The sequence below is a fragment of the Actinacidiphila glaucinigra genome (assembly GCF_900188405.1).
Classification (GTDB): Bacteria; Actinomycetota; Actinomycetes; order Streptomycetales; family Streptomycetaceae; genus Actinacidiphila; species Actinacidiphila glaucinigra.
Genome location: NZ_FZOF01000013.1, coordinates 1 through 54,585 on the forward strand (window position 1 = coordinate 1; position 54,585 = coordinate 54,585).

The 54,585-nt window shown below is 71.9% G+C and carries 55 protein-coding genes, 1 tRNA gene and 2 pseudogenes; 25 read left to right on the top strand and 33 right to left on the bottom strand.

Going from position 1 to position 54,585, the window contains the following annotated elements; translation table 11 throughout:
* The coding region (locus CHF15_RS24160; protein WP_107418562.1) for a YciI family protein at positions 1–363 on the top strand (363 nt) is incomplete at its 5' end.
* 482 nt (positions 364–845) lie between these two features.
* On the opposite strand, the gene CHF15_RS24170 is transcribed toward CHF15_RS24160, so the two are convergent.
* From CHF15_RS24170 to CHF15_RS24190, 5 genes are all read right to left on the bottom strand, one after another.
* Positions 846–1,190, bottom strand: coding sequence for a DUF6188 family protein (locus CHF15_RS24170; RefSeq protein ID WP_089225976.1), 345 nt, complete (start codon positions 1,188–1,190; stop codon positions 846–848).
* Positions 1,191–1,331: 141 nt separating this feature from the next.
* Complete coding sequence (locus tag CHF15_RS24175; RefSeq protein ID WP_089225977.1) at positions 1,332–2,090, bottom strand: PIG-L family deacetylase; 759 nt, start codon at positions 2,088–2,090, stop codon at positions 1,332–1,334.
* A gap of 110 nt (positions 2,091–2,200) precedes the next feature.
* Positions 2,201–2,515, bottom strand: coding sequence for a hypothetical protein (locus tag CHF15_RS24180; RefSeq protein WP_089225978.1), 315 nt, complete (start codon positions 2,513–2,515; stop codon positions 2,201–2,203).
* A gap of 74 nt (positions 2,516–2,589) precedes the next feature.
* The gene (locus CHF15_RS24185; RefSeq protein ID WP_089225979.1) at positions 2,590–2,823 is read right to left on the bottom strand and encodes a hypothetical protein; all 234 of its coding nucleotides are present in this window, start codon (positions 2,821–2,823) and stop codon (positions 2,590–2,592) included.
* Between the two features lie 239 nt (positions 2,824–3,062).
* The gene (locus CHF15_RS24190; protein WP_089225980.1) at positions 3,063–3,563 is read right to left on the bottom strand and encodes an SMI1/KNR4 family protein; all 501 of its coding nucleotides are present in this window, start codon (positions 3,561–3,563) and stop codon (positions 3,063–3,065) included.
* Between the two features lie 75 nt (positions 3,564–3,638).
* Between CHF15_RS24190 and CHF15_RS24195 the strand changes: the two genes are divergently transcribed.
* Both CHF15_RS24195 and CHF15_RS24200 read left to right on the top strand, forming a co-directional pair.
* Positions 3,639–4,034, top strand: coding sequence for a hypothetical protein (locus tag CHF15_RS24195; protein ID WP_089225981.1), 396 nt, complete (start codon positions 3,639–3,641; stop codon positions 4,032–4,034).
* A gap of 212 nt (positions 4,035–4,246) precedes the next feature.
* Positions 4,247–5,443, top strand: a complete 1,197-nt coding sequence (locus tag CHF15_RS24200) for a cytochrome P450 (RefSeq protein WP_089225982.1) — start codon at positions 4,247–4,249, stop codon at positions 5,441–5,443.
* Positions 5,444–5,517: 74 nt separating this feature from the next.
* Here the strand turns inward: CHF15_RS24200 and CHF15_RS24205 are convergent, their stop codons facing one another.
* From CHF15_RS24205 to CHF15_RS24215, 3 genes are all read right to left on the bottom strand, one after another.
* Positions 5,518–6,126 (bottom strand): hypothetical protein, encoded by a 609-nt coding sequence (locus tag CHF15_RS24205; RefSeq protein WP_220093323.1) that lies wholly within the window; start codon positions 6,124–6,126, stop codon positions 5,518–5,520.
* A gap of 32 nt (positions 6,127–6,158) precedes the next feature.
* Positions 6,159–9,776 (bottom strand): S8 family peptidase, encoded by a 3,618-nt coding sequence (locus tag CHF15_RS24210; RefSeq protein ID WP_089225984.1) that lies wholly within the window; start codon positions 9,774–9,776, stop codon positions 6,159–6,161.
* 426 nt (positions 9,777–10,202) lie between these two features.
* Positions 10,203–13,160, bottom strand: coding sequence for a helix-turn-helix transcriptional regulator (locus CHF15_RS24215; protein WP_089225985.1), 2,958 nt, complete (start codon positions 13,158–13,160; stop codon positions 10,203–10,205).
* Between the two features lie 306 nt (positions 13,161–13,466).
* Here CHF15_RS24215 and CHF15_RS24220 point away from each other — a divergent pair, with 306 nt between their 5' ends.
* Positions 13,467–13,844, top strand: coding sequence for a YidB family protein (locus CHF15_RS24220; RefSeq protein WP_143681630.1), 378 nt, complete (start codon positions 13,467–13,469; stop codon positions 13,842–13,844).
* 234 nt (positions 13,845–14,078) lie between these two features.
* Positions 14,079–14,777 (top strand): type 1 glutamine amidotransferase domain-containing protein, encoded by a 699-nt coding sequence (locus CHF15_RS24225; protein WP_089225986.1) that lies wholly within the window; start codon positions 14,079–14,081, stop codon positions 14,775–14,777.
* Positions 14,778–14,876: 99 nt separating this feature from the next.
* Here CHF15_RS24225 and CHF15_RS24230 read toward each other — a convergent pair whose 3' ends face one another.
* Together CHF15_RS24230 and CHF15_RS24235 are read right to left on the bottom strand one after the other, a co-directional pair.
* Complete coding sequence (locus CHF15_RS24230) at positions 14,877–15,278, bottom strand: VOC family protein (protein WP_089225987.1); 402 nt, start codon at positions 15,276–15,278, stop codon at positions 14,877–14,879.
* Positions 15,275–15,790, bottom strand: a complete 516-nt coding sequence (locus tag CHF15_RS24235; RefSeq protein ID WP_089225988.1) for a cupin domain-containing protein — start codon at positions 15,788–15,790, stop codon at positions 15,275–15,277. The genes CHF15_RS24230 and CHF15_RS24235 overlap by 4 nt, the downstream gene beginning before the upstream one ends.
* Before the next feature lie 101 nt (positions 15,791–15,891).
* Between CHF15_RS24235 and CHF15_RS24240 the strand changes: the two genes are divergently transcribed.
* A complete protein-coding gene (locus CHF15_RS24240) occupies positions 15,892–16,275 on the top strand; it encodes a VOC family protein (protein ID WP_089225989.1) in 384 nt (127 codons plus the stop codon).
* Positions 16,276–16,285: 10 nt separating this feature from the next.
* On the opposite strand, the gene CHF15_RS24245 is transcribed toward CHF15_RS24240, so the two are convergent.
* Positions 16,286–16,834 (bottom strand): GNAT family N-acetyltransferase, encoded by a 549-nt coding sequence (locus tag CHF15_RS24245; RefSeq protein WP_089225990.1) that lies wholly within the window; start codon positions 16,832–16,834, stop codon positions 16,286–16,288.
* 351 nt (positions 16,835–17,185) lie between these two features.
* Here CHF15_RS24245 and CHF15_RS24250 point away from each other — a divergent pair, with 351 nt between their 5' ends.
* Positions 17,186–17,563, top strand: a complete 378-nt coding sequence (locus CHF15_RS24250; RefSeq protein WP_089225991.1) for a VOC family protein — start codon at positions 17,186–17,188, stop codon at positions 17,561–17,563.
* Positions 17,564–17,735: 172 nt separating this feature from the next.
* On the opposite strand, the gene CHF15_RS24255 is transcribed toward CHF15_RS24250, so the two are convergent.
* Entirely contained in the window at positions 17,736–18,407 is a 672-nt protein-coding gene (locus tag CHF15_RS24255; RefSeq protein WP_089226121.1) for a DUF4097 family beta strand repeat-containing protein, read from the bottom strand.
* Between the two features lie 521 nt (positions 18,408–18,928).
* On the opposite strand from CHF15_RS24255, the gene CHF15_RS46435 reads away from it, so the two are divergent.
* From CHF15_RS46435 to CHF15_RS45845, 3 genes and pseudogenes are all read left to right on the top strand, one after another.
* Positions 18,929–19,063, top strand: coding sequence for a hypothetical protein (locus tag CHF15_RS46435; RefSeq protein ID WP_265737405.1), 135 nt, complete (start codon positions 18,929–18,931; stop codon positions 19,061–19,063).
* 207 nt (positions 19,064–19,270) lie between these two features.
* A pseudogene (locus tag CHF15_RS46725) lies at positions 19,271–19,633 on the top strand (STAS domain-containing protein); the annotation flags it as partial.
* A 199-nt stretch (positions 19,634–19,832) separates the two neighbouring features.
* Positions 19,833–20,054, top strand: a complete 222-nt coding sequence (locus CHF15_RS45845) for a hypothetical protein (protein WP_245939011.1) — start codon at positions 19,833–19,835, stop codon at positions 20,052–20,054.
* Between the two features lie 57 nt (positions 20,055–20,111).
* Here CHF15_RS45845 and CHF15_RS24265 read toward each other — a convergent pair whose 3' ends face one another.
* From CHF15_RS24265 to CHF15_RS24275, 3 genes are read right to left on the bottom strand one after another with little or no spacing between them, the layout of a single operon-like run.
* Complete coding sequence (locus tag CHF15_RS24265; protein ID WP_089225993.1) at positions 20,112–20,819, bottom strand: B3/B4 domain-containing protein; 708 nt, start codon at positions 20,817–20,819, stop codon at positions 20,112–20,114.
* Between the two features lie 38 nt (positions 20,820–20,857).
* Positions 20,858–21,505: an FMN-binding negative transcriptional regulator gene (locus CHF15_RS24270; RefSeq protein WP_089225994.1), complete on the bottom strand. Its 648-nt coding sequence runs from the start codon at positions 21,503–21,505 to the stop codon at positions 20,858–20,860.
* Between the two features lie 60 nt (positions 21,506–21,565).
* Positions 21,566–22,402, bottom strand: coding sequence for an EamA family transporter (locus CHF15_RS24275; protein ID WP_089225995.1), 837 nt, complete (start codon positions 22,400–22,402; stop codon positions 21,566–21,568).
* Between the two features lie 117 nt (positions 22,403–22,519).
* Here CHF15_RS24275 and CHF15_RS24280 point away from each other — a divergent pair, with 117 nt between their 5' ends.
* Positions 22,520–23,104, top strand: a complete 585-nt coding sequence (locus CHF15_RS24280; RefSeq protein WP_089225996.1) for a helix-turn-helix domain-containing protein — start codon at positions 22,520–22,522, stop codon at positions 23,102–23,104.
* Between the two features lie 53 nt (positions 23,105–23,157).
* On the opposite strand, the gene CHF15_RS24285 is transcribed toward CHF15_RS24280, so the two are convergent.
* Positions 23,158–24,237, bottom strand: a complete 1,080-nt coding sequence (locus tag CHF15_RS24285; RefSeq protein WP_245939012.1) for a hypothetical protein — start codon at positions 24,235–24,237, stop codon at positions 23,158–23,160.
* A 106-nt stretch (positions 24,238–24,343) separates the two neighbouring features.
* On the opposite strand from CHF15_RS24285, the gene CHF15_RS24290 reads away from it, so the two are divergent.
* Positions 24,344–24,964: a hypothetical protein gene (locus CHF15_RS24290; protein ID WP_089225998.1), complete on the top strand. Its 621-nt coding sequence runs from the start codon at positions 24,344–24,346 to the stop codon at positions 24,962–24,964.
* 156 nt (positions 24,965–25,120) lie between these two features.
* Here CHF15_RS24290 and CHF15_RS24295 read toward each other — a convergent pair whose 3' ends face one another.
* The 3 genes from CHF15_RS24295 to CHF15_RS24305 form a co-directional block, all read right to left on the bottom strand.
* A complete protein-coding gene (locus tag CHF15_RS24295) occupies positions 25,121–26,044 on the bottom strand; it encodes an NADP-dependent oxidoreductase (RefSeq protein WP_089225999.1) in 924 nt (307 codons plus the stop codon).
* An 88-nt stretch (positions 26,045–26,132) separates the two neighbouring features.
* Positions 26,133–27,443, bottom strand: coding sequence for an MFS transporter (locus tag CHF15_RS24300; protein WP_089226000.1), 1,311 nt, complete (start codon positions 27,441–27,443; stop codon positions 26,133–26,135).
* 46 nt (positions 27,444–27,489) lie between these two features.
* Complete coding sequence (locus CHF15_RS24305) at positions 27,490–28,128, bottom strand: HD domain-containing protein (protein WP_089226001.1); 639 nt, start codon at positions 28,126–28,128, stop codon at positions 27,490–27,492.
* 136 nt (positions 28,129–28,264) lie between these two features.
* Here CHF15_RS24305 and CHF15_RS24310 point away from each other — a divergent pair, with 136 nt between their 5' ends.
* Positions 28,265–29,236 (top strand): GlxA family transcriptional regulator, encoded by a 972-nt coding sequence (locus CHF15_RS24310; RefSeq protein WP_089226002.1) that lies wholly within the window; start codon positions 28,265–28,267, stop codon positions 29,234–29,236.
* A gap of 194 nt (positions 29,237–29,430) precedes the next feature.
* Here the strand turns inward: CHF15_RS24310 and CHF15_RS24315 are convergent, their stop codons facing one another.
* A complete protein-coding gene (locus tag CHF15_RS24315; RefSeq protein WP_179279939.1) occupies positions 29,431–31,350 on the bottom strand; it encodes a SpoIIE family protein phosphatase in 1,920 nt (639 codons plus the stop codon).
* Between the two features lie 327 nt (positions 31,351–31,677).
* Here CHF15_RS24315 and CHF15_RS24320 point away from each other — a divergent pair, with 327 nt between their 5' ends.
* Together CHF15_RS24320 and CHF15_RS24325 are read left to right on the top strand one after the other, a co-directional pair.
* Positions 31,678–32,550, top strand: a complete 873-nt coding sequence (locus CHF15_RS24320) for an NAD-dependent epimerase/dehydratase family protein (protein WP_089226004.1) — start codon at positions 31,678–31,680, stop codon at positions 32,548–32,550.
* A gap of 147 nt (positions 32,551–32,697) precedes the next feature.
* Complete coding sequence (locus CHF15_RS24325) at positions 32,698–33,240, top strand: LOG family protein (RefSeq protein ID WP_089226005.1); 543 nt, start codon at positions 32,698–32,700, stop codon at positions 33,238–33,240.
* Between the two features lie 13 nt (positions 33,241–33,253).
* On the opposite strand, the gene pdxR is transcribed toward CHF15_RS24325, so the two are convergent.
* Positions 33,254–34,711, bottom strand: coding sequence for a MocR-like pyridoxine biosynthesis transcription factor PdxR (gene pdxR, locus CHF15_RS24330; RefSeq protein ID WP_089226006.1), 1,458 nt, complete (start codon positions 34,709–34,711; stop codon positions 33,254–33,256).
* 47 nt (positions 34,712–34,758) lie between these two features.
* Here pdxR and CHF15_RS24335 point away from each other — a divergent pair, with 47 nt between their 5' ends.
* From CHF15_RS24335 to CHF15_RS24350, 4 genes are all read left to right on the top strand, one after another.
* Entirely contained in the window at positions 34,759–35,259 is a 501-nt protein-coding gene (locus CHF15_RS24335) for a carboxymuconolactone decarboxylase family protein (protein ID WP_089226122.1), read from the top strand.
* A gap of 233 nt (positions 35,260–35,492) precedes the next feature.
* Positions 35,493–36,278, top strand: a complete 786-nt coding sequence (locus CHF15_RS24340) for an MIP/aquaporin family protein (protein WP_089226007.1) — start codon at positions 35,493–35,495, stop codon at positions 36,276–36,278.
* A 16-nt stretch (positions 36,279–36,294) separates the two neighbouring features.
* Complete coding sequence (locus tag CHF15_RS24345; RefSeq protein WP_245939013.1) at positions 36,295–37,284, top strand: SLAC1 family transporter; 990 nt, start codon at positions 36,295–36,297, stop codon at positions 37,282–37,284.
* 654 nt (positions 37,285–37,938) lie between these two features.
* Entirely contained in the window at positions 37,939–38,706 is a 768-nt protein-coding gene (locus tag CHF15_RS24350; RefSeq protein WP_089226008.1) for an SDR family NAD(P)-dependent oxidoreductase, read from the top strand.
* Positions 38,707–38,825: 119 nt separating this feature from the next.
* On the opposite strand, the gene CHF15_RS24355 is transcribed toward CHF15_RS24350, so the two are convergent.
* The 5 genes from CHF15_RS24355 to CHF15_RS24370 form a co-directional block, all read right to left on the bottom strand.
* Positions 38,826–39,425: a molybdopterin-dependent oxidoreductase gene (locus CHF15_RS24355; RefSeq protein ID WP_179279940.1), complete on the bottom strand. Its 600-nt coding sequence runs from the start codon at positions 39,423–39,425 to the stop codon at positions 38,826–38,828.
* 467 nt (positions 39,426–39,892) lie between these two features.
* Entirely contained in the window at positions 39,893–40,303 is a 411-nt protein-coding gene (locus tag CHF15_RS24360) for a VOC family protein (RefSeq protein ID WP_089226009.1), read from the bottom strand.
* 48 nt (positions 40,304–40,351) lie between these two features.
* Entirely contained in the window at positions 40,352–41,374 is a 1,023-nt protein-coding gene (locus tag CHF15_RS24365; protein ID WP_089226010.1) for an LLM class flavin-dependent oxidoreductase, read from the bottom strand.
* A 113-nt stretch (positions 41,375–41,487) separates the two neighbouring features.
* Positions 41,488–41,646, bottom strand: coding sequence for a hypothetical protein (locus CHF15_RS45035; RefSeq protein ID WP_179279941.1), 159 nt, complete (start codon positions 41,644–41,646; stop codon positions 41,488–41,490).
* A 33-nt stretch (positions 41,647–41,679) separates the two neighbouring features.
* The gene (locus CHF15_RS24370) at positions 41,680–42,831 is read right to left on the bottom strand and encodes a TDT family transporter (protein ID WP_265737406.1); all 1,152 of its coding nucleotides are present in this window, start codon (positions 42,829–42,831) and stop codon (positions 41,680–41,682) included.
* 261 nt (positions 42,832–43,092) lie between these two features.
* Here CHF15_RS24370 and CHF15_RS24375 point away from each other — a divergent pair, with 261 nt between their 5' ends.
* Both CHF15_RS24375 and CHF15_RS24380 read left to right on the top strand, forming a co-directional pair.
* Positions 43,093–46,035 (top strand): multifunctional oxoglutarate decarboxylase/oxoglutarate dehydrogenase thiamine pyrophosphate-binding subunit/dihydrolipoyllysine-residue succinyltransferase subunit, encoded by a 2,943-nt coding sequence (locus CHF15_RS24375; protein WP_265737407.1) that lies wholly within the window; start codon positions 43,093–43,095, stop codon positions 46,033–46,035.
* A 48-nt stretch (positions 46,036–46,083) separates the two neighbouring features.
* A tRNA-Arg gene (locus tag CHF15_RS24380) sits at positions 46,084–46,158 on the top strand.
* 47 nt (positions 46,159–46,205) lie between these two features.
* On the opposite strand, the pseudogene CHF15_RS43975 reads toward CHF15_RS24380, so the two are convergent.
* From CHF15_RS43975 to CHF15_RS24395, 4 genes and pseudogenes are all read right to left on the bottom strand, one after another.
* Positions 46,206–46,319: pseudogene (locus CHF15_RS43975) on the bottom strand (IS5/IS1182 family transposase); the annotation flags it as partial.
* 55 nt (positions 46,320–46,374) lie between these two features.
* A complete protein-coding gene (locus CHF15_RS24385; RefSeq protein ID WP_245939015.1) occupies positions 46,375–47,097 on the bottom strand; it encodes a hypothetical protein in 723 nt (240 codons plus the stop codon).
* Between the two features lie 127 nt (positions 47,098–47,224).
* Positions 47,225–48,259 carry a GlxA family transcriptional regulator gene (locus tag CHF15_RS24390; protein ID WP_089226011.1) on the bottom strand — a complete coding sequence of 345 codons (1,035 nt, stop codon included), beginning with the start codon at positions 48,257–48,259 and terminating at the stop codon, positions 47,225–47,227.
* Positions 48,260–48,487: 228 nt separating this feature from the next.
* Entirely contained in the window at positions 48,488–49,129 is a 642-nt protein-coding gene (locus CHF15_RS24395) for a TetR/AcrR family transcriptional regulator (protein WP_089226012.1), read from the bottom strand.
* 253 nt (positions 49,130–49,382) lie between these two features.
* Between CHF15_RS24395 and CHF15_RS24400 the strand changes: the two genes are divergently transcribed.
* Entirely contained in the window at positions 49,383–49,895 is a 513-nt protein-coding gene (locus tag CHF15_RS24400) for a DUF6884 domain-containing protein (protein ID WP_089226013.1), read from the top strand.
* A 171-nt stretch (positions 49,896–50,066) separates the two neighbouring features.
* Here the strand turns inward: CHF15_RS24400 and CHF15_RS24405 are convergent, their stop codons facing one another.
* Positions 50,067–50,486 (bottom strand): cupin domain-containing protein, encoded by a 420-nt coding sequence (locus CHF15_RS24405; RefSeq protein WP_089226014.1) that lies wholly within the window; start codon positions 50,484–50,486, stop codon positions 50,067–50,069.
* Positions 50,487–50,656: 170 nt separating this feature from the next.
* Between CHF15_RS24405 and CHF15_RS24410 the strand changes: the two genes are divergently transcribed.
* Complete coding sequence (locus CHF15_RS24410; protein WP_265737408.1) at positions 50,657–51,418, top strand: acetate uptake transporter; 762 nt, start codon at positions 50,657–50,659, stop codon at positions 51,416–51,418.
* A gap of 81 nt (positions 51,419–51,499) precedes the next feature.
* Here the strand turns inward: CHF15_RS24410 and CHF15_RS24415 are convergent, their stop codons facing one another.
* On the bottom strand, positions 51,500–52,444 hold the full coding sequence (locus CHF15_RS24415) for an oxidoreductase (protein WP_089226016.1): 945 nt from the start codon (positions 52,442–52,444) through the stop codon (positions 51,500–51,502).
* A 154-nt stretch (positions 52,445–52,598) separates the two neighbouring features.
* Here CHF15_RS24415 and CHF15_RS24420 point away from each other — a divergent pair, with 154 nt between their 5' ends.
* Positions 52,599–52,976 (top strand): MerR family transcriptional regulator, encoded by a 378-nt coding sequence (locus tag CHF15_RS24420; RefSeq protein ID WP_089226017.1) that lies wholly within the window; start codon positions 52,599–52,601, stop codon positions 52,974–52,976.
* A 36-nt stretch (positions 52,977–53,012) separates the two neighbouring features.
* Complete coding sequence (locus CHF15_RS24425; RefSeq protein WP_089226018.1) at positions 53,013–53,912, top strand: hypothetical protein; 900 nt, start codon at positions 53,013–53,015, stop codon at positions 53,910–53,912.
* 166 nt (positions 53,913–54,078) lie between these two features.
* Here the strand turns inward: CHF15_RS24425 and CHF15_RS24430 are convergent, their stop codons facing one another.
* Positions 54,079–54,282, bottom strand: a complete 204-nt coding sequence (locus CHF15_RS24430; RefSeq protein ID WP_018561948.1) for a cold-shock protein — start codon at positions 54,280–54,282, stop codon at positions 54,079–54,081.
* Positions 54,283–54,585 lie beyond the last annotated feature (303 nt).

The following is a 54,585-nucleotide window of genomic DNA, read 5'->3' on the forward strand; positions in this document are numbered from 1 at the left end:
GCGGTGAACGACGTACCCATGGACCAGTGGACACCCCAGGAGATCACCGACCACATCCAGTACATGCACGACTTCGCCGCCCGACTGGAGAAGACCGGCGAGTTCGTCGACGGCCAGGCCCTCGCCCCCGAAGGCACCTGGGTCCGCTACGACGGCGAAGACCGCCCACCCGTCACCGACGGCCCCTTCGCCGAGACCAAGGACCTCATCGCCGGCTGGATGGTCATCGACGTCGACACCCGCCAACGCGCCCTCGAACTCGCCGCGGAACTCTCCGCCGCCCCCGGCGCCGGCGGCAGGCCCATCCACGAATGGCTCGAACTCCGCCCCTTCCTCACCACCCCACCCACCGTCACCGAATGAGCCGCCGCTCGAGGCCGCCCGAAGTGCTCGCACCCCCTCCGCCGCGTGGGGCCGTCGCCGACCGGGCCGCCCCGGGCTCTCCCGGTGACATCGCACCGGCCTGCCGGCGGGCGGGACGTCCGCCCTGGCCGCGGGCGCCCCGCGATTCTCGTGATCTTCTGCCCGGATGCGGGAACTCCCCTGCGGAAAGCGCACGTTGAGCGGATGACCACGGGCTCGCACCCCTGCACGGTGCTGCGGGCCCCCGGGACCGACACGGTCCGGGTCGACGGCCAGCGCATCGCGCGACAGTCAGGGAGGGTTCAGCACATGGACGACATCTTCGGGGAGATCGTCGAAGAGATCGTGGAGGAGACCGCCGAGGAGCTCGGCGGGGAGGTCGCCGAGGACATCGTCGAGGGACTCTTCGACTGACCGTGAACCCAGCGGCTGCGGCGGCGGTCACACCGCCGCCGCATGCCCGGCGGCGGCCCGCCGGCGCCTCACGCGCTCGGCGCGTGGTGCACGCCGAACTCCGCGTCCGCGCCGACCCACAACAGCGAACCGGCGTCGAAATCGACGATGAAGGAGCCGTCGGCACCCATGTCGACGCGGGTGACCGACTGGCCGAAGAGGTCGAGGACCGGGGCGAGGGCCGAACCCGTCCCGGGGCACATCTCGTGGTACTCGCCATCGACGTCCCGCAGGCGGAACTCCGTTTCCAGGACGAGTTCCGCGACGACGCCCGATCCCTCGCCCCCGCTCACGGCGCCGAGGCGAAGACGTACCCGATCGTCGCACGACGTGTCCTCCACCCGGCCGCCGACCAGCGCCTCGAGGTCCTTCACCGCTTGACTCCCCAAGCTTGACAACGTTGTCCCATCCCTCTCCGGATCGCCGGATGTAGATGATAGAGATCATCTACATGCTTGCTCAAACTCACTTCCCGCCGACCGGACGATCCCGGCGGGTCACGGGCTGCCGCCGGCTCAGGCGGTCAGTTCCGTCCGGGCGGCCGCCGCGGGGAAGGGGTCGTGCCGGACGTACCACTCGGTGGACAGCAGCCGCTCCCGGGCATCCGCCGGCAGCCCGGCGATCAGCCCCGGCAGGCCGCCGCGTTCGACCTCCGAGCGGTGCGCCAGGACCGCCGCGGTCTTCTGCCTCAGCCACGGGCGGACGTCGACGGTCGCGGTGACCTGTTCGTCCGGGACGCCGTACACCGCTCTGCGGGCACCGATCACGTCCTTCAGCGCCGGTACGGCGGATTCCGGGTGGGTGGCCAGACAGAGGGAGCGCGGCTGCCAGGGAGGACCGGCATCCGGGTAGAGCCCCCCGAGCGCGGCCGCCTGGGCGGCGAGCACGGTCACCCGATGGGTGTGCACGTGATCGGGGTGACCGGGCAGTCCGCCGTAGGCGTCATGGGTGACCATGACATCGGGGCGGAACTCCCGGATGTGCGCCACCAGTCGGTGCATCACCTCGTCGAGCGGCGCGTCGCAGAACCTCGGGGCGCCCGGGGCCGACGAGGGCACCCGCGCATCGGCGTAGCCGAGCATCCGCGGCTCGCCGGCGCCGAGGATCCCCAGTGCGTCCGCCAGTTCCGCCGCCCGCATGGTGTCCGCGCCCCAGGTCGCCGTGACGACCGCGGTACGCGCGCCCGCGGACGCGTGACGGGCCAGCACTCCGCCGGCCGAGAGCGACTCGTCGTCCGGGTGCGCGAAGACCCCGAGCAGACTGGGCACGGGCATGGACGGACCGCCTTCCCTCACGCTGCGGGCAGCGGCCGACCGGGCGGACGACTTCCGACGTCGCATGCGCGGCCGGCCCTTCACCCATTCCTTCGCATACTCCCAGGACGTCACCGGAGCGCGCCGAGGACACGCACCTCCGCGAGGTGGAAGAGCGGAGCCCCCGCCGGCGTGAGTACGGCGCACCCCGGCAGCGGCCCTCCGGCCAGTCCCGCTGCACCCCACACGGCGGCGGTTGGGAGCCCTCCGGCGCCGAAGGGGTCCCCCGGCGTGAATGCCGTGGGCGAGGAGTTGATCGCCCGTTCCGACAGGGGTGTGGTGCTGTGCAGGCCGTGGGTGGACCGGCCGAGCGGCGACCCGAATATCACGGTCGCGGCCGGGACGGCGCCGGTGCCGCCGCGGCGGGACGCGAGTGCGGTAGCCATGGGGCAGGACTGTACAGGCCGTCTATACACATAATGTATAGCGGGGCGGGTGTGACGGCCGGTCAGGACGGTTCTCACAGCGCTCCGGGCTGCCGCGCCACGCGCCGGCAGGTCTCGTCGTCATGGTGTGCCCGCAAAAAGGCGAACAGCCCGGCCACGATGTCGTCCGACATGTGCGCCAGGATCGAGTCCGGCGACTCGGCGGTGGAGAGGGCGACGGCTTCCACGAGGCGGGCGATGTCGCCGATCGCGGACTCCTCCACGCCGGCCGGGTCGGTCCGGTCCTCGACGGTCGGTCGCCGGGTCATGGTGCATCCTCTTCCGATAGGGGGAACGGGCGCGCGTCGACGGCGGGCCCTGACGTCACGTAGACGAGGCCGCCCGCACGGTTGTGACGGCTCGGCGCGGTCGGCGGCGGCACACCCGACCGCGCCGGCTTGCCGGTTCACCTACCCGGTCGACCCCGAACGCCGCTGCGGGGCCCGCCGGTTCCGTCCGCGGCGGGCCCTGCCGCCGTGTCGTGCCGGCGGGCGCCCCGCGCCCGCGGTCAGGCGAAGTCCGCGGAGGGCGCAAGGCCCTCGGCGAAGGACCGGAAGTCGGGGGCGAGGGGCAGTTCCTCTTCGAGCTCCGCGTCGAACCACGTCATGGAGGGTTCCCCGTGCGGCCCGCACTCCCGGTAGTCCAGTGCGATCGAGCAGGGGCCGCCGCCCGAGACCAGCACCACCGGGGTGGGCAGCCCCCATTCCCGGACCAGGTAGGGGCTGTCGAGCAGGGAGAGTGCCTTCCCTTGGCGGCCGATTCCCATGACCGTCTCGAACGGGACGTGGTCGGCGCTCCACGAGTTCGGCCGGCTCGCGGGAAAGGCGTCCCGGTCGGCAGCGACCACGCCCCCGTTCTGGTGGCGCAGCAGGTCGAGCAGGGAACCGGGGAGTGTGACTCGCAGCGCGCGTTCGGCCTCCGCTACGAGTCGGTCGGTCAGGGGCGGCTGCACCCCGTAGCGGTTCCCGGGGTCCCAGAGCGTGCGGCGAAGGTCCTCGAAACGTGCCATGGCCGGAATCGTAGGAGGTACGCGCGGCGCCCCGCCGCATGACCAAGAGCGGCGGCCGCCCAGTAAAGTCCTGGCATGCTGCTTTTCCACTTCACGCGGCCGGAGCGGTGGCCGCTGATCCTGGCAGACGCAGAGATCAAGGCCACCTGGGCGACGGATCACGATCACGAGGACATGCCGGAGCTGGCGCGGACGGTGCACCTCACGTCCGATCCCAGCCCCGCCTCGCTCCCAGAACCCTTCCGGGACTGCACGGTGCGGTTCACCGTGGAGGTGCCGGCCCCGGAGGCGCAGCGATGGCACGCGTGGGCGGGCACCAGGCTGCCGGCCCAGACCGTGCACGTACTGACGGCGACGCACTTCGGCGAGCGGCCCGACGAGTGGTTCGTCGTGGAGCGGGCGATCCCGTCGTCGGAATGGGTGTCGGTCGTCGACCTGAAGGTGCAGAAGCCTCTGTGGCCGCAGCCGTAGGGCTCATCAGGCGTCCGGGCCGGTTCCGTCCGTAGGCCGTTTCCAGACCGCCTCCCGACCGTCGCCGTCCACGCGGGCCCACCGCGGAACCGGGAAATTGACACGTCAAGCATTCGCTGCTTGTCTTGGCAAGGAATTTCGGGACGTCCCCCACAGCGCCCCGACCCGGTGCACCCGGCACTCCCCCGGCGACGTCTACCCGAGGACAGATCATGACCGAACGCATGACGCGTGGCTTCGTCGTCACGGACCGGGAACCGAGATGCCCGTTCGACCCGTCGTCGCGGCTCGCCGAGATGGGCCGGCAGGAGATGCCGGCCCGGGTCCCGATGTACGAGCCGCGGTTCGGGGACGCCGACGTGCTGGTCCTGTCGCGCTACGCGGACGTCCGCGCCGCGCTGGGCGATGCCCGGCTGCAGTACGGGCACCTTCCCCTGGCCGACGGGAGTCCGCGGACCTACATGCCGGGCTTCCTCCCCGACTTCCACGGCGCGGAGCACACCAGGCTGCGGCGCATGATCGCCGGGGCCTTCACACCCAAGCGGGTCAGGGGGCTGCGCCCGATGGCCGAGCGGATCATCTCCGAGCGTCTGGACACCATGGAGGAGGCCGGGCCGGGCGTCGACCTCGTCGGGGCGTACGCAGTCTCGGTGCCCTCGATCGTGATCGGCGAACTGCTCGGCGTTCCCTCCTCGATGCACCGGGAGTTCCACAGCATCAGCGCGGGCGTCGTCAACTTCGCCAACTCCCCCGCCGAATACTTCGCCCTTCTCGGCAAGTTCGGCGAGTACATGACGAACCTTGTCGAAGAGGTCCGCCGGCATCCCACCGAGGGCCTGATCAGCAGCCTGCTGCGGGAACGCCCCGGAGGGGTCAGCGACCAGGAGGTCATCGGCCTGTCCAGCGCCCTGGTCGTCGCGGGTCACGAGACGACCGCGTCGATGATCGGGGTGAGCGCGCTGGCGCTCATGCGGCAGCCCGAGCAACTCGCCGTGCTCCTGGACGAGTCACGGTCCACCGGGGACGCCGTGGAGGAACTCCTGCGCTACATGAGCATCTCGGGCACGTTCCCCCGTGCGGCCTCCGAGGACCTCACGATCGGCACGGCGCGGGTGAAGGCCGGCGAGCGCGTGCTGGTGTCGCCGCTCACCGCGAACCGCGACCCGGAACTCGTGCGGGACCCGGACCGGCTGGACCTGACCCGTGAGGCGGTCGCGCACATGGCGTTCGGTTTCGGGAGCCACCAGTGCCCCGGGCAGCACCTGGCGCGTCTGGAACTGGAACTGGCGCTTCCCGCTCTCTTCCGGCGGTTCCCCGGCCTGCGGCCCGCAGTCCCGGACGAGGAGCTGGTCTTCCACCGCGACGGCCCGAACGTGTACAGCCTGCAGGCCCTTCCCGTCGTGTGGTGAACCCGGGCGGGAACGGGCGGACGGGGCGAGACTCGGTCTCGCCCCGTCCTGTCAGTCGTGCGCGGCGGCACCCGTCAGCGCAGCGTGTACGCCATGGGGATGGTCTGCCGAACGGTGTTGCCCTGGCTGTCGGTCGCGCTGATCCTCAGTCCGACGCCCTTGGCGGCCTGGTCCCGCCGGGGGTTCTTGACCGTCGTGGTGAAGGTGTTCTTTCCGGTGGCCTTGGTGGTCGCCGCGCGCCAGGTCCTGCCCCCGTCGAAGGTGGTCTCCGCCTTCAGGGACGTCACCTTGGGCAGGGCGCTGAGGCGTTCCTGGTAGTAACCGACGACGGTGATCTCGTGGGCTTCCCCGGCCTTGACGGTGTTGTCCAGGGCAAGATCGAAGTCGTAGCGCAGGAAGATCAGCGGCTCCGGACGGCAGGCCGCCTCATTGCCGCCGACCACCTCACCCATGCACGGGCTCAGCTTCGGCGCGTCGTCCTCGGTCGCCGTGGCGGAGGTGTAATGCCACACCGTGCTGACGTCGTTGGTCCGCGCCTCGAACGTGTACCGGGCCGACTTCGCCGGAAGGTCGTAGGAGACGAGGTCACCGCCCTTGCAGCCGGAGAGCGCCAGCATCACCGCGGCGGCGAACACCATGAGGGCCCCTCTGCGGCGCCGTGCCGATGGCACACCGGTCTTCATCGTGTCGGTCTCCTTAGCGGTGTCGAGTGCCATCACAGGGTCGTCCAGTCCTGGTCGGCGAGGTGCTGCTTGCGACCCTCGATCTCGTCACCGGACGCGTCCAGCAGCTTGAAGTCGCAGGTGGAGTCGAGGTTCGGCACCGTGGGCAGGGGAACCCGCCCGCAGGACGGGATCTCGAGGAACTCGTGCTGGAGAAGCTCGTCGTCGACGATGCCGATCAGCGCCTGGCGCCCGCCGCCGCTGCCCGTGAGGTAGACGGTGGGGTAGAAGGTGTCGCCCTGCCGGCAGCCCGCGCACGGGCCGGCCGGCACCGAGAAGCCCGACTCGGTCCGCACCTGCGGCACGGCCCCCGGTACGGCCGGCCCCGCGTTCCAGTGGATCTCGTTCTTGCCGGTGAGGACCAGCTCGTTCATCTCGGAGCGGTTGTGCTCCAGGAAGGAGTCCGCTCCCTGGTCGGCCCAGGAGGCGGTGAAGCCGCTGATGGCGTCATCCTGCCGCTTGACGAAGGTGGTCATGGTCCGCCGCGTGGACGGCTGCGGCAGGGACACGTACGACGTGATGGGGGCGGCCTGGAGGAACTGCCGCCAGCTCAGCTGGTGGACGGTCCCGGGCCGGGCCGCGTGGAAGTGGAGGTCGACCCGGTCGAGGTCGCCCTTCTCGACCCGGTAGTCGTTCGCCCGGATCTGCCCGTCCTCGTGGTACCTGGCGGCGTACGCCCTCGGCACGGCGCTGCCCCCGAGGCTGATCCTGACGTGCGACCGGTCGGCCTTGATCCGCTTGATCAGGTCCTCGGCCTCGCCGTAGGGCACCGTCGCGATGGGCAGTGCGGCGTACGCCTGGATCGCCGGGCAGCTCTGCGGCCCGTCCAGACACTGGTCGAAGGTCGAGGGGCTGCCCAGCGAGGTGAGGCCCGGTGCCGTGACCAGCACGCCGACGGCGCCGGCGGCGGCAGCGGCGGCCACTCGCTCGTCCCGGAGCTTCGGGTAGTCGCAGGTGCCCTGGCAGATGTCGGTCGGTGTCAGGAGGACGAGCTTGCCCCGCGCGTCGACGTCCGCGAGTTCGGCGGCGGAACCGGTGCCCGCGTGGACCACCGGCAGGCGGCCCTCGACCGGCAGCCGCGGAACCTCTATCGCGGCCTCACGGGTGCTCGGGTCACCGTTGTCGCGCAGCCACGCCTGCGTCTCGCCCAGTGTCGCGTTCGGGGTCACGTAGCGTGCGGACAGGTCGGCGGGGGCGCCGCCGCCCGTGGTCCGCATGGTGACGACAGGAGTCGTCCGTGAGCTGTAGAAGTCGTGGGTGAAGGTCCCCTCGCTCACCTTGCCGGTGGGCAGCACCCACCAGTTCGGTTCGACGCCCTTGTAGTCGTAGGAGAGCACCGTGCCCATCGTCCAGGCGCCGGTCGCCGAGACCCGGTTGACGACGTCGGTCGCGCTGTAGGTCTCGGTGGCCTCCGGGTACCGGACGCGCAGCGGCTTGGCCTTGCGCAGGTCCAGCGTGACCGTGGTCGCCTTGGTGAGGCTCACCTCCGGCGCGATCGGTGCGGCCTGCTGCAACTCGCCGGCCGCGTCCCGCCATGTGACCGGCAGCTGCACCGCGTAGCTGCCGCGGAAGAGCTGTTCGGTCACGCTGTCCGCGCCGACTTCGGAGACCAGGCCCGCGTGCAGGTGGATCTTGTCGTCGACCGGCATGAAGGTGGCCGTGCCGTAGCGGACGTCGGTGGCACCAGCGGGGGCGACGACGTTGAGGGTCAGCGGGAACTTCTGGGCCTCGAGGAAGGTGTGGACCCCTGAGGCCAGCCGTATGTCGCCCGAGTCGTCACGGGCGCTCAGCAGCCCGTTGTAGCCGCCGAAGGCCGCGTCGGGGCCGAGCACGCTGCCGTCGAGCGTCACCGATACATCGGCGGAACCGCCCGCGGGGACCACCACCGTGTCCGTGCTGAGGGTGAACAGCCCCGCCGCGGCCGGCTTCCCGTCGGCGAAGGAGACCGGCATCGTGAGATGCAGCGTGGTCGCCTCGTCGCCGCGGTTGGTGTACGTGATCTTCTTCGTCACCCGCGAGTGCGGGTAGGCCAGGCGGCCGAAGTTCAGGCTCCCCTTCGGGACGATCCGCGGGTTGGTGGCGGTCGCGAGGTCCACGAGGCCCCTGCCCTGGGCGTACATGTCGTGCCCCAGGTCGGTGGCGGTGTCCATCAGCAGCGCCTTGATCTGCTGACCGGACAGCTCCGGGTGCTGCTGGGCGACGATCGCCGCGGCACCGGCCACGTGCGGGGTCGCCATCGAGGTCCCGTCGGCCGCGGTGTAGTACTGGTCCACCGGCGTGCCCATGGCCGTGCCGGCGGCGCGTGCCGCGACGATGCCGACGCCCGGAGCCGCGATGTCGGGCTTGGCGGCGCCGTCCCCGATCCGCGGTCCGCGGTTGGAGAACGTCGCCATCTCGCCGTTCTTGTCGACGGCCGCCACGGTCAGCGCGTCGTCGGCGGAGCCCGGGGAGACGACCTTCTGCGGGAACCAGCCGGAGTTGCCGGCCGCGACCACGAACAGGGTCCCGGTGGAGCGGCTCAGCTCGTTGAGCGCCTGGCTCATCGGGTCGGTGCCGTCGGTGGGCTCACCGCCGAGGCTCATGTTGACGACCTTGGCCCCCGAGTGGGCGGCCCAGTCCATGGCCGCGATGATCCCGTCGTCGGGGCACTGGCCGTTGTCGTCGCAGACCTTGCCGACCAGCAGCTTGGCGCCGGGGGCGACGCCCTTGCGCAGCCCCTTGGACGCGGCGCCGCTGCCGAGGACGGTGGACGCCACGTGGGTGCCGTGTCCGTGCCCGTCCTTGGTGCCCGAGGGACTGCCGGTGAAGTCGACCTGCCCGGCGATGCTTCCGGCGACGTCCGGGTGGGTGGCGTCGACGCCGGTGTCCAGCACGGCGACGGTCACGCCGGTGCCGTCGTAGCCGCGTTCCCAGGCGACGGGCGCGCCGATCTGCGGGACCGACTGCTCGAGGTCGACGTGGGACACACCGTTGAGCCAGACCTTCTCGACCCCGGCCAGGGAACCGGCGGACCGGGCGGCGGCGGACGTGGCGGCCGTCTTGCCCCGCACCTCCTGCCACCACCGTCCGCCGTCGGCGACGTTCATCGAGCGGCCGTTGATGCTGGGGAGCGACCTGCCGCCGGACGCCCCGGGGACCTTGCGCGTCTTCTCGGCACCCGCCGTGCCGGTGTAGGTGACCAGCACCGGAACCGTGTCGCCCTTGCCCGCCGCGGGGAGCGTCGCCAACTGGGTGAGGTCGAAGAGCCCCCAGTCGAGAAGTCCCTTGCCGACCAGCGCGAGGGCGTCGTCCGGCACGACGTACACCTTGCCCTGGCGGGTGATGGTGTGGAACACGACCGGGGTCCCGTCGGGACGCGCCGCGCTCTCGGTGTCGCGGACGACCGGCCTGCCCTTGTCGTCGACGCCGACGTGCACCTTGTCGCCGGTGATCAGCGTGACGGGGACGGACCCGCCGGACGCGGCGACGATCCGCGCCAGGTCGGTGTCGGCGATCACGGTCGGGCTGCCGGTCCGTACGACACCGGGTCGCGGAGTCTGCCGTTCCGGCTCGGCCGCCTGGGTCGCCGTCGTCGACACGACCATGCCGAAGACGGTCAGACCGACGGTCACCGCGCCAAGGCGTCTGTTGAGACGCTTCCTTGCGCTTGGCCTCATCTATGAGTCTCCTGTGAGATGTGACGGGGAACATCGGGGGAGGATCGGCGTGGAGGCGTGCCGGAGGCCGGCGTTCACGGTCCGGTCACGGTCTCCGCGCTAGAGCGGTTCGTACTCGCCGTCAGCGGCGGAATCACCCGCGTCCTCGGTGGTCGGGGCGTCTGCCGGCTCGGCCTGCGGTCCTTCCGGTGCCGGTTCGTCCTTCGCACGGCGTGCCGAAACGGCCGGGCCATCAGCCGGTTCGGGTGTCAGCGGTTCTGCGGGCAACATGGGCACGAGTGTGCGACGGGGTCCGGTACCGGCTCGATTGGTCAGATGCGGGATTTAATCCGGCCATCCGCCCGCCGGCATTTCTTCGTACCCGGCGACGGCCCGAGGAATTTACTCGTCGCCCTGGGGCGGTTGCCTCAGCTCGCCGACGAGACCCGATTCGACGACCTTGATCGCGAGCGCCGTCCGCGACGTGACGTCCAGTTTGCGCATCGCCGACTTCACCTGGCTGGCGACGGTCTGTGCCGAAACCGTCAGCGCGTCGGCGATCTGCCGGTTCGTCAGGCCCTCGACCAGCAACCGGGCCACTTCCACCTCGCGCGGCGAGAGCCGGTTGCCGTAGCCGGGACGTCCCCGGCCGCGCGCCGCAGCGGGGCTTCCCCCTGCGCGCGTTTCGAGGAACCGGCTGATCCGGTCGGCGTCGTTGCGGGCGCCGAGTTCCGACAGCGCCCGCGCGACGTCGGACAGGAGCTGCAGTCCGGCCTCGTCCCGGCCGTCGGCGAGCAGGCAGTGGGCGGAACGCTCCCGGGCGAGCAGGGCGTCGTACGGGCGCGGCAGCGCCTCCCACGCGGCGGCCGCACGGCTGAACAGCGTCACGGCGTCCGCGAAGCGGCCCTCGGCCTCCGCCACGATCGCGCGGCACAGGACCAAGGACGCCTGCGGCGCGGGGGCGTCCCGGTCGCCCAGGGCCGCTTCGAACGTGTCCACCAGGTCGGCGGCACGGGCGAGGCGACCGGCGGCGGCCAGGGCCGCGACGCGTGCCGGGGCGAACTCGACCGCGCGGGACCAGAGTCCGCCGCCGACGGCTGTCTCGGCCGGCTGGTCGGTGAGGCGGAGCGCCTCGTCGACGTCGCCGTCGCGCAGGCACAACTGGGCGAGCGCGGCGGCGGCCTCGATGCGCTGCTGGTCGTCGCGCCCGGCGAAGCGCAGCCGCTCCCGCGCTGTGTCCAGGTCACCGGCGGCCGCCTGCATCAGGCCCGCCACCAGGGCCGCCTCGCTCCGGTCCTTCAGCCGTACGCCGCTGTCGTCGTCGATCAGGCGTGCCGTGCGCTCCGCAAGGCCCGACCATGCGCCGGTGAACCAGTCGAGGTGGGCCCGTGAGGAGGCGATGCTGTCGAGGTAGTCGAGGAGCTGATGGCGTTCGGCGAGTGCCTGGCCCCTGGCCAGCCGCGCCCTGGCCTCGTCGTACCGCCCCCACCGCGTCGCCTCCTCGCCGACGTTCGTGTGGCCTATCGCGACGACGGACGCCTCCCGCGGGTCCGAGACGTCGTCCGGGATGTGCCGGGCCGCCTCCCAGCCCGCCTCCTCGCCGAGCATCAGCAGCGCGAAGGCGCGTTCCACGGACATTCGCAGGAGGTCGAGGGAAGCCATCGAGCGGGCCGGCGGCGGCGCCTCCTGCAGCCACCGCAGGTGTTCCGCCACCGGCCGCGCGTTCCCCAGGGGCAGTGCGAGCAGGATGCGGGCGCGCGCCGCCTCCGACGAGTCCGGCGGGAGATGGGGCAGCGCCGTGAGGATCTCGCCGCGGCCCGCCTCGATCTCGCCCGCCACCATGAGCACCCGGCCGACCTGGAAGCGGACCGACGCCTGCTGCCCCGGCGTCAGTACCTGGCCGCCGAGGGCCGACCGGAGCGATTCGATGATCTCCGAGTACGGGTCGGAGCCGGACAGCGCCTGGAACTGGATCTTCGTCACCAGCCGCACGAGTGGCTCGGCGGGGAGGGACATGCTGGTGACCAGGCTGTGCATCAGCAGGGCCGAGGTGGCCACGTCCCCGGACTGGACACAGAGGTCGGCCGCCTGCTCGGTGTACCGGCACGCCGCCTCGACGTCGCCGGCCAGCCGGAAGTGCCGGGCCAGCTGGGCCACGGGCGGCTGCGGCCACCGCTCCAGCGCCCGGCCCGCCCGCAGGTGCATGGCACGCCGTTCCTCGGCCGGGATGGCGTCGTACACGGCGTGGCACGCCAGCGAATGGCGGAACGACCACTGCCCGGGCCTGCCTTCGCGCAGCAGGCCGCCGCCGAGCACTTCGGCCGCCTGCGCGGCGAACCGCTCCTCCGGCAGTCCGCTGACCGCGCGCAGGGTCGTGTAGTCGGCCGGGCCGGACACCACCGACACCGCGTACAGGACGGTGCGGGTGTCGGGCCCGACCCGCCCGACGCGTTCGAGCATGGCGTCGCGGATCGTGGGCGGGACGTCGATGCGGTCCAGCCGCCGGCGCGCCCATCCGCCGTCCTGGCGGATCAGGTCGGCCCGGTCGTGCATCAGCCGCACCGACTCCTCCACCGCCAGCGGTACGCCCTCGGTGCGGGCGTGCAGGAAGTCGGCGAACTCGGTGGAGACGTGCCCGCCGGCCAGCATCGACGAGACGAACGCGGCGGTCTCGCCGACGTCCAGCGGATCCAGCGTCAGCCTGACCAGGTGCGCGTCGGACGGGGGCCGGGAGAGCAGCCGCAACAGCAGCGAGCCGGGCGGTACTTCGTCCCGCCGGTAGGTGAGGACAACGCTCACCGGCTGGGGCCGGCGGGAGACCAGGAACAGCAGGAACTCGAGGGTCGCCTCGTCCGCCCAGTGGACGTCCTCCAGTGCGAGGACCGCCACGTCGAGCCGGCCGAGGACCTCGGCGAAGGCGCGGAACAGCCGGTGCCGGGCCGCGGTGGCGTCCTCCAGCGGCTCCGGGGCCGGGGGCAGGTCGTCGGCCCACTCGGGGAACAGCGGCCGCAGCGCACCGCCCAGCCCGCTCAGCCGCAGCCCGACAACGTTGTCGACGCCGTCGCGCACCGCGTCCACGACCGCCCCGAGCGTGTACGGCACCCGCAACTCCGGGCAGGCCCCGACCAGGGCGCGCCGGCCCCGCTCCGCCTGGGACGCCAGGAACTCGCGCAGCAGCCGGGTCTTGCCGATGCCCGCCTCACCGTCGAGCAGGACCACCGCGGGGGTCTGCCCGAGCGCCGTTCCGAGTGCGTCCAACTCCCCGTCCCGGCCGACGAACCGCGGCGCGGACAGCGCCGGGAGCCGGTCGGCATCGGTACCTGCCCGTCCAACCACCGCCGTACCCCCTCGGTCGACCACCGCAACGTCAGTGCCGACCTTATCCGCGGGAGATCATTTGGGTGGCGGCAACGGCTCGGACAGTTGAACGACGGGAGATCCCGCGGGCCCCGCGCCAGGGGGCCTCTCGGCGCCCGCGTCACCCGTTCGGCCTAATCGGCGCGGCGGCCCGGGGCAGCTCGTGCTGGCCTGGAAGGGGGTGTACGAGCGAGGCGACACCACGTGCGACCTGCGACAACAGCATGTCGGCCGTCCCCTGGGCCGACCGGCGCGGGATCCCATCGCGCCGCGCGTCGCCCGCACAGACCACAACCACGGGAGTGACCCATGGCTGACCCCACCAGGAGCAGCGGCGGCGGCATGATGGACGAGCTGCAAGCGCTGCTCGAAGGTGCGACGAAGCTCCTGAACGACAGCGGACTCAAGGGCATCGTCGACTCATGGCTCGGCAACGGCCCCAACGAGCCGGTGACGACGAGGCAGATCGAGGACGCGTTCGGCGCCGACAAGGTGGCCGAGGCGAGCAAGCAGGCCGGTGTGAAGCCCGATGCGCTCGCCGCGGAGCTGCCCGAGGTCATCGACAAGGCATCCCCCGACGGGAAGATCGACATCCGCAGTAGCAGCATCGAGCCGTCCTCCATCGACGCCCGCAAGGAGTCGCTCATCGACGTGCTGGGCCACACCATCGACACCCGCCGCGGTTGACCGCCGGAGCGGACAGTCGGAGGGCCGGTGCCCACCAGTGGCGCCGGCCCTTTGCGTCGCCGGAAGCCGGCGCACCGAACATCGCCGGAGACATCGCACACCCCTTACGGCACGGCGATCCGGCCGCCTCGTCAAGCATCGGAGCGTCACCCGAATGCGAGGCAGCGTGGGAGCAATTAGCCTGAAAAACGATGGAGTCCCCGAACTTCGGGTGGGACGAGGAGGCGACTCGCCGTGGCGAAAGTGCTGTTCATCGTGAGTGGGGCGACGTACTGGGTGCTGAAGGACGGCACCAGGTATGCGACGGGCTACTGGGCCGAGGAGTTCGCGAGTCCCTACAAGCTGCTGACGGAAGCCGGTCACGACGTGGTGGTGGCGACTCCCGGCGGCGTCACTCCGAACGTCGACATGATGAGCCTGCGCCCCTCGATGGCCGGCGGCGAGGACGGAGCCCTGGAGCTCGAGCGGATCATCCGGTCGGCTGAGGTGATGCGGCGCCCCCTGAAGCTCTCGGACGTCCGGCTCGAGGACTACGACGCGGTGTATCTCCCCGGTGGCCACGGCCCGATGTCGGACCTGGCCTTCGACGCCGACGCGGGCCGCCTGCTGACCGCGCAACTCGCCTCGGGCAACCCGCTCTTCATCGTCTGCCACGCCCCCGCCGCGCTCCTGGCGACCAGGATCCACGGGGTGTCCCCCTTCAAGGGCTACCGGGTCACCGGTTTCTCGAACGAGGAAGAGGAAGCCGTCGGACTGGCGCCCCTGGCGACCTGGCTGCTGGAGACGGACCTGAAGGAGAAGGTCGAAGTCGACTACAGCCGCGGCCCGATGTGGGAGCCGTACATGGTCGAGGACCGCAACCTCGTCACCGGGCAGAACCCGCATTCCGCGGCGGTGCTGGGCAACCGGATGCTCGAGATCCTCAAGGCCTGAGGCCTTGCGCCAGGGCGCGCACCGCGAACATCACGCGGTGGCGCCCTGGTGTGCCTGCCCGGCCGCGTCCGTGACCCGGCCCGTCGGCGCCGGCGGACTTCAGGCGTTCCAGGAGCGCGAGCAGAGCACCAGGCGGTAGCCGTCCGGGTCGGCGACGGTGACGCCGTACTGGTCCCAGTAGGGGTTGTGCGCCGCGGTGCGGGTGCCGCCCGCGGCGACGAGGCGGTCGACGAGGGCGTCGTCGACCGGGGCACCGAGATAGAGGACGAAGAGGTCGTCCACCGTGGGCGTGGGCTCCAGCGGCCGCTCGGGGTCGCGCGTGAGCTCGAAGTGCCAGGAGCCGCCCGGGAGCCCGAGCATCACCAGATCGTGCTCACCGGAGACGCGCTCGGTTGTACGCCACAGCACTTCGAGACCGAGGCCCTCGGCGTAGAAGCGCTCGGCCGCCGCAAGGTTCCGCGAGGGGCGGGCGACCCGGACGCGGGTGCCGGGGGTGATCATTCCGGGGCCTCCAGCGTCGCGCGCCAGATCGGGCTGTCGACGTAGTGATTGTCGAAGCGCTCCGCAGTCTCGGCGAGCCGGCTCGGGGACTCCTCACCGCGGGTGACCTGCCCGAGCAGGCGCAGGTAGTCGAAGCGGTCCATGCCCGGCGTGAAGACGCACAGGACGTCGGCGCCCGAGCCCGGTGCGGCGCGGAAGGCGTGCGGGGTGCCCGGCGGCACGGCGAGGAAGTCGCCCTGGTGCAGTACGGTCACTTCCTCGCCGAGCAGCACCTGGAGCGAGCCGCCGAGAACGAAGAACATCTCCCAGGCGTGCGTGTGAAAGTGGGCGGGCGCGCCGGGCGCACCCTCGACGAAGGTCGAACGGTAGCTGGTGAACGCGCCCGCGGTCTGGGCCGAATCAGCGAAGAGAGACATCACGGCACTGGGGTCGGCGCAGGTCTCGGCATCCTCACGGCGCGTGAGTATCGCCCGCGTGGTGGCGTGGCCGTCGAGGTCGTGATCCAAGGTCATGGTCGCGACCCTACCGATCGGGTATGACAAGTCGGCCGCAGCGGCGGTGGCGCCCGCGCGTGCCATCACCGGGCATCCGGTGCCCGCCTACACTGCGGGGCATGGCATGCCGTATCAGTGAGTTGGTCATCGACGCCCACGACCCCGAAAGGCTCGCCGCGTTCTGGAGCGAGGTGCTCGGCTACGTGGAACTCGGCCGGGAGGACGACGGGAGCATCGAGATCGGGCCGCCCGACACCGGGTTCGGCGGTCCGCAGCCCACGATCGTCCTCAGCCCCAGCGGCGACCCCCGGGCCGCGAAGCTCCCCCTGCACTTCGACGTGAACGCCACCGACCGCGACCAGGACGCCGAATTGGAGCGGCTGCTCGCCCTCGGCGCCAGGCACGCCGACGTGGGACAGAGCGGCACGGAGAACTGGTACGTCCTCGCCGACCCGGAAGGCAACGAGTTCTGCCTCCTGCGCCGGCGCCTGCAGCCCCTCTGATCCGACGTGCCTAGACCTCGGGAAGGGAGGGATCGGGCGTCCAGGGAGTGGGTGCGGTGATGGACCACCGTTCGTGGTCGCGCCAGGCGCCGTTGATGTACAGGTAGTCGGCCGACATGCCTTCGTAACGAAAGCCCAGGCGCCGGGCCAGGGCCGAAGACGCCTTGTTCCCCGGCTGGATGTTCGCCTCCAGCCGGTGGAGCCGCAGGTCGTCGAAGGCGTGCCGCAGGACGGCGGTGAGCCCTTCGGTCATGTAACCCCGCCCCGCGGACGGGGCGAAAGCCGCGTAGCCGAGGGACGCGCCCTGGTAGCGGCCCCGGATGATCGAGTTGATGTTGACCGTGCCGGCGGCCGCACCGGTTTCGAGGACGCGGATCAGATAGCCCCGGTTGGTGCCGTCGACGAAGCGCTGCATCCAGCTCTGGAACGCCTCCGCGGTCGCGGGCAGCTGCATGTACGGCGAATGGAGTTCGCTGCTGGCTCTCACGAGCGAGCAGAACTCATCCTGGTCGGCGAGGGTGAGCGGGCACAGTTCGACCCGTGAGGGCGCAAGGGGCATGGGCCAATGCTAGATGATCTCCCCCATGCGGGGGGCGGAATGGGTCCGGGCTGCCGGGTCCCACGAGCGGGCCGCCCGGTCCACGGAGGTCCCCCAGGTATCGACGCCGGTCGACCCCCGTGCATCGACGGCCCGCACCAGGCGGGCTGTGCCGGAGGCCCGTAGTTCCGGCACCGCAAGCCGTCACACCGGTCGCACCGGGAAACGGGGGAGCACTGAGTCGTGGACCGCGGCTCGTGCGCACCGGCGCGGCCCGAGGCCCGGCCGGGGTGGTGGAGCCGAAAAGATCTTTTCCGTGCGCGCCTCGTCCGGTACGGTCGCGGGGTTGTTCGCCCACTGGGAGGTCTCCACATGGCATGTCGTATCGGTGAGCTCGTGCTCGGCTGCCGAGACCCCGAACTGCTCGCGCGGTTCTGGTGCGAGGTCCTGGACTACGTCGTGGTCGGCCGCGAAGAGGGCTGCGTCGAGATCGGGACACCCGAAGGCTTCGGCGGTCCGCAGCCGACGATCTTCTTCAGCGTCAGGGAAGAGCCGGAGCCCGGGAAGTCCCGGCTGCACATCGACCTCAACCCCACCGACCGCGACCAGGACGCCGAGCTCGAACGCCTCCTGAAGCTCGGTGCGCGCCGGGCCGACGTCGGCCAGACCGGGGACGAGCAGTGGCACGTCCTGGCCGACCCCGAAGGCAATGAGTTCTGCCTGCTGAAGGCCCGCATCAAGCCGCTCTGACCTGTATCGGCCGCGCCCGAACGGGGCGGCGCACTCCGACGTGTGCCGGTGTACGCCGCCCTCGGGTGGGGCGAGTTGCGGGAGTCGGCCCGCGCCGTCATCACGGTGACAGGCGGAGACCGGTCGCCGTGCCGGCCGGGTTGTTCGTGAGGAATCCCCCTGCTCCGAGCCGTTACAGGCTGCGGGCGGTGATGTCGCCGTAGGCCGTGGTCGCGTGGATGTCCAGGGCCGCACCGGCTCCGTCGGTGTTCTTGAGCGCGTTGTGGATCCGGCCGTACGAGGTGGCGGCGTCAAGGGTCGCGGACACCCCGCGGGCGGCGCCGACCGAGATCTCGCCGTGCTCGGTGCGCAGCGTGACGGTGCCGCGTACGGCCTCGGCGACGCGCAGGTCGCCCTTCTGGGTGGTGATCTCCGCGGGTCCGCCCAGGCGGCCCACCGACACGTCGCCGGCGAGGACGGTGATGCGGGCGGTCTCGGCCTCGTCGAGCTTGACCGTGGCCTGCTGGCCGTCCAGGGCGACGTCGCCGAGCCGTCCCACTCCGCGCAGTTCGGCGAGGGCGGCCTTCGCCTCGACGCGGGATCCGGCAGGCAGTTGGACCGTCACCTCGATGGACCCGGACGAGCCGAGGACCCGGCTCTTCGCCGCCGGAACCTCGATCCGCAGGACGCCGTCCGCGTAGCCGACCTCGGTCTGCTCCGCCGCCTTCACGTCACGGCTCTTCGAGGCGTCCGCGGGCAGGACCTCGACGGTGGTGTCGGTCCGGTCGGCGGCGATGAACCGGATGCGTCCGGCGGGGACGTCGAGGACGGCCGAGACGGGGGCGGGGGTGTCGAACTTCTGCATCGTGTTCTCCTTCGTCTGCATCGGGCGCTCTTGCGCCCCGGTGTTTCTGACAATGGAAACGCTACGTTGCATTCGAGGATGTGGCAACGATGCCGTTGCCCAACCCGGCAATCTCTGCAGCTCATTGCGGGAAAATCATTGCAATGGCCCTGGAGGCAATGCAACAACACTCAACTGGGCGTTGCAATGAACGGCGAATGAACGCTACAGCCGGCCCGTCACGGGGCCCGCGCCGGCGGTGCGTTGCGGCCACCGGAAGCCGCAACACACCGCGCTCAAGAAGGCCGCGGCGGGGACCACCCGGGCGGACGAGCCCGCGGGACCGCACCCCCGCGGTGCGCCGCCGACACCGCGCCGGCCGGACCCCAGCCCTGTCACCTCGGCCTTTGCGTTCGCAGGGACCGAATTTGCTCTGGCGCCCGCCGCCCCGCACGGCATACGATCACGCCGGCCGCGGACGACTTCCTACGCCCTGTCGTCGGTCCGGACGGCGGACCTGACTTCGCCCGGGAAGGCCTCCGATGCCCCTTCTTCACCGCGCCCTGATGTGGATCTCGACCACCACGGCCAAGCTCACCGATCCCGTCGACGATCCGTGCCACCACGAGTCGGACGCGGACGAAGCCGGAGCCTGCGAAGAGCCCGAGTGCCAGTGACAGCCCGCTCACGAGGGGATGTCCGGATCCTTTCGGATCACCGATCGGTCCCGCAGCGGGTCTGGTGCCTCCGGTGGCGGTGTGCAAGGCTCGAAGCAACCGGCCCGGCCTGGTGAGAGACCCCGCGCCACCAAGTGGTCACCCTGAGCGGCCGACGGATGGTACGGGTGGTCTTACTCGACTGTAGGCGGCAAGTCGCCGCCTGCTTTGCGGCGGCCGCACTCGCACGAAGCCGACCGTGATGGGCTCCGACCCGATCGGTGGCTTCCCATACCGGCCTTCGTTTTCAGAGTCAGCGACATACCCCTGCAGACGACGATCGCTCTCACCGGCGAACCGGACCTCGAGACGCGCCCCCGGGTCACGGCGGTCACCGACGGACTGCGGCTCCAGGACAGGGCCCTTTGCGTGGACCTCTCGGGCGTGACGTTCGTCGGCTCCACCAGCCTGAACATGCTGCCGAGCCTCCGCCTGCGCGCCGAAGCGGAGAAGGGCGCGCTCGAACTCGCAGGCTTGCGGCAACAAGCCGAGCGCGTCCTCGCCCTGACGGGAACGCGGGACCTGTTCCGCATCCTCCCCCGCGTTCCGCCGGTGGCTCCCGACAGCGTCGTCGGTGCCTGCTGCCGAGCCCGCACGGTCACCGCTCCTGCGGCTCGAGCGTATGTTTTTGCGTGGAATGCGGCTTACGAGCAGAAGTCGATCTTCCCTCGCGTTAGGCTCCCCACAAGCAACGTTGAACATGCCGACCAGCGAACGCGGAGCGCTGACCATGCCCGAAACCCGCCTCAAGTGCCGCAACGCCTCCTCGGCCGCCGCTGTCGTGGCGGCCGGTGCCGGACCGGGCGACCCGCAGCACACCGTCCGGCAGGACGGCCGCCATGTCGTCATCGCCTACGCGAACACACGCTGGCCCTTCGACGTCGCCGAGTGGGCCGCCCTCGAGGGCCACGCCAGTGACAAGGCAGCGGCCCGGGTCATGACCGCGCTCTAGCCCACCCGTACAGGCGCCCGGCCCCGTCACGGCTCGGGCCCGCCCGCCCGAGGCCGCCTATACGGAGACCTGCGGTCGCGCCGCGCCGAGGTACTGGACGGCGGTTCGTCCGGCGTGGGGCGCGAGCAGCGCCCGCAGTTCGTCGGCCGCGGCTTGCAGGAGGCCGCCGTCCCGGGACGCGTGGAGTGTCTCGAGGATGAAGGCGACCCTCGTGGAGTCCTCGGTGACGCGGGTGTGGTGGGCGTCGCGATGGTTCCAGTGGCGTGTCAGGACGTGGGCGCCGTCGGCGTAGACGATCTCGCCCGGCTTGGGGTGCTCGACGGTGTCCGGTTCCCCGAGCGGGGTGAACGTCTCGGTGCCGTCGGCGTGGCGGATGACGACGTCGCCGGTGACGTTGTCCAGGTCGAAGGCTCCGGCGGGCAGTCCGTGGTGGACGGAGACGACGTTGTACGAGTCGACGGCCGGGTTGATGCGCGGCAGGGCGCCGCGCTTGGCGAGGCGGCGGCCGAGCGCGTCGACGCTGGGTCGGATACGGCGGGGGTTGGTGCCGAACGAACGGTAGGCCGTGTGCCAGGCATCGATACGGGGGTCGGTCTCGTCGGCCGGGTGCCAGGTGCCGTCGGCGAGCCGCCGCTCCAGGTCCTCCAGGGCCGCGGTGGACCGGGGCCAGGGTTCGTGGCCGCGCAGGCCGGTGGCGGTGACCAGGGCGATGAGGGTGTCGGGGAAGGCGTCGGCGACGGCGGGGGCGAGGCTGAAGGTGGGCATGGCGGGGCTTCCGTTTCCTGCGTCAGGACGAAGTCGGGTCAGGGCTTCCAGGTGCCGACGCGCTCGATGCGGCGGCGCTGCCGGCGCGCGGTGGGGACGTCGAGGCCCTGGCCGCGCGCGGTGAGCCGGTCGGCGACGGCGCTGCGGTGCTCGACCGGTTTGTGGTCGTCGTACTTGAACTTGGCCACCGCTTCGGTGACTTCGAGGCGCAGGTCGCGGATGCCGGACAGCATGCGGCCGTACGGCGGTGCGTCTGCGGCGACGGGGGCGTGGTCGCCTTCGGGCTGGAAGTGGGCGAGTTGGCGGCGCAGCAGTTCGGCCTTGGCTTCCGGGTCGTCGACGATGTGGGCGCGGCAGGTGAACTGGACGGCGGTGTAGTAGCTGGTGGGGACGCCGTCGGTGGGTGGGGTGCCGGTCCTGGCCCGCCAGGGGCCGGGGATGAAGGCGTAGTCGCCGAAGACGGTGAGCAGGACGTGGGGATCGTTCTCGACGGCCGTCCAGACCGGGTTGGGGCGGGCGAGGTGGACCAGGAGGTCGCCCGCGTGGCCGGAGAAGGGGGTGGGGACCGCGACGGGTGGCCGGCCGGGCGGGCCGTTGACGCAGAGCTGGCCGAAGTCGTGGCCGTCGGCGATCCAGGACCGCCATTCGGCTTCGTCCAGGGCGGCGTCCCAGGGCTGGATGAACATGGGGGCTCCCTTGCGTCGTGGTGTGCGGGGCGGGGTGGGCCGGAACAGTTCCCGGTCAGGTCAGGTCAGGGCGAGCAGGCCGACGGCCGCGGCCGCGGTGCCGAGTCCGATGAGCTGGCCGCGGTGGATGCGCTCGTCGAGCACGCCCCGGGCGAGCAGGACCGTCCCGGCCGGGTAGAGGGCAGTGATCACGGCGACGACCGCGAGATCGCCACTGCGGACGGCGAGCAGGAACAGCAGGTTCGCGAGCGAGTCCAGCACGCCGGCGGTGGCCGAGATCGCGTACGCGGGCCGCTCGGACCCGAGCGTGCGGAACATCGCGCCCGCCGCGGCCAGCGTGACGGCGGAGGAGACCGCCCGGCCGACGATCAGCGGGCCGATGCCGCTGTCGGAAGGCGCCTGGTGCAGGAAGACCAGCTGGAGCGCGATGGCGGCGCCCGCGCCCAAGGCCATCACCAGGGCGGTGCGCGAGGGCCGCGCGGCACCGGCCCCGTGGCCCGCGCTGACCAGCACCACCGCCACCAGGGCGAGGGGCAGGCCCACCAGGCCGGCCACGCCGAGGTGCTCCCCCTGCAGCAGGCCCACCCCCACCGGCAGCACGGCGGAGACCAGGGCGGTCACGGGCGAGAGCACGTTCATCGGGCCGATCGCCAGGGTGCGGTAGAGCAGGGCGAACGCCACGGCGGAGGCGACCCCGGACGCCGCGCCCCAGGCCAGGACCCCGCCGCTGAAGGAGGCGTCGAGGAACGGCCAGAGCAGCAGCTCGACGGCGAGGCTGGCGGGGGCCGCGACCATCACGGTGCGCAGTACGTGGGCCTTGCGGGCGCCGAGACCGCCGAGGAAGTCGGCGCATCCGTAGGCGAGCGAGCTGCCGAGGGCCAGCAGCAGAGCGATCACAGGACATCCCTTACCATTCAGTGGAACGACTGAACCGTACATCGGATCGACCGCGATAGGCCAGTCGACCGACCGGACGGTTCATTCCACTGGTACGCCGACGAGGACGGAAAGCGGATGGCCGACGCTGAGACCGCACTGCGGACGCTCGCACACAACGTCCGGGCCGCACGCACGCGCGCGGGCCTGTCCCTCGACGAACTCGGCCGCCGCGCCCAGGTCAGCAAGGGCGCGCTGGTGGGGCTGGAGAAGGCCCAGGGCAACCCGAACTTCGCGACGCTGGTGCGGCTGGCCGACACCCTCGGCGTCTCGGTCTCCGCCCTGATGGAGGGCAAGTCCGAAGGCCGCGTCCGGGTCGTGTCCGCCGACGCGCTGACCCCGCTGTGGACCGGCGCGCTGGGCAGTCAGGCCCGCCTCATGCTGACCACCTCGGGGCCGGCGCCCGTCGAGGTGTGGCGCTGGCAGTTGGAGCCGGGCGAGGAGTACCCCAGCCACCCGCATCAGCCGGGTGTCGTGGAGACCGTCAGCGTCACCCGCGGCCGGATGACCCTGGTCGTCGACGGCGCCGAGCACACCGTCGAAGCCGGGCAGACCGCGACCTTCGAAGGCGACGCTGCACACACCTACCGCGGCTCGGGCACCGAGACGTGCCACCTGATCATGACGGTGCACCTGCCGCCCGGTCCGGTCCCCGCACCCTGAGCTCGCGGTTCACGGGGCGTGCCGGCCGGAGGCGGCGATGTCGATCCGACGCCTCAGGAGGGCTCGCCGTTCCCGTTCCCGAACGACGTGCGGGCGAACCAGGTCCGCGCCTCGTCGGCGGGCAGGATGCGGGTCAGTTCGGCCGTACCGGGGAGCAGCGGGAAGAACCGGTCGGCGTTCCAGCCGCGTTGGTACGCGGGCTCGTCCAGTACGAGCAGGCGGCGCCCCTCCACCACGGGGATGCCGTCGGGCAGTCCCTCGTTCCAGATCCGCTCACCGTTCGGGGCGAGCAGTTCGAAGGCCCCGATCACGACGGCGTCGGTGCGCCCTCGGGCGGGCGCGGGGTCCGTGGCCAGGCGGACGCTCTCGGCCGAAGGCGCGGTGCCGGGAACGTGGCCGCCGCCGACAAGGACGTGGGCGAGCAGGGTGTGCAACTGAAAGTTGTCGCCGATGCCGCCGATACGCACCTCGAACCCGGTTCCGGTGGGCCGGTGCAGGACGACCAGCGGCTCGTCGTCCAGGACCGCCAGCGCGTATGCCAGGCACTTGAGGTCGTGCCGCTCCAGCGCCGCCAGCTCGCGGCAGGCGGGAAGCAGCGTGGAGGCGTACCGGCCGCGCACCTCTGCGCTGCGGCACAGTACGGCCAGCGCGGGCGGCTGCCATTCCTCGACCGAGCACCAGGCCAGCGCCAAGCGCGTGGCCTCGTGCGCGTCCTCGCCCAGGCGGGCCGCCGACGCGTCGTCGATGATCTTCTCGTCGGGTTCGGGCAGCTCGTCCTCGGCCCCGCCGGCGGCCGTCCAGCGGCGGGCGAACTCCAGGGCGTCGAGCAGATCCTGGTGGACGCCGCCGAGGATCGGCTCCGCGCAGGCCACCGGGTCGGCCCCGCTCTCGACGCAGAAGCCGGCCGCCATCGCCAGCAGCGGGCGCGGGCCGGTGGGCGGGAAGGCGGGGATCAGCGCGGCCAACCGGGGGCCGGCCAGGACGCGTTCGGCGTCCGTGGCCTGCTGCACACTGTTGATCGCGGCGGTGAAGGCGCGCTCGGTACGGGCGCCGTCGCGAGCGGCAACGGCCTCTTCCAGCTCCGGCACGACGGTGCCGAGGTCCGCGGCCTTCTGCTTCCTCTTGAAGATCACCCGCAAACCTTAGGCCCGAGGTGTCCGCGGCGTCACCGGTCGACGACCGTTCGCGACGTCCATGCGAAGATCCGGCGAACAGGATTCGTCGCGCGAGGGAACGCACATGCAGAGCAGCAGGACCGGCACGGGACGCGCGGCCGCCGTGGCCGTGGCCCTGGCCGTGGGGGCCGTTGTCGTCACCGGATGCGGCGGAGGCGCCGGGGCTTCCGCCCCTCCCTCCCCCTCGGTGACGGTGCCCTTCGGCCAGAAGGCCGTGGTCCAGGAGATGCGAGCGGCCGTCGCAGCCGCCGGACTGAGGGAAGACGAAGTCGAGGCGGGATTCGGCAAGCCGCCTGGGCGTCTCGCCGATGCGGACACCGAAAGGGAACGCGCGGTGGCCGCCCTCGGCAACCGGTTGGCCTCTTGCGCGGTCGTCTGGTCGACGACCGACGCCCAGGAGCCGCACGGGTCCGCGGGTACGGGTGCTCCCGCCGGCATGCGCCGGCAGCTGGACGTCGTGCTGTCGGCCCTCGCGGCGCGGGGCTGGAAGGAGACCGTGCCGTCCCGGGAGACACCGATCGGGGACAAGGGCACCTACTTCGTGGCGTCGTACAAGAAGGAGGGCTGGTTCCTCCACGCCGGGCACACCGACACATCCTGGTTCGATCTCGTGAAGGTCGTGGCCACGGAGGAGGCCTGTCTCGACCGGCTCACCGACGAGGAGCGAGCCCTGTTCGAGGACTGACGGCGGGCCGTGTCCGGCGCGCGACGGGCCTGGGCTCCGTGGACGGCGCCTCCCCGGCCGCTGCGACACGGCCCGGGCCGGGGAGGCAACTTCCCCGGCACGGGCCGTGCCGTTCCTTCGTGCGGAGGCCCGGTCCTCGGGACCCGGCGCTCGCGCTCAGTCCTCGGCGATCCGGATGATCGTCTTGCCGGGCAGACGGCGCCCGATCCGGGCGTAGGCATCGGGGGCTTCGGCCAGGGGCCGCACGTCCCCGATGCGCGGCGTGAGCCGTCCGTCCCTGACACGCCGGACGAGGTCCGCGAGGCGGGCCCGGTCGACTTCGACGACGAAGAACACGGCCCGCCCCTTGTCGGGCTGGACGACGGGTGGCTCGGCGACGGTGACGAGCGTGCCGCCGGCGCGGACCAGCGCGGTCGAGCGTTCGAGGATGTCGCCGCCGAAGACGTCGAGTACGAGGTCCACCTCGCCGACGTCCTCCAGTCGGTCGTTCTGCAGATCCACGAAGGCGTCCGCGCCGAGGCCGAGTGCGGCGTCCCTGTCGGCGGCCCGGCCGGTGCCGATCACCCGGGCGCCCGCCTCGTGGGCGAGTTGCACGGCGATCGACCCCACCGCGCCGGCGGCACCGTGGACGAGGACGGTCCGGCCGGTGGTGAGGCCTCCGTGATCGAACAGGCCCTGCCAGGCGGTCAGCCCGGAGATCGGCAGTGCGGCGGCCACCGTGTGGTCCACGTCCGCGGGGAGCGGTGCGAGGTTGCGGGCCTCCACCGCGGTGTACTCGGCCAGTGTGCCGTTACGGGTCCAGTCGGCCAGTCCGAACACCCGCTGGCCGACGGTCAGGCCCGTGGTCCCGTAGCCCAGTTCGGCGACCACGCCCGACAGTTCGTGACCGGGCACACTCGGCGTCCGGTCGCGGCCCGCCCGGTCCGACCAGGTTCCCGGCCAGTCGAGTTCCCCCGGCGTGAAGCCCGCGGCATGCACCCGTACGACGACGTCGTTCTCGGCGGCGTGCGGGTAGGGAATGTCCGTGAGGGTGAGTCCGCCGGCGCCGGCGTCACGGTCTCGAACGGTGATGGCTTGCATGGTGGATCCTTTCCGGGGTGATCTTCGAAGGGTCGGCGGGCGGGACGGGTCCCGCAAGCGCTGACGGCCCGGGCGGGCGATCGCGGGCCTACCCGCTGCGGCGCGCCGGGCCGCGGGTCCCTGTGCCGCGAGGCCGAGTCGGACCGCCGGTCGGTGCGCCCGTGCCCACCGGTAGGCCGGTGGGTCCGTGGGCGCGGGATCGGCCCGCGTGTACGGCGGCGCTCATGGCCAGAGCCCCGACGATCCCGGTGTACACATAGCCCGTGGTCTCCAGACCCCATACGGGCGCCGCGAGCCCTGCCGCGAGGGCGGGAAGGCTCAACGCCGCGTAACTGACCAGGTAGACGGCGGAGAAGACCTCCGAGCGCGACTCCGCCGTGGTGACCGCGCTGACGGCGCGGAGGCCGCCGTTGAACGTCAGGCCCACGCCCAGCCCCGCGAGGACCGATCCGCCCGCGAACACGGCCGGCGACGCGACAGCGACGGCCGCCGCCAGGCCGCCCGCGCCCAGGGCCAGCAGCACGGCCCCCAGCAAGGTGGCGTGGCGCGTGGTGTGCCGGACGGACCACAACCCGCCCACGCCATTGGCCACGAACAGCGCCGCGATGCCGAGCCCGCCGGCGGCACCGGAGCGTACGCGCAGGACGTCGCCCACCAGGGACGGGGTGAGCGCGAGGAACAGCCCCGTGACGGCCCACCCCGCGACGAGGGCGGGAACGGAGGCGAGGAATGCCGGCCGGGCTTCCCTGGGAACCCCGGCTCGCGGTCGCAGCAGCGCCTGCACGCGCACACCGGCGATGCCCGGGGCGCGCGCCTCGGGCATCGCGAGGACGACCGCGGCCAGCAGCACGAAAGTCAGCGTGAGGACGGGGAAGACGTACGCATCGGGTCGCGGGGTCGACGCGACCAGCAACCCCACGGTGCCCGCTCCGGCCGCCATGCCGAAACTCGTGCCCACCGCTGTCGCCGTGGGCCCCAGATGGGGACGTCCCCTGGGCGAGAAGTCGACCAGGCCGGCGGCGAGACCACCCGTGGCCGTACCCGTGGCGACGCCCTGCACCACCCGTGCGATCAGGAGGGACACGACACCGTCGGCCGTCCAGAAGACCGCCGTGCCGGCCGCCGCCACCAGAAGGGCGGCGACCAGCACGGGACGGCGGCCGACGCGGTCGCTCAGCGATCCGACCGTCAGCAGGGCGCCGAGCAGGCCCACGACGTACACCGCGAAGACCACCGTCAGCATCGTGACCGACAGTCCCCACCGCTGCCGGTACAAGGGGTAGATCGGTGAGGGCGCGCTCGCCGCGGCCATCAGCACCGCGTTGGCGCAGGCGAGCACTGTGAAGGTGGTGCCCCGCCCGAGACGACGGCCGGGGCGGGAACGATGTGCCTTGTCCATCGCGCTGTCTTCTGCGGCTCTCTGCTCTCGAATGCAGGGTGTTCGGTCAGCTCGGCCAGGGCGCGCCCAGGATGCGCTCGACCGTGGTCGTGCGCTGGAAGCCGGGTACGAAGTGCTCCAGCACGTCCGCGTTCACGGTTCCGTTCGCGGTCTCCGGGCGGTGCTCGAGCCCGTCGACGAAGGCCTGCAGGAACTTGTTCTTGAAGTCGCCCCGCGGGTGGACGGCGGTGACCTCCTCCACCTGGGCACTGTCCAGCTCGTCCAGGGCCAGGCCGAGCACGTCGGTCAGGACGCCGAGGTTCGTGATGGCGATTTCCGGGCCCATCCGATGGGGAATTCCCGGCGTCGTGTGGAGCGCGATGGCGGTCCACACGACGTCGGCGGCCGCGGCCGTGAATCCGTGGTCGAGCATGAATGTGCGCGCGTGGTCGGCCCCGTCGACCTCGAATCGCTGCTCGGCGTCGGAGAAGGGCGTCATCAGTCCGGTGTCGTGGAAAATGGCGGACAGGTAGAGCAGTTCCGGGTCGGGCTTCAGACCGAGTCGGCGGGCGTGAATGGCGCCGAAGACGAAAACGCGCCGCGAGTGATGGTAGATGAGGGGGCTGGTCATCTCCTGAACGAGACGGGTCGCTTCGGCTACCGCGGCTGTTTCGGGAATCTCCACCCCGGCGATGGTCTCGCTCATTGCTCCGCACTTTCTGACATCGGCGTGTTATGAATGGAAGGTGTTTCCGTCTTCCACACTGCCGTCCGCCAGGCGTTCCTCGCCACCTCGGTCCCGCCATGAGTCCCGCGAATCCGGACAGGCGGAGAATGGCGGTGTGAGCCCCACCGCGCACCGGGTCGTGATCCTCGTCTTCGACGGGGTGACGCTGCTGGACGTCGCCGGCCCCGCGGAGGTGTTCGCGGAGGCCAACCGGTTCGGTGCCGACTACCAGGTCGTGCTGGTGTCACCGACCGGGGCCGACGTCACCTCGTCCATCGGGGTCAGGATCGCGGTCGCCGGCGCCGCCTCGGAGTCGGCGCCCGACACCTTCCTGGTGGCCGGCGCGGACCTCTACCCGCGCAACGCCGTCGGCCGTGACCTGGTCGAGGCCGCGCTGACGCTGGCCGAGCGGGCCGACCGTACCGCGTCCATCTGCACCGGGGCGTTCGTCCTCGGTGCCGCCGGCCTCCTGGACGGCAAGCGTGCGACCACGCACTGGAAGGTCACCCACGAACTCGCCGCCCGGTACCGGTCCAGCAATGTCGTCCCCGACGCGATCTACGTCCAGGACGGCACCACCTACACCTCGGCGGGCGTGACCGCTGGCATCGACCTCGCGCTGGCCCTCGTCGAGGAGGACCACGGCCCCGATCTGACCCGCGAGGTCGCCCGTTCCCTGGTGGTCTATCTGCAGCGTTCGGGCGGGCAGTCACAGTTCTCCGCCCCGCTGCAGGGGCCGCCGCCGCGGTCTCCGGCCGTCCGCAGGATCGCCGACCTGGTGACGGCCGATCCCGCGGGAGACCACTCGGTCGGCGAGCTCGCCAAGCGCCTCAATCTGAGTTCCCGGCATCTCACCCGGCTCTTCCGCGAGGAAATGTCCACCACGCCGGCCCGGTACGTGGAAATGATCCGGTTCGACATGGCGAAAGCCCTGCTCGACCAAGGTCACACCGCGACCCAGGTGGCATCACTCGCCGGTTTCCCGAGTTACGAGAGCATGCGAAGGGTTTTCGTCAAGAAAATGGCGATCAGCCCTGCCGCCTATCAGCGCCGATTCAGGACGGCACAGCGCGCCGACTCGGCGTAACGGAAACGAGGTCCGCGCATCCTCCGCAGTTCCGTGTCGTTCGCCGGGGCGTGTCGCCTGCCCGCCCTCTCATGAGGCTGCTCCCGGCAGTCGGGTCCGGACCAGGAGCAGGGTGACATCGTCGGACGCGGTCCGGCCGGAGACGGTTTCCAGCGCACGGGCGCACAGGTCTTCCAGGGGCAGGCCCGGCTGGGTCATCGCACCGCCCAGGCGGTTCCCTCCTCGATGTCGCGGTCGCGGGCCTCGACCAGACCGTCGGTGTAGAGACCGAGCACGCTCCCCTGGGGCAGTTCCAGTTCCGCCGACTGGAACTGGCCGCCCAGTCCCATGCCGAGCGGGGTCCCCGTCGGCAGGTCCGGGAAGGTGACCCGCCCCTGCGGGTCGGTGAGCACCGGCGGCGGATGCCCCGCAAGTGCCATGGTGCACCGGCGGGTTGACGGGTCGTACACCGCGTACAGGCACGTCGCGCCGAAGACCATCAAGGCGTGGCTCGACCTGTCGTCGCCTTCCGCGAGCCTCTGCACCGTGCCGTCGAGGTGTGCCAGCACGTCCTCGGGGGGCAGGTCCATGTCGGCCAGCGTGCGGGCGGTCGTGCGGAGTACGCCCATCGTCGCCGCGGCGTCGGGGCCGTGGCCCACCACGTCACCGACGACGAGGGCGACCCGGCCGGCGGCCTGCGGGATGACGTCGAACCAGTCGCCGCCGACGCCGTGGTCCCGGTCGGCCGGCAGGTAGCGCGATGCCACTTCGAGCGCCGTGCCGGCACTCGCGTGCTGCGGCAGCGCACTGCGACGCAGCATCAGACCGGCGGAACGCACATGGTGGCGGGCCCTGTCGAGCGCCAGTGCGGCCCGGGCGGCGAGTTCCTCCGCCAGGATCAGATCGGCGTCCTGGAACGGCACGGGATTGTCGGTACGGAGGAACACGGCGACGCCCAGCAGGGTGTGGCGGATCCGGATCGGCACGATCATCAGCGAGTGGACGCCGTTCTGGCGGATCTTCGGTGCCCTTGCCGGGTCCTGGCCGGCCCAAGCGGATGGAGCGGTATCGAGGATGGGCTCCACGTAGGACCTGCCGATGTTCAGGACGTGGTCGGTCAGACGTGAGGGCCGCGGTAGGACGATCCTCTCGCCACGCGCCCAAGGGGACTCCGGGGCGCCCTCGCGGATCGACGCCAGACCGCCGCGCAGCAGGACCGGAGAGCGTCGGCCGTACTGCCCGATGCGGAACGCCGGTTCCCCGCGGAGCACCGACTGCTCCATGTCGACGGCGGTGTAGTCGGCGAACAACGACGTGGCGAGGTCCGCCAGTTCCTGGCCGGTGTGCATCGCGTCCAGGGTGCTCCCGAAGCGCGATCCGGCCCGGCCGAGGACGGCCATGCGCTCGTGCGCCCGCCGGCTTTCGGTGGCGTCCACGCTGATGACGCACACTCCCAGCGCCTGACCGTCGGCGCCCTGCAGGCACTGCAACGTCATCGCGAACAGGTGTCCCCGGCGCGGTCCTGTCCTCAGCCAGGTGCGGTACTCCCGGACGCTGGCGCCGCCGTGCCCGAGAACCCGCAGCATCTCCTGTTCGAACGTCTCGGCCTGGGCGTGCGGCCAGGTCTCGGTGAGCCGGCGGCCGAGCCGCCGGTCGCGAGGAACGGCGTCGTGGCGCCCCATCGCGTCGTTGACCCAGGCGCACCGCAGGTCCGGGTCCCGGACGGAGATGCCGAAGAGCGCATGGTTGAGCCGGGACTCGGCGACGGTCCCGTTCACCGTCGCCATCGACACCAGCCACCGGACCGGCGTCCCCTGCCCCAGCAGCATCGAGATCCGCAGGCTGACGTCGCGCACCCTGCCGTCGCGGTGCCGGACCGCCATCGGGCCCGACCAGCCGCCGTGCGCCCGGCAGCGGTCGATGAACGCCGCCATGGTGGGCGCGTCCTCGGGAAACGGGAGTACGAGCGCCGCGGACCGGCCGACCACTTCCCCGGCGGAGTACCCGACGTGGCGTTCGGCGGCCGACGTCCAGGCGACCACCGTTCCCTGCTGGTCGAACACCATGAGGGCCCACTCGGCCGTCGTGCCCTCGTCCACGCGCTCAGCACGAGAGACCGCTTCAGCGGTGGTCATCGACATACGCTCCTCAGCAGGCACGGGGCACGGAAAGTCAAGATTCATCCGTTTTGCACGGTTCGCGGGTATTGACAACGTCGCGCCGCGATCTGTGACAGCCGGCACAGGCGGCAGGCCTCGCACCTGCCATGTCGGCCTCGCCCGGCTCCGGGACCGCACCCGGGGTGGCGGGATGACGCCCGCCGCGAGGACCGCATATTGGTCCGCGAAATCCTCGCCCGAATGGATCCGGTACGGGTACCACCGGCGCCGTAGCGTTGCCGGTACGACGAGGGGCCCGCCCGCTCCGAGGGAGGGCTCCGCTCGATCAGAGGAGCGTCGACCATGCATGTCTTCGTTGCCGGTGCCACTGGAGCGGTCGGCCGCCTGCTCGTTCCGCTGCTGCTGGCCGACGGGCACGACGTCACGGGAATCTCGCGTACCGCAGCGGGTGTCGAGCGCATCCGGCAGCAGGGTGCGGCGGCCGTGCAGGCGGACGTGCTCGACCGGGAGCCGCTGCGCCGCGTCATGGCGACGGCCGCCCCCGACGCGGTGGTCCACCAGCTCACCGATCTGTCCGGTGCCGACGGGGAGGCCACCGACCGGCTGCGGCGCGAGGGGACGGCGAACCTGGTGGACGCGGCCGTGGCCGCGGGCGTGACCAGGGTCGTCGCCCAGTCGATCGCCTGGGCCTACGCACCCGGAGAGGGGCCCGCGGACGAGAGCGCGCCTCTCGACCTCGGGGCGGCGCCGCCGCGCCTGGCGATGGTGGAGGGCGTCCGCGCCCTGGAGGAGAAGGCCGCCGAGGTGGAGACGGCGGTGCTGCTGCGGTACGGCATCCTGTACGGCCCGGGCACCTGGTACGCGCCCGGCGGGCCTGTCGCGGCGGCTCTGGCCGGGGATGCCTCCGCCCGCTTCCTCGGGAGCGTGGAGGCGGACCATTCCGTGATGTCGTTCCTCCACGTCCTCGACGCCGCCCGTGCCGCCGTCGCCGCGCTCGGCTGGCCCTCCGGTCCCGTCAACATCGTCGACGACGAGCCCGCGCAGGCCCGCGAGTGGCTGCCGGCGCTGGCCCGCGCCTTGCGCGTTCCGGCCCCGGAACCCGTGGCGGGCCGCCTGGAGTGGGCGCGCGGCGCGTCCAACGGTCTCGCCCGTTCACGCGGGTGGCGACCCGGACATCCCTCGTGGCGCTCCGGGTTCGCGGCGCAGGCGGACTGACGGCGCGACGGCCCGTCGGGCAGGCGGCCCGCCGGCCCGACGGGCTCGCGCCGCGGATTGGTACCGCCTTCCGCCCGGCGAATGGACCGCCGGTCAGAGCGCGGAGCCCCCTACGTTCGTGCCATGACCGCAAAGACCCCCGCCCCCATGAACATCTGCGTCTTCCTCTCCGCCGCCGAGCTCGACGAGCGCTACACGCGGCCCGCCCGCGAGTTCGCGGAGCTCGTCGGCGAAGCGGGTCACACCCTGGTGTGGGGCGGTTCTGACACCGGACTGATGAAGGTCGTCGCCGACGCCGTGCGGGAGTCGGGCGGCCGGCTCTCAGGGGTCTCGGTCGGCTTCCTCCGGGAGTGGGCGCGGCAGGACGCCGACGAGATGGTCTTCGCCGAGGACCTCGCCTCACGGAAGGCCCTGCTGCTCGCCGCCGCCGACGCGGTCGTCGTGTTGGCCGGAGGCGTGGGGACCCTGGACGAGGTGACGGAGGTCCTGGAGCTGAGGAAGCACGGGCTGTACGACAAGCCCGTCGTACTCCTCAACACCGCGGGCTTCTACGACGGGTTGGTCCGCCAGCTGCGGCGGATGGACGCGGAGGGCTTCCTGCCGCTGCCCCTGGCCGAGTTGGTGTGCGTCGCCGGCACCGGCGCCGCCGCGTTCGCCTGCCTGGAGCCCGCGCGGAGGGTGCCCGCCTGAGCCACCCGCACGCCTACGGCAGCACACCGCACAGGGTGTCCAGTGCGCCGCCCCACGCGCTGTCCGAGGGCGCCGCGTAGTTGACCACGAGGGCGTCACGTTCGGGCAGTTGCCGGCCGACACCCTCCTCTTCGTGGGCGAATTCGCTGAGCCCGCTGATCGCGAGCCCCTGCCGGGCCGCGGCCCGGACGACGGAACCCTCCGTCCCCCGGGGGAGTTCGAGCACGACCTGCAGCCCCGCCGCCATGCCGACCGCGCGGACGCGGGGGGCCCGTTCCGCCAGCGCCGCGACAAGCTGGTCGCGGCGGCGCCGGTAGCGCTGCCGCATCGAGCGCACATGCCGGTCGTACGCCCCCGAGACGATGAACTCCGCGAGCGTCAGCTGCTCGAGGGTGCTGGACATGTAGTCGCCGTACCCCTTGGCCTCCACGATCTCCGGGACCATGCCGTCCGGGAGGACCATCCAGCCGAGCCGCACCCCGGGCGCGAGCGACTTGCTCGCCGAGCCGAAGTACACCACCCGCTGCGGATCGAGGCCCTGCAGGGCGCCGACGGGCTGGCGGTCGTAGCGGAACTCGCCGTCGTAGTCGTCCTCCAGGATCAGGCCGCCCGTGTCCCGTGCCCATGCGACGGCCGCCGTGCGCCGCTCCGGGCGGAGGGCGACTCCCGTCGGGTACTGGTGCGCGGGGGTCATCAGCACCGCGCCCGCTCCCCGCAGGCGCGGCAGGTCCTCGGTGCGTGCGCCGTGCTCGTCGACGTACAGGGGCGGGGTCCGCAGTCCGGCGTTGGTCAGCAGATCGCGGTAGAGGTCCAGGCCGTACGCCTCGACGGCCACCGCCGGCACCCTACGCGTCCTGAGCACCTGCGCCATGAGTGCCAGTCCGTGGTGGAAGCCGGAGCAGACGACGATCCTTTCCGGCTCGGCGTACACCCCGCGGGCCCGCGCCAGGTAGTCCGCGAGGGCGGTGCGCAGCTCCGGACGGCCGCCGGGGTCGCCGTAGCCGAGGGCGTCGTTCGGCGCGGCGGTCAGGGCGCGGCGGGCGGCGGCGAGCCACTGGGTGCGCGGGAACCTCGCGAGGTCGGGTGCGCCGGGCTGCATGGCGTACCTGGGGCGGGTGCGCGCGGGACCGGTCCGGGCGGGCCCTGTACGGGGAGCGCCGGCCGGGGGGCCGTGCGGCTCGGCCCTGGGCGCCACCCGGGTCCCGGAGCCCTGCTGGGCGGTGAGCCAGCCCTCGGCGACGAGCTCCGCGTACGCCTCGACGACGGTGTTGCGGGAGACGCCGAGGTCCACGGCGAGCGTCCGGGAGGGCGGCAGACGGGTACCGGGCGCCAGGCGTCCCGTGCGTACGGCCTCGCGCAGGGCGTCCGTCAGTCCCGTGCGCAGTTTGGTCCCGCGCAGCTCCAGATGGAGGTCGGCGCCGAACGCGGACGGCGGCCGGCCATCGCCGGAATTGGTCCCGGAATCACTCATGGAATTGGACCATACTCCAGTACCACCTCGTACCTAGCGTTGTGGTCATGACGATGAACGAAGCACCTGAGAACACCACCCTCCTCCCGGAGCACCCGGCGCGCATGGACTGGGCGAAGCTCGCCCCCGAGGCCTTCAAGGCGCTCGTCCGGCTGGACTCGGCGGCGGGCCGCGGGGTCGACGCCGGCCTCCTGCACCTCGTGAAGGTCCGCGCGTCGCAGATCAACCGCTGCGCCTTCTGCCTGGACATGCACAGCAAGGACGCGCTGGCCGCCGGGGAGTCGGCGGAGCGCGTCATCCAGCTCGGGGCGTGGACGGAGGCGAGGCACTTCTACACGGCGCGGGAGGTCGCCGCGATCGAGCTCACCGAGGCGATCACCCTCGTGACGGACGGATTCGTGCCGGACGAGGTGTACGCGAGGGCCGCCGAGCAGTTCGACGAGACCGAGCTGGCCCACCTCGTCGCCGCGATCGTCGCGATCAACGCCTTCAACCGCATCGGCATCTCCACCCGCATGGTGCCCGGCCACTACACGCCGAGCGCCTGACCCGCCGGACGTCCGGTGCGCCCCGCGTCCGGCACGTCCACCCGGCCGGCCCGGGCGGACGGCGGTGCCACCGCCGGTTCCGGAAGCCTCCGGACCGGTGGTCGGCGCCGCCTTCACCGGCCCGGCCGGCGACGACACCGACCGGCCGACCAGCCGACCACACCGACCACCCCGAACACACCGACCAGGAGATCAAGGTGGGTACCGCTCCGCCTCCCGTACGCCGACCGCCCGTGGCCCGTGCCGCAGACGAGTTCGTCCTCACGACCGTCCTGCTGTTCCTGGCGGTGACCGTCGTGCGATGGCTGCGCGACCCCGACTCGTCGCTCTACATCGCCGACCTGCGTGTCGCCCTGGCCGTCATCGGCGCGATCAGCGGCACCATCCTCACCGGCCTGATACTCAGCCCGCCCGGGCGGCGCAGCGGCGGCCACACCAACCCCGCCGTCACCGTCGGCCTGTGGCTGATGAGGGCCTTCCCGGGGCGGCACGTCCTGCCGTACGCGCTCGCCCAGCTGGCCGGCTCGGCGGCGGGGACGGGCCTCGCCCGCCTTGTGTGGGGTCCCGCGGTCGCGCTCCCGTCGGTCTCGCACGCCGCGATCCGGCCGGCGCCGACGTGGCAGCCCCTGTCGGTCTTCCTGGCGGAGGTCGGGGGCATGTTCGCGCTGACCCTCGTCATCGCGTTCTTCGTGGCGTACCCGCGGTTCGTGCGCGGGCTGGCCCCCGTCATCGGTCTGTCCGTGGGGCTGGTGATCGCCACCTTCGGCCCGCTCAGCGGGGGCTCGGTCAATCCGGCCCGGCAGTTCGGTCCCGCGGTCCTGTCCGGGCAGACCACCGACCTCGCGATCTACCTGGTCGCGCCCGTCCTCGGAGCGGCGCTCGGGGCCGGGGTCTACCGGTTGCGCCGAGGTGCCCGGACACGGCCCCACCAGCGGTCCGTGCCGCGTCAGGGCCGTACTGACCGTGCGGGTGGCGTTGTGCGGGCGCCCGCCGGGAGAACCTCCGACGACAAAAGGTGAGATAGTTTCCCATAACATGACGAAGCGACCGATCCCTCTGAACCTGTTCGGCATGCCCTTCGGTCTCGTCGGTCTGGCGGACGCCTGGCTGACCGCCGCCGGTACGGGGCGTGTGCCGCGGGGGGTGGGGGACGCGCTGCTGATCCTCTCGGCGGCCGTGTGGGTGGTGGTGACGGTCGCCTACCTCACCCACGCACTGCGCAACCGCGCTCTGGTACGGGATCTGACCGACCAGGCGGCCGGGCCGTTCGCGTCCCTGTGCGTGATCGTCCCCATGGTGATCGCCGCCAACGGCCTGCACGCCCACGCGGAGACGGCCGGGCGGGTGGTGGTGGACGTGTTCCTCGTGCTCACCGTGCTGCTCGGTGCCTGGTTCACCGGTCAGTGGATCTACGGACGGGTCGACGTCGACCGCTTCCACCCCGGCTACTTCCTGCCGACGGTCGCCGGCGGCCTGCTGGCCGCGGCGTCGGCGGGGGCGGTGGGGCAGCAACGCCTGGGCCAGGTGATGTTCGGCCTGGGGGCGGTCTGCTGGATGATCCTCGGCTCGGTGATCATGGGACGGCTGCTGTTCCGCCCCCTGCCGCCTCCGCCGCTGCTGCCGACGCTCGCGATCGAGGTCGCCCCCGCCGCCGTGGCCAGCCTCGCCTACTTCACGCTGTTCACCGACTCCATCGACGGCGTCGCGGCCTTCCTCGGTGGCTACGGACTGCTGATGGTGCTGGCCCAACTGCGCCTGCTCCCGGCCTACCTGAAGCTGCCCTTCATGCCGAGCACCTGGGCGTTCACCTTCAGCTGGGCCGCGGTCGCCGCGGTCGCGATCCACTGGGTGGAGCGCCTGCACACGCCCGGGGCGGGCGCGTACACCTACGCACTCCTGGCCGTGATCACCCTGCTCATCGGCGGCATCGCCCTGCGGACCCTGGTCGCGCTGGCGCGGCGCCAACTCCTGCCTCCCGCGGCGCCACCGCAGGTGGCCGAGCCGCAGGGCAGCGGCGCCGCCTGAGGCCCGCGGGGCGCGGCCCGGCGCCCCGGAAACGGCGGCAGCAGACGGCGCGGGGCCCGTCACGGCGAAGTACATGAGGGCCCCGCCGCAGGATTTCGCTCGCGTTCAGCAGGACGGGGGGTTACTTGCCGCGGGCCGTCGCTGCCGGCGTCTGTCGCGGTGTTCCGTCGGTCACTCCGGCATCGCTCCGTTCGGCGCCGGCCGGCCCGATGTCGCTCGCGCCTCCTTGATGAGCGAGGCGTAGCCGGCCTCCTGGACTGGCGCATCGTGGCAGGTCACCGGCATGTCGACGTCGGATTCCCGGGCTGCGCGGCGAGGTGACCCCAGGCTTCCACGCGCCCCGCTCGGGCTACGGATGCGCCGATCGGAAGCTGCTTGACGTCGGTCCAGCCCGGAGTGATGCTTGACGCGTCAATCACTTTCTGAGGAATGTCCGTGATCTTCAGCAGCCTTCCCGCGACCGCACCCGCCGCATCGCTTCCGCCTTGAAGCGGCGCAAGAAGGTGACCGGCACCGCCCCCCGGCGAGGCGCTCTGACCAAGGCGCATGGGCGCCGCCCGGGGCACTCCACCCACACGGTGCACCCGGGGACCGCCCGCCGACACCACCCCAACGCCGCCCATCCACAACGTTCATCTGGCAGGAGAGAACCCCATGGCACCCCTTCTTGACGGCAAAGTCGTACTGATCACCGGCACCGGCGGCGGTATGGGCCGCGTCGCGGCGCAGACATTCGCAAGAGAGGGCGCGAAGGTCGTGGGCGCCGACATCCACACCGACGCCAACGAGGAGACCGCCGAACTCGTGCGCGGCGTCGGAGGCGAGATGACGAGCATCGCGCCCATCGACCTCACCGACCCCGAGCAGGCACGTCGCCTCGTCGAAGACGCCGCGGGCGCCTACGGCGGGCTCGACGTCGTCTACAACAACGCCGCTTCACTGCGCTTCGGCCCACTGCCCGACTTCTCCGTCGAGGACTGGCACACCACCATCACCGGCGAGCTCGACATCCCCTTCTTCGTCTCCGAGTTCGCCTGGCCCCACCTGGTCCGCCGCGGCGGCGGCGTCATCATCAACGTCGCCTCCATGGCCGGCATGATCGCCGGCGCCAACCCCCCGATGGTCGGGCACACCGCCGCGAACGCCGGCGTCATCGGCATGACACGGCAACTCGCCCTCGAGGGCGCACCCCACGGCATCCGCGCGGTCGCGATCAGCCCCGGCCCCGTCCTGACCCCCGCCAGCGACCGCGACCTCGGCGACAACCAGGCCGCCCGCGACGCGATCACCAGCAAGACCCTGCTCAAGCGCTTCGCCCGGCCCGAGGAGATCGTCGAGCTTGCCGCCTTCCTCGCCTCCGACCGGGCGTCCTACATCACCGGTGCGAACTATGCCGTCGACGGCGGCGCCAGTGCCTGGTGACCCCGCACACCTGGAATCTCCGTGGCGCGGGCCGGACAGTGCTTGAAGCCCGACCTGTCGGCACCATCGACCGCCTCCCCCTCGACCGCGGGGCCCGTTCGACGGGGGTCACATGGAGGCTACGGTGGGTCATTCCATCGGCGCTGCTCGCGCCACGGGTCACCGTAGTTGTGGTAGCCCCCGGATTCCCAGAAGCCCGGCTCGTCATGGCGGGTCAGCTCCAGGCCGCGCACCCACTTGGCCGACTTCCAGAGGTACAGGTGCGGCATCAGCAGGCGGGCCGGGCCGCCGTGTTCCGGTGACAGCGCATACCCGTCATAGGTGTGGACGACCCACGCGTTGAGGAGATCCTCCAGCGGGAAGTTGGTGCTGTAGCCGCCGTAGCAGTGCGCTCGCGCGTAGTGCCCGGTCGTCTCCACGTTCTCGAGGAACGCCTTGACAGGCACCCCGCGCCACCGAGTGTCGAACTTCGACCAGCGGGTCACGCAGTGGATGTCGGTCGTGATGTCCTCCTGCGGCAGCGCCATCATCTCGTCCCACGTCCAGGACTGCTTTTCGCCCTGTTCCGTGGTGAGAGTGAAGGTCCATTCCTCGGTCGGGATCCGGGGGGTGGGGCCGGCCGAGAGCACGGGGAACGACTCGGTCGGGTACTGGCCGGGCGGCAGTCGATCCGACAGGGGGTGAGCCCTGCCGCGGAATCCGGGTGAGAAGGAAGCCACGGTGTCATCCGCCTTGTCCGATGTGCGCCTCGCGTGGGCAGGCAGAACCTCTCATCCAGTGTCGGGCGGTGGGGGCCGGGCGACCACTCGGCATGGATACGTCGGCAGAAGGGACGGTGCGGCCTGGAGGAGGCCCCCGTCGGCCACCGCTCGTCGGAGCCGCCCGCCGGGAACGCACCGGAGCCGGACGATCACGCACTGGTCCGCTCCCGCGGGGGGCCTGTCGACCAAACTGCACCTGGCCTGCGAGCACGGGCATAAGCCCATGTCGCCGGTCCTGAGCGCCGGGCAGGCCGAGGGCGCCCCGCACTTCGAGGCGGTGACAGCCGGTATCCGCATCGCCCGGCCGGATGGTGGCCGACCGCGGACCCGGCCGCACCGGATCCGCGCCGACAAGGCGTATTACTCCCGCGCCATCCGCGCCCACCTGCGGCGGCGCCGGATCGCCTGCACCATTCCCCAGCCTGCTAGTCGCGCTTGGGCCAGGTGAGGCCCTGATCGCTCCAAACGACACCCTTGTTGCGGCAGAGGCAGAAGGGGTGGCCAATGGGGTCGGTGTAGACGCGGAAGCCGTAGCCGTCGGGGCCGACGCAGTCACGCTGCAGTGCCGCGCCGAGGCCCACGACGCGGCGCTGCTCGGCCTCGATGTCGTCGACTTCGAAGTCGAGGTGGAACTGCTTGGGGTGCTCGCTGTCGGGCCACTGCGGAGCGCGGTAGTCCTCCACCTGGATGAAGGCCAGTTCGATCTCGCCGAACCGGATACCGGCCCAGTTCTCGTTACTGCCCTCCTTGACCGGGAGCCCGACCACCTCGGAGTAGAAGGCAGCCAGCTTCATCGTGTCCGGGCAATCGATGATGAAGTCCGTGAGTCGCAGCATCCCGCGATGGTGCCACAAGATCGAATGTGCCGGACTTCGAGGCAAGCCCTAACGCCAGCCGAGTTCCGGTGCCACGTGCGTGAGGATGCTGTCCAGCACATGCGCGTTGTAGTCCACCCCGAGCTGGTTCGGGATGGTCAGCAGCAAGGTGTCAGCGGCCTGGATCGCCTCGTCCTCCCGCAGCAGCTTCACCAGCTCGTCCGGCTCCGCGGCATAGGAGCGCCCGAAGACGGCCCGGGTCGTGTCGTCGAGCATGCCGACCTGGTCCCGGGAACCGCGGTCGCGGCCGAAGTAGGCCCGGTCGAGGTCGTCGGTCAGGGCGAAGATGCTGCGGCTGACCGACACCTGGGGCTCCCTGGTGTGGCCCGCCTTCCTGTAGGCCTCGCGGTACGCCTCGATCTGCTTGCGCTGCTGGACGTGCAGGGGCTCGCCCGTCTCGTCGTTCTTCAGCGTCGAGCTCTGCAGGTTCATCCCCAGCTCGGCGGCCCAGACCGCCGTCGCGTTCGATGCGGAGCCCCACCAGATCCGGTCGCGCAGCCCCTCGGAGTGCGGTTCGATCCGCAGCAGCCCGGGCGGGTTGGGGAACATCGGCCGCGGATTGGGCGTGGCGAAACCCTCGCCGCCGAGGACCGTGAGGAACGCCTCGGTGTGGCGGCGGGCCATGTCGGCGTCCGTCTCGCCCGGCGCGGGGTTGTAGCCGAACAGGCGCCAACCCTCGACCACCTGTTCCGGTGAGCCGCGGCTGATGCCCAGTTGCAGCCGGCCGGCCGAGATGAGGTCGGCGGCGCCCGCGTCCTCTGCCATGTACAGCGGGTTCTCGTAGCGCATGTCGATCACGCCGGTGCCGATCTCGATCTTCGAGGTCCGCGCACCGATCGCCGCGAGCAGCGGGAACGGGCTGGCCGCCTGCCGGGCGAAGTGGTGCACCCGGAAGTACGCACCGTCCACGCCGAGTTCCTCGGCGGCGACCGCGAGGTCGATGGACTGCCGCAGGACGTCCGCGGCCGACCGGGCCTGGGAATGCGCGCTGGGCGACCAGTGCCCGAAGGAGAGGAATCCGATCTTCTTCACGCCGTACGCAGCGTCCGGGGGCCGCGTTTGATTCCCGCCCCAGGTCGCGCCGCCGAAGCCTCCGGCGAGGTACTGCCCGACGGGTCGGCGATCGACCCCCACGGGCGCATCCTCTACGTCGCGGACAGCCACATGAGCACCATCTGGGCCGTACGCGCCGCCGCCGGTACGGCACGCCTCTGGCTCACCGACCAGTCTGGCTCACCGACCAGGCCCTCGCGCCCGTCCCGGACGCCGAGTGCGCGCGGATCGACCCCCGCGCCCTGCGTCACGCGACCGGCTCCTGACCCGGCCGGGCCCCCTCCTCAGGTCCGGGCCCCGCGCCGGGCGAGGTGCCCGGCGGCGTGGCGCAGCGAACGCCATGTCACCACCGCCCAGGCCGCTACGAGCAGGACGTACAGCGCGACGGCGGTCCAGACGAGGGGCAGGGCCCCGGTGCGGGTGGCGAGGACGCCGGTCCCGGTGACGCACGCGCCCAGCGGGAAGATGAAGGACCACCAGCTGGGCGCGAACGGCAGGCCCGACCGCAACTGCCGCACGGTGAGCGCCGCGGCGAGCACCAGCCACAGCATCGCGAAGCCCCACAGCCCGATTCCGCCCAGCAGGGCGAAGGCCGCCGCGCCCCGCGCGTACGGTGCGCGCAGCGCGCTCGGCGCCGCCGTCGCCAGGGTGCCCATCGCCGTCACCGCCTGGTCGACCGCGCCCAGGCCGATCCACACCGTGGGCACCACGGCCCCCGTGGGGGCGTCGTGGTGGACCAGACGGCTGTAGACCATCGCCAGCACCAGCAGGACCGCCACCAGGCCGAGCCCGAGCATCGCGTAGCAGGCGAGCAGCATGGCCAGCTGCGGCTGCCCGGCGGGAGCGTGCGGGACGAGCAGTGCTCCCGTCGCGGCGGAGACCAGCGGCGGCACCACGGGCAGCAGCCAGCCGCCGAACGCGGCGTCCGGGGCGAAGCGGTGCCGGGTGACCATCAGGTACGGCACCGCGCAGGCCGTGGCGAGGCCGAGTGCGGTACCCAGGGACCACAGCACCCAGTCGACGGTCAGGGCCGCCCGCTCGCCCAGCACCTGGCCGCCGAGCAGCAGTGCCCCGGCGCCCACGGTGAGCAGCGCCATCGGCAGGGCGCCGAGGAACTGCGCCTGCGTCGGGTCGGTCGCGTGCGAGCGCAGCGCCCGCTGCCGGACGTACGCGGCGGCGAGGAGGACCAGAAGCAGCGCGGCACCCGCCCAGACCACGGTTGCCGCGCCGCGCAGCCACGGTGAGCTGCGCGGCAGCGTCGCCGCGGCGTTGGCGACGATCCCGGTGCCCATGACGGCGGCGAACCAGCTGGGCCCCAGGTGCGGGCGCCGCGTCCCGGTCGTCGCGGGCGGCCGGGGACGTACATGCGAGGCATGCCGGGGTCCCCGTTCCCTTCGGGGCAGGAGGGTCCGGGTGTCGCTGGGGTGGGGTGTCACGGCGGAGAACGCTTCTTCCTCGGATCGGTGTGCGCCGTCGGCATCGGCAGACCGGCACGCCCGCCCGTCAGCTCACGGACCGCGGCCGAAGCCGTCGGCTCGTTGGCCCTACGACGTTACGGTGACGCCCGGCTCGCACCCCATCACAGCGTGTGCCACGAGGCCCTCACATCAGGACCTCGGCCTCTTGCGCCGTGCGGGAATCCGGTGCAGGGCCGGCGGAGGGCGCGGCGAAAGGTCCTGATATGACGCCTGCCCGGCATGTCCCGCCCTCCGCGCCGGACCCGCACCGGCCTAGCGTCGGAGGTGCCACACGGTCAGCGGTGCGCTGCCCCCTCCGACTCGCGGAGGGGACGCTCCCCCGCCGGGAGCGATGCGCCGGATGACGAGGCCCTTGCGACCACGCCCTCCATCGGCCGTCCCGAACGAGGAAAGAAGGCGATCCACCCAGTGGCGTCGACATCCAGCGCCGAAGGGCCCGCACTGCACGGGCCGGAGTTCGGACTCAACGAATGGCTCGTGGACGAACAGTACGAGCGCTACCTCCACGATCCCGGATCGGTCGACGAGAAGTGGAGGGACTTCTTCGTCTCCCCGGCCTCCGCGGCGGGCCGGCGGGAGCACGCGGGCGCACCGGCCTCGGACGCGAACCCGCGGGAGGCGGCGATCAAGGCCGTCCGCGTGGCCGCGCTCATCCATGCCCACCGGGTCCGCGGGCACTTGGCGGCCGACACCGACCCGCTCTCCGCCGCGCCGGTGGCCGGTCATCCGGAGCTCGACATCACGGCCTTCGGGCTGGGCGAGGAGGACCTGGAGGCGGAGTTCGTCGTCGACGGCTTCGCCGGGCGGTCCACGATGACCCTGCGCGGCGTCCTGGACGTCCTGCGTGCCGCCTACTGCGGGACGGTGGGCGCCGAGTACATGCACATCCAGGCCTTCGAGGAGCGCCGCTGGGTGCAGGAGCGGATCGAGGCGCCCTCGCGGCGGCTGGACCGGGCCGACCAGTTGCAGGTCCTCTACCGGCTGGGCGCGGCGGAGGCCTTCGAGACGTTCCTGCAGACCAAGTACGTCGGCCAGAAGCGGTACTCGCTCGAAGGCGGCGAGTCGGCGATCGTCCTGCTCGACGCCCTGCTGCGACGCTGCATCGGGCACGGGGTGGGGGAAGCGGTCATCGGGATGGCGCACCGGGGCCGGCTCAACGTGCTGGCCAACATCGTCGGCAAGTCGTACCGGGACGTCTTCCACGAGTTCGAGGACGCCGCGGACATCCTGTCGGCGCAGGGCTCCGGCGACGTGAAATACCACCTCGGCGCGGAGGGGACCTACCGTGCCCTGGACGGCGGCGCGATCCCCGTCTCCGTGGTGGCGAACCCCTCGCACCTGGAGATCGTCGGGCCGGTGGCCGAGGGGGTCGTGCGGGCCAAGCAGGACCTGGCCGACGGCGAGGGCGGCGGGGCGTTCTCCGTCCTGCCGGTCGTCGTCCACGGCGATGCCGCGTTCGCCGGGCAGGGGGTGGTCGCCGAGACGCTGAACATGTCGCAGCTGCCCGGCTACCGCACCGGCGGGACGGTGCACGTCGTCATCGACAACCAGCTCGGTTTCACGACCGCGCCCGCCAGCGGCCGCTCCGGCACCTACGCCACCGCCGTGGCGCGGACGGTCGAGGCCCCCGTCTTCCACGTCAACGCGGACGACCCCGAGGCGGTCGTCCGGATCGCGCGCCTGGCCTTCGACTACCGCCAGACGTTCCACAAGGACGTCGTCATCGACCTGGTCTGCTACCGGCGCCACGGGCACAGCGAGGTCGACGACCCGTCCATCACCCAGCCGGCCATGTACGACCGCATCGACGCCAGGCCCTCGGTGCGCAAGCTGTACGCCCAGTCGCTGGTGGACCGCGGGGACCTCGACGAGCGGCAGGTGGAGGGCGCCCTGCGGGACTACCGGGAGCGGCTGGACCGGGCGTTCACCGAGACGCGCGCGCTGCCGGTGCCCGGCCCGCGGAAGCCCGTCGGCGCCGCGGCCGTCCCTCGGGAGGGCACGCCCCCTCCCGTGCCGACCTCCGTCACGGAGGCGACCGCCCGGCACGTCATCGCCTCGCAGACGGCTCAGCCCCCGGACTTCACCGTGCACCCGCGCGTCCTGCCGCAGCTCCGCAGGCGCACCGCGATGCCGGACGCCGGCACGATCGACTGGGCGACGGCCGAGACCCTGGCGATCGGCTCCCTGCTGATGGAGGGGGTGCCGGTGCGGCTGTCCGGACAGGACTCCCGCCGCGGCACGTTCGGCCAGCGGCACGCGGTGCTCACCGACCGGCGCACCGGCGCGGAGCACACTCCGCTGAACGGCCTCGGCCCGGGTGCCGCGGGCTTCTCCCCCTACGACTCGATGCTGTCCGAAATGGCGGCCCTGGCCTTCGAGTACGGCTACTCGCTGGAGCGGCCCGACGCGCTGGTGCTGTGGGAGGCCCAGTTCGGCGACTTCGCGAACGGCGCGCAGAGCGTCGTCGACGAGTACATCGCCTCGTCCGAACAGAAGTGGGGCGAACGCTCCGGGGTCACTCTGCTGCTGCCGCACGGTCTGGAGGGGCAGGGCCCGGACCACTCCTCGGGCAGGATCGAGCGGTTCCTCCAGCTGTGCGCGCAGGACAACATGACCGTCGCCGTCCCGACGCTGCCCGCCAACTACTTCCATCTGCTCAGGCGGCAGGCGCTCGGCGAGCGCAGGAGGCCGCTGGTCGTGTTCACCCCCAAGTCGATGCTGCGGCTGAAGGAGGCCACCTCCGGGCTGGCGGACTTCACCACGGGCTCCTTCCGTCCGGTCCTGTCGGATGGGGCGGTCGACGCCACCGGGGTCCGGCGCGTACTGCTGTGCTCGGGGAAGGTCTTCTACGACCTGGACGCGTACCGGCGGAACTCCGGCTCGCGGGACACGGCGATCGTGCGGCTGGAGCGCCTGTATCCGTTCCCGGACGAGGAACTGCGCGCGGAGCTCGCCCGTTTCCCCGCAGGCGCCGAGGTGCGCTGGGTGCAGGAGGAGGCCGAGAACCAGGGCGCGTGGTCCTTCGTGAGGCACCAGGTGGAGCACGTGGCGGACCGCCCGCTCGGGCGGATCAGCCGCCCGTCCGCCTCGGCCCCCGCGGTGGGCTCCGCCCGGCGGCACGCCGCCGAGCAGCGGGAACTCGTGGAGGCGGCCTTCCGCTGACGGCTCCCCGTCCCGGGGACCGTCTGGGCTGGCCTGTCGCACCAGGGCGGAGCCGTAGCGCAGAGGCAGTCGCGCGCGGTCTCCGAAATCGCGAGGGCACCGGTTCGAATCCGGTCGGTTCCGCCCCCCTCCGAAGCGGACGACAGGGCGCTGCCCGTGGCCCGTTGATGACGGTCCTCCACCGGCAGACTCCACGGCCTGCCCTCGCGTACCGGATCCGCGCCCTCGCGCCGCAGCGCGGTGATCGGCTTGCCGAACGGCCGCGGGCCCGGTCCGCTGAACGGGACTGTCCCGCCACAAGATCATCTGGGGCGACGTCCGGCGGCTGCACTGTGCGGATCAGAGGGCCAGCGCGGCACTCACACGGGCCAGGCGGGTGGCCGGCCAGGCGAAGCGGTTGGCGGGGTTGCGGAAGGACAGACCGCCGTTGTTGATCCGGTAGCCGCGCTCGGCTGTGGTCCAGCCCACGGGACCGCAGGGTCCCTGGTCCTCGATCAGGGCGGCGGCGAGCCGATCGGGGGTCTCGACCCGAGTGCGGGCGCGCAGTGCCGCCGTCAGGCGGTCGACGGCGCCATCGGGTACGGCGTCATCGCCGAATGCGGGCAGCAGGAGCAGCAGCCGGGCATCCGGATCAGTGGTGCTGCCGCCGGGCACGCCGTTGTCCGCTGCGGCGGTCAGCTCGGCCCAGGAAAGGGCCGGGCCCATGAAGTGCCCGTCGTCCTGGGCGAGGTGTTCGGCCTGGTCCCAGTCGGGGTGGTGCAGGAGGTAGTCGACGCCTTCGTCCTCCTCGAAGGCGCGGTACACCACGTACAGGCTGTGGCCGCCGGCCAGTGGCACAGTGAACACGGGCCAGTCGTCCCCTTCCAGCAGCCGGCGCTGGAGGTCCGCCGCCTCCTCGTCGTCCGCGCCGAGGAGCAGTTCCTCGGCCTCCTCGCTCTGGGCGCAGTTGTACAGGTGGCCGAGCCAGAACAGGCTCTCGTCCAAGAGCTCGGGACGGTGGGTGAAGGGGCCGCCGTCGTAGCCGGGTATCCGGTCAGGGTGCGTCTCCGCGCTGCTGGTCACGGAGGTCATCATGCCGCCCGGCTCTGCGACCATCGAAGCTGGGACCACCGCCGGATCTTTGGCGGACAGCCCTCAGGCGACAAGACACTGAGAACGCACCGGCGCGTGAAACGACAGGCAACGCCTCTCAGGAGGACTGACCTGCCGTCACGGCCTCGGACTCCGGCACGCCCGCGGTGCCCGCGCCGGTCGTCCGGAAGCCGGCCCGGAACGCCGCCGGCGTCACACCCAGGTGGCGTACGAACGCCCTGCGGAGCGACTCGGGTGAGCCGAAGCCCGCGCGCCGTGCCACGACGGCCATGGGCTCGTCACCGGTCTCCAGCATCGCCTGCGCGGCCTCCAGCCTGACCTCCTCCACGTACCGCCCGGGGCTGGTGCCCACCTCGTCGTAGAAGAGCCGCGTGACGTGCCGCACGCTGACGCCCGCCCGGCGGGCCATCGCCGACAGCGAGTGGTTGTCCCCGGGGTTCTCCGCGACCGAGTCCAGGACCCCGCGGAGCATCTCCTGACGCGGCTGCGGAAGCCTCGACCGGGCGCTGAACTGGGACTGGCCGCCCGGTCGTTGCATGAAGACGACCATGTCCTTGGCCACCGCACGGGCGACCTCCGCCCCGTGGTGCTCCTCGACGAGGGCCAGGGACAGGTCGATGCCGGCGGTCACACCGGCCGAGGTCATCATCTTCCCGTCGCGCACGAAGATGGCGTCGGGATCGACGTCCACGGACGGGTAGCGCAGGCCCAGTTCGCGCGTCTGCCTCCAGTGCGTCGCCGCCCGCCGGCCGTCCAGAAGCCCGGCCGCGGCCAGCAGGAAGGCGCCCGTGCAGACCGACGCCGTGCAGCGGGCCTTCCCGCTCAGTTCCCGTACTGTGTCGAGCAGCGCGTCGTCCTTGATCAGGGTCTCCCACTCCGGGCCGCCCGGGATCACCAGGACGTCGCAGGAGTCGCGTACGTCGGCAAGGGACAGGTCGACGCCGAGACGCGTCCCGGCGGCGGTGACCACCTCCGCCCCGTCCTCGGACACGACCTGCACCCGATACGCCCCGCCCCATTCGTTCGCCGACGCGAAGACCTCGATGGGGCCCGTCACATCGAGCAGGCGCACCCCCGGGAAGACGAACACCCTCACCGTGAGCGGACCCGCTCCAGGGCGCTTGTGCACCATGAGACACCTTCCGGTCATGCGCCGCACTGACGCTCACCGCGGCGCGTCACCCCAGTCCCCCGAGCCACATCAGGCCCAGGAACCTCAGCCTGCGCGGCCAGGGAGGGAGCGCGGAAGGCCTCGGCAGCCCGGCCGCTCCCAGGCTTTCCACCTCTCATCGTGCGCCCGCCGCCCGCGCCGATGCCACGACCTGCCGGCTCCCTCCTGAGAGGCTGAACCTCCCAGTCGTCACACCGGCACCGCGCCTCCGAGCTCTCCCGTGGCGTACGCCTGCGGGCAGCGGGCACCCAGCAGGGCAAGGCAGTTGGCCCACAGGGGACCGAGTCGCGCCGCGTCGCCGTACAACTTGGCGAACAGGACCCGGCCTTCGAGCTGCGCCATCACGGACCGGGCGGCCTCGCGCGGGTCGGAGACGCTCACCTCGCCCCGCCGCCGGGCCTCCCTGACAACGGACTCGACCATGGCGACCTGCGCCTCGAAGATCTCGCGCAGGCGTTGACGGACGGCTTCGGTCTGGTCACCCGTCTCCACCGCGAGGTTGGCGAACACGCAGCCCGCAATGGTGCCGCGATCCGGTTGCCCGTCACGCTGCCGGGCCCCCGTGGCCTCGAACAGCGCCCGCAGGCGCGACAGGGGCTCCGCGCCGGTGCCGAGAAGGCGGAGCCAGGCGCGCCGTTGTGCGTCCCAGTGCTCGTCGACGACGCTGAGCGCGAGTGCCTCCTTGGAGGCGAAGAAGTAGTGGAAACTGCCCCTGGGCACTCCGGCCGCCCTGCAGATCTCCGCCAGGCCCAGCGCCGAGTAGCCGCGCTGGTCGAACAGCGAGTGGGCAGCGCGCAGAATCTTCTCTCCGGCATCACTGGTGTGTCCCATGACGATCACTATACGACCGGTCGCCTAGGCGGAACGGAAGGACGAGTCGCCCTCGGGAGCAATCGCAGCCGACGTGAACTCCCCACGAGATCAACGCCGTTGACGAGCAATCCACCACAGGAGCCCTCCCCGCCCGCTCGACGGCACGTCCACATGTGAGGGCTCGATGTCCTCCGATGCCGCCACAGGCGCCGTCCCCGGCCGCGTTCCATCTTCACGGACAGGACCGCCACACGCCCCGGAAGGAACTCACATGACCTCGACGCGGAACACCAGCGGCCTCCGACCGGAACTGGTCGTCGTCCCCTGCGGCGTTCGCAAGCTGGACCACCGGGCCAGGGCGGCCGACATGTACACCGGCGGCTACCACCGGGCGTGCCGAAGGGCCGCCGAGGCGCTGCAGCCCGACCGGCTCATGATCCTCTCCGCCCGCTACGGCCTGCTGGACCTCGGCGACGAGATCGAGCCCTACGACACCCCGCACGGACACGCCGAGGCGGTGACCGCCGCACTCCTCCACGCCCAGGCGGCCGACCTGCGGATCGCCGACCTCGACCCCGTCGTCGTCCTCGGCGGCGCCCGTCATGTCGCTCTCGCCAAGACCGTGTGGCCGCACGCCCGGACCCCGCTGGACGGAACGAGGGGCATGGGCGAGCAATTCGCGCGTCTCGCGGCGATGGCCCGCGCGGCAGGTACCCCGTACATCGACACGGCAAGGACAAGCGATGTGCGACGCGCCATTGCGCGGCGCCGACTCGACAGCTGACGGGTTGGCACACTTGCACAACCGGCTGCTGCGGCGCGGCCACTGGACACGCTGCCCGCGAGTGCCGGCAGCACGAGCAGGGGCGTCCAGCACAGTCCTCCCGCGGCCACGATGGCCGGAACACCGCACGGTGGCCGCCCCGGCGCTCCGGCGGGAGCGCGACGTGAGGGCTCAGGCCGCCCGCGGATCGTCCGCGGGGTCGACGTACTCCAGGGAGATCGGACCGATCGCCGTGACCTGCGTGACGTACTGACCGGACTTCGCCCAGTGGAAGTGGGGGGTCCCGCCCGGCAGCACGATGACGGCTCCCGGCGGATACGCCCGCAGCTTCTCCTCGTCGAAGGTGTCGCCGAGGCCGATGTAGAAGACGCCCGAGACGACCACGTAGACCCGGTCCTCCGTGTGCCGGTGCGGCATCAGCCTCTCGCCGGAGGGCAGCTTGACCCGGACGACATAGGGAGCGGGCTCGGACGGGTTGCCCACGACGACCGCCAGGCGGGCCGTCGGCGGGAACGCGGGAAACGGCTGCCAGTCGAGGTCCTGCGGGAGAACCGACCTGAAGACTTCCTGGCCGGGCTGGTGCGTGGGCATGCTCGTGACCTCCCGTCCGCGAGGTGCCGGCTCGGTCCCGCCCCGCTCTCCATCGTGCCCTCGGCTCCACAGGGGTGCCATCCCGCCCCGGACGATGCGCCACCTCATCGTCGGCCGCCGGTCACCGCGACGGTGCCGGCGAGCACCTTTGGGCCATCAGGTCGGGAGCCATGCGCCACGCGAAGGAGCGAGCGCGGTTCCCCGATCGCCGGTGCCATCCTGCCGAGGTCGCCAACCCAGGAGTCGCCATGTCCGAGCCCCCCACCCGTGTCGTCGCCGACCCCGCTCCGCTGGGACTGGCCGCCTTCGGGGCGACGACCCTGATGGTCAGCCTGTTCAACGCCGGAGTCCGGCCGGAACTGGTCGCCGCGGTCTTCCCGACCGCCTTCCTGTTCGGCGGCGTCGTCCAGCTGGTGGCCGGCATCTTCGAACTCAAGCAGGGCGGAACCTTCGGCGGTACGGCGTTCTCCGCCTTCGGCGCGTTCTGGATGGCCTACGCCGTGTACGGCCACTTCGTCGAACCCACATTGCCGCCCGACCAAGCGCACCTCGCCACCGGGATGTTCGCGCTTCCCTGGACGATCATCTCCTTCTACCTGACCGTCGCGACCCTGCGGACCACCGGCGTGCTGCTCGCCCTCTTCGCAAGCGCCACGACGACGCTCACCGTCCTGACCATCGCCGAGTTCGTGGACTCCGACCCCGCGAGGCGGATCGGCGGGGCCATCGGTCTTGTCACCTCGGCCCTCGCCCTGTACGCGTCCTTCGCCGGTGTGATCAACACGACCTGGGGACGGCACATGATCCCGACCTTCCCCGACCCCGGCAAACGCCTCGCCCGTCTCGGGCACCGCAAGAACCGCCCCGTGTCCATCACCTCCTCCACCGGCGAACGGGAGATCTCGCACGCCGAGGCGCATCCGGAACGCTGACCGGGAGCCCGCGACCCGTCTCGGAGGGCCCGGCACCAGCAGACCGCGCGCAGGCCGCCGGTACGACGCCGCGCACAACTCCTAGGCGTCGCCCCAGCGGACGCCGGTCAGCTGCTGCGACCGCTCCCACAGACGGCGGCCGAGTTCCGGATCCCGGGCCACTGCCGAGAGCCGCACGGTGACCGGGTGCCCGGATCGTCCTCCCCGGCCGTCGGGTCCGACGTAGGAGCCGCCGGCGAGACCGGGCTCGGTCGCCGCGAAGAGCTGGGGCAGGGCCCCCATCTCCGGACTCTGCGCGAAGAGCCTGCCGGAGACGCGCATGGCGATCCCCATGAGCCCGTCTCCCTTGCTCTGCATCGGCGTGTTGCTGTAGCCGGGGTGCGCGAGGACGCTGGTGATCGGCGACGGTGACGACCGCTCCCGCCGGGCGAGCTCCGCGCCGAAGACCGCGTTGGCCAGCTTGGACGCCGAGTACGCCGCGAGGGGGGTGTACTTCCGGGACCACGCGACGTCGTCCAGATCGAGTTCGCCCTTCTCGTGCAGGTACGACGTGACGCTCACGACCCGCGGCGCGGGCGACCGGCGCAGCACCGGCTCCAGCAGCGCCGTGAGGGCGAAGTGCCCGAGGTGGTTCGCGGCGAGATGGCGCTCGGCGCCCTGCGCGGTCACGGAGTGCTCGACCATGGAGATGCCCGCGTTGTTGACGAGTACGTCGACGGACTCCTCCTCGCCGATCTCCGCCGCCGCCCGGCGGATGGAGTCCACATCGAGCAGATCGACCCGGCGCACCTCCACGTCGGCCCCGGGGTACGTCCTGCGCAGGGTGGACGCCACGGCTTCCCCCCGTGCCGCGTCACGGACGGCGAGGAGTACGCGGCCGCCGTGCGCCGCGAGTTCGCGCGCCGTCACCAGGCCGAGGCCGCTGGTGGCACCCGTCACGACGAAGGTTCGGCCCTCCTGTGCGGCCATCCGGTCCGCGGTCCATCCGCCCTGCCTGCTCGCGTTCGTTCCTGAATCAGTCGGCATCTCTTGATCTCACATTCTCGTTGGCACGGTCTCGCTCGACCCGCCTCGAAAGGTCCGGGACCGTGCACGAAGCTAAACGTTGCCATTAATGTGAAGGTCAAGCGGTGACGGCGATGCGCGCCGCCCGCAGGTACGTCCAGCCGAGGAGAGCGCTGTGAAGATCGGAGAGCTGGCCGCGAAGACCGGGGTCGCGACACGACTGCTTCGGTACTACGAAGAGGTCGGCATCCTGCACCCGTTCCGGAGCCCCAACGGGTACCGCGCCTACGGCGAGCCCGCCATCGACCGTGTGCTGCAGATCCGCGAACTCCTCGAAGCGGGCTTGACGACCGACATGATCCGCGAGGTCCTGCCCTGCCTCGAGGCCGCGAAGGAGGAAGCGGTGACGGACTGCCCGGCGGCAGCGGATCTGGACGGTCTGCGGCAGCAGCTGAGCGGTATCGAGCGGCGCATCGACGTGCTGCAGCGCAACCGGGACGCGATCAAGAGGTACCTCCGCGCCTGGGAGGAGGCCGGGCCCACTGTCGACTGACTCGACATGTCGAGTCAGTCGACATAAGGTCGGCGGATGACCGAGCACAACGATCCCTCAGAGGACAACGAGCACTCCGAGCCCGAGCGCATCACCGCACTGGCCGCCCTCATCGGGTGGGCCGAGCGCAGGGAACGCATCGCCTCCGATCGCGCCGACCTGGTCGCCGACGCTTGGCGTACGGGCACTCGGAGCGTCATGGAGCTGGCCAGATGCGCTCGGGTCTCCCGCGACACCATCTACGCCGATCTCGCGGCGCGCGGCGTCGAGGTGAGCAGGCGGGGCGAGCGCCACATCGGGCCCCTCACGGGCCGAGGCGCACCCCTCGACGCGGAATCCGTGCGTGCGGTCTCGCGGATCGCGGACGCCGTCACGCGGCCGGCCTACGCGCATGATCCGGCCGACCCCGTCACACGCGCCGCGCTCGCCGCGTCGGGGGCCCTGGGCGCCGTCGCCGACGTGCTGGATCCGCCGGTTGACCAGGGGCCGGGGTGGGACCCGAAGGACACCTTGCCCCACCTCGCGGAGCGGGGGCAGACCGTGTCGCACCAGGCACATCAGGCACTGGCCGCGGTCGCCGATCGGGCGGAACTCGCGGCGGCCGCGGAATTCAGGCGCCGCGGCCTGCTGCACTCCGGCCGGAACGCCGTCGCCGACGCCGTGACGCTCACGGTGACCGTGCCGACGGGCGAGACCGTCACGGTCGACCTCGGCACCGACGAGACGGGCTGGACCACCATGGCCGGCGGCAGCGACCTGGTGGGCGATGCCGTGGGCACCCTCGACCACCTGGAGGTGCAGGCCGCGTTCCAGATCCTGGCCCAAGTGGTGACCCGCCACCTCACGGAGCGGGCGATCGCCCCGCGGCCCACGGAGACGCTGCCCGGTACTCCCCCAACGCGCACTCGCCACCTGCCGAGCAGCGATCAGCACTGATCACCCGGGTCCGCGAAACCGGGCCCACGGAAGGCCGCCGGGAGCCTGGTGCGCCGCTTCGCGGCCCGAGGGCGGTACCGATCGCGATCGTGTACCGCCCCTTCCACGCCTGCAAGCAGCCGCCGTCGCTGGGTGCGACGGCGGCGTCACGCCTGCGTTGCGTCGGTCAGCCGCGGACGATGTTCTCCGCCTGCGGGCCCTTCTGCCCCTGCGTCACGTCGAACGTGACGTGCTCACCCTCCTGCAGCTCGCGGTAGCCGTTGCCCGAGATGTTGGAGTAGTGGGCGAAGACGTCCGGCCCGCCCCCGTCCTGTGCGATGAAGCCGAAGCCCTTCTCCGAGTTGAACCACTTCACGACGCCAGATGCCACTGTGTTCGTCCCTCACATGCTGCTGATGCCGGCGCACCCCCTGGTGCGCCGTCGGACCCCTTTGCTGGGCCCCGGCTTTACTTACCCGATAACCCACCCCTCGCGCCAGTGATTACGTGCGCGTCCCGCGTGTCGTTTCGACGGTCTCCCGCCGCGCGGGCCCGCCCGGGCCATGCTCCCGGGCCCCCGACCGGACGGTGGGCCCGCCCGGATCCGCGTGTGGGTGGCTGTGGCGGGATGCCGCCCGGCACCGCCTCCGCACGCCCACGACAGCCCCCAGGGCGGCCATCCACAGGGTGCCGA

Coding starts and splice junctions, on each gene's coding strand:
- CHF15_RS24175 (WP_089225977.1), bottom strand. CDS start 2,090: ATGCCCGTGCCCAGTCTGCTCGGGGTCTTCGCGCACCCGGACGACGAG.
- CHF15_RS24180 (WP_089225978.1), bottom strand. CDS start 2,515: ATGGCTACCGCACTCGCGTCCCGCCGCGGCGGCACCGGCGCCGTCCCG.
- CHF15_RS24185 (WP_089225979.1), bottom strand. CDS start 2,823: ATGACCCGGCGACCGACCGTCGAGGACCGGACCGACCCGGCCGGCGTG.
- CHF15_RS24190 (WP_089225980.1), bottom strand. CDS start 3,563: ATGGCACGTTTCGAGGACCTTCGCCGCACGCTCTGGGACCCCGGGAAC.
- CHF15_RS24195 (WP_089225981.1), top strand. CDS start 3,639: ATGCTGCTTTTCCACTTCACGCGGCCGGAGCGGTGGCCGCTGATCCTG.
- CHF15_RS24200 (WP_089225982.1), top strand. CDS start 4,247: ATGACCGAACGCATGACGCGTGGCTTCGTCGTCACGGACCGGGAACCG.
- CHF15_RS24205 (WP_220093323.1), bottom strand. CDS start 6,126: ATGAAGACCGGTGTGCCATCGGCACGGCGCCGCAGAGGGGCCCTCATG.
- CHF15_RS24220 (WP_143681630.1), top strand. CDS start 13,467: ATGGCTGACCCCACCAGGAGCAGCGGCGGCGGCATGATGGACGAGCTG.
- CHF15_RS24230 (WP_089225987.1), bottom strand. CDS start 15,278: ATGATCACCCCCGGCACCCGCGTCCGGGTCGCCCGCCCCTCGCGGAAC.
- CHF15_RS24235 (WP_089225988.1), bottom strand. CDS start 15,790: ATGACCTTGGATCACGACCTCGACGGCCACGCCACCACGCGGGCGATA.
- CHF15_RS24240 (WP_089225989.1), top strand. CDS start 15,892: ATGGCATGCCGTATCAGTGAGTTGGTCATCGACGCCCACGACCCCGAA.
- CHF15_RS24245 (WP_089225990.1), bottom strand. CDS start 16,834: ATGCCCCTTGCGCCCTCACGGGTCGAACTGTGCCCGCTCACCCTCGCC.
- CHF15_RS24250 (WP_089225991.1), top strand. CDS start 17,186: ATGGCATGTCGTATCGGTGAGCTCGTGCTCGGCTGCCGAGACCCCGAA.
- CHF15_RS24255 (WP_089226121.1), bottom strand. CDS start 18,407: ATGCAGAAGTTCGACACCCCCGCCCCCGTCTCGGCCGTCCTCGACGTC.
- CHF15_RS46435 (WP_265737405.1), top strand. CDS start 18,929: ATGCCCCTTCTTCACCGCGCCCTGATGTGGATCTCGACCACCACGGCC.
- CHF15_RS45845 (WP_245939011.1), top strand. CDS start 19,833: ATGCCCGAAACCCGCCTCAAGTGCCGCAACGCCTCCTCGGCCGCCGCT.
- CHF15_RS24265 (WP_089225993.1), bottom strand. CDS start 20,819: ATGCCCACCTTCAGCCTCGCCCCCGCCGTCGCCGACGCCTTCCCCGAC.
- CHF15_RS24270 (WP_089225994.1), bottom strand. CDS start 21,505: ATGTTCATCCAGCCCTGGGACGCCGCCCTGGACGAAGCCGAATGGCGG.
- CHF15_RS24280 (WP_089225996.1), top strand. CDS start 22,520: ATGGCCGACGCTGAGACCGCACTGCGGACGCTCGCACACAACGTCCGG.
- CHF15_RS24290 (WP_089225998.1), top strand. CDS start 24,344: ATGCAGAGCAGCAGGACCGGCACGGGACGCGCGGCCGCCGTGGCCGTG.
- CHF15_RS24295 (WP_089225999.1), bottom strand. CDS start 26,044: ATGCAAGCCATCACCGTTCGAGACCGTGACGCCGGCGCCGGCGGACTC.
- CHF15_RS24300 (WP_089226000.1), bottom strand. CDS start 27,443: ATGGACAAGGCACATCGTTCCCGCCCCGGCCGTCGTCTCGGGCGGGGC.
- CHF15_RS24305 (WP_089226001.1), bottom strand. CDS start 28,128: ATGAGCGAGACCATCGCCGGGGTGGAGATTCCCGAAACAGCCGCGGTA.
- CHF15_RS24315 (WP_179279939.1), bottom strand. CDS start 31,350: ATGACCACCGCTGAAGCGGTCTCTCGTGCTGAGCGCGTGGACGAGGGC.
- CHF15_RS24320 (WP_089226004.1), top strand. CDS start 31,678: ATGCATGTCTTCGTTGCCGGTGCCACTGGAGCGGTCGGCCGCCTGCTC.
- CHF15_RS24325 (WP_089226005.1), top strand. CDS start 32,698: ATGAACATCTGCGTCTTCCTCTCCGCCGCCGAGCTCGACGAGCGCTAC.
- pdxR (WP_089226006.1), bottom strand. CDS start 34,711: ATGAGTGATTCCGGGACCAATTCCGGCGATGGCCGGCCGCCGTCCGCG.
- CHF15_RS24335 (WP_089226122.1), top strand. CDS start 34,759: ATGACGATGAACGAAGCACCTGAGAACACCACCCTCCTCCCGGAGCAC.
- CHF15_RS24345 (WP_245939013.1), top strand. CDS start 36,295: ATGACGAAGCGACCGATCCCTCTGAACCTGTTCGGCATGCCCTTCGGT.
- CHF15_RS24350 (WP_089226008.1), top strand. CDS start 37,939: ATGGCACCCCTTCTTGACGGCAAAGTCGTACTGATCACCGGCACCGGC.
- CHF15_RS24360 (WP_089226009.1), bottom strand. CDS start 40,303: ATGCTGCGACTCACGGACTTCATCATCGATTGCCCGGACACGATGAAG.
- CHF15_RS24375 (WP_265737407.1), top strand. CDS start 43,093: ATGTCCCGCCCTCCGCGCCGGACCCGCACCGGCCTAGCGTCGGAGGTG.
- CHF15_RS24390 (WP_089226011.1), bottom strand. CDS start 48,259: ATGGTGCACAAGCGCCCTGGAGCGGGTCCGCTCACGGTGAGGGTGTTC.
- CHF15_RS24395 (WP_089226012.1), bottom strand. CDS start 49,129: ATGGGACACACCAGTGATGCCGGAGAGAAGATTCTGCGCGCTGCCCAC.
- CHF15_RS24400 (WP_089226013.1), top strand. CDS start 49,383: ATGACCTCGACGCGGAACACCAGCGGCCTCCGACCGGAACTGGTCGTC.
- CHF15_RS24405 (WP_089226014.1), bottom strand. CDS start 50,486: ATGCCCACGCACCAGCCCGGCCAGGAAGTCTTCAGGTCGGTTCTCCCG.
- CHF15_RS24410 (WP_265737408.1), top strand. CDS start 50,657: ATGCGCCACGCGAAGGAGCGAGCGCGGTTCCCCGATCGCCGGTGCCAT.
- CHF15_RS24415 (WP_089226016.1), bottom strand. CDS start 52,444: ATGCCGACTGATTCAGGAACGAACGCGAGCAGGCAGGGCGGATGGACC.
- CHF15_RS24425 (WP_089226018.1), top strand. CDS start 53,013: ATGACCGAGCACAACGATCCCTCAGAGGACAACGAGCACTCCGAGCCC.